The organism is Idiomarina aquatica (genome assembly GCF_003987185.1).
GTDB classification, from domain to species: Bacteria; Pseudomonadota; Gammaproteobacteria; order Enterobacterales; family Alteromonadaceae; genus Idiomarina; species Idiomarina aquatica.
Genome location: NZ_PIPS01000002.1, coordinates 57,672 through 115,342, shown reverse-complemented (window position 1 = coordinate 115,342; position 57,671 = coordinate 57,672). Strand labels below are relative to the sequence as shown.

Annotated in this window: 50 protein-coding genes, 2 tRNA genes and 1 other RNA gene (2 of these 53 cut by a window edge); 13 read left to right on the top strand and 40 right to left on the bottom strand. The window is 51.2% G+C overall.

Going from position 1 to position 57,671, the window contains the following annotated elements:
- Nucleotides 1-223, top strand: the end of a protein-coding gene (locus CWE23_RS07405) for a MauE/DoxX family redox-associated membrane protein (protein WP_100690644.1). Its footprint begins 524 nt before the window's first position; the window shows 223 of its 747 coding nt (coding positions 525-747); its start codon lies off the left edge, out of view; it ends in the stop codon at nucleotides 221-223.
- 26 nt (nucleotides 224-249) lie between these two features.
- On the opposite strand, the gene CWE23_RS07400 is transcribed toward CWE23_RS07405, so the two are convergent.
- The 9 genes from CWE23_RS07400 to CWE23_RS07360 all read right to left on the bottom strand — a co-directional run bounded on the left by CWE23_RS07400 (nucleotide 250) and on the right by CWE23_RS07360 (nucleotide 6,887).
- Nucleotides 250-1,560, bottom strand: coding sequence for an APC family permease (locus CWE23_RS07400; RefSeq protein ID WP_126819911.1), 1,311 nt, complete (start codon nucleotides 1,558-1,560; stop codon nucleotides 250-252).
- Between the two features lie 21 nt (nucleotides 1,561-1,581).
- Nucleotides 1,582-2,016 (bottom strand): YybH family protein, encoded by a 435-nt coding sequence (locus CWE23_RS07395; protein ID WP_126819910.1) that lies wholly within the window; start codon nucleotides 2,014-2,016, stop codon nucleotides 1,582-1,584.
- 17 nt (nucleotides 2,017-2,033) lie between these two features.
- Nucleotides 2,034-2,882 carry a copper resistance D family protein gene (locus CWE23_RS07390; protein WP_234972503.1) on the bottom strand — a complete coding sequence of 283 codons (849 nt, stop codon included), beginning with the start codon at nucleotides 2,880-2,882 and terminating at the stop codon, nucleotides 2,034-2,036.
- Nucleotides 2,879-3,229: a copper resistance CopC family protein gene (locus tag CWE23_RS07385; RefSeq protein ID WP_011234483.1), complete on the bottom strand. Its 351-nt coding sequence runs from the start codon at nucleotides 3,227-3,229 to the stop codon at nucleotides 2,879-2,881. Before CWE23_RS07385 ends, CWE23_RS07390 begins: the two co-directional genes overlap by 4 nt.
- A 26-nt stretch (nucleotides 3,230-3,255) precedes the next feature.
- Entirely contained in the window at nucleotides 3,256-3,999 is a 744-nt protein-coding gene (locus CWE23_RS07380) for a copper resistance protein B (protein ID WP_105306746.1), read from the bottom strand.
- A gap of 11 nt (nucleotides 4,000-4,010) precedes the next feature.
- Nucleotides 4,011-5,774: a copper resistance system multicopper oxidase gene (locus CWE23_RS07375; protein ID WP_105306747.1), complete on the bottom strand. Its 1,764-nt coding sequence runs from the start codon at nucleotides 5,772-5,774 to the stop codon at nucleotides 4,011-4,013.
- The gene (gene tatA, locus CWE23_RS07370) at nucleotides 5,764-5,982 is read right to left on the bottom strand and encodes a twin-arginine translocase TatA/TatE family subunit (protein ID WP_053954069.1); all 219 of its coding nucleotides are present in this window, start codon (nucleotides 5,980-5,982) and stop codon (nucleotides 5,764-5,766) included. Before tatA ends, CWE23_RS07375 begins: the two co-directional genes overlap by 11 nt.
- A gap of 2 nt (nucleotides 5,983-5,984) precedes the next feature.
- A complete protein-coding gene (locus tag CWE23_RS07365; protein WP_006956253.1) occupies nucleotides 5,985-6,476 on the bottom strand; it encodes a DUF411 domain-containing protein in 492 nt (163 codons plus the stop codon).
- Nucleotides 6,477-6,542: 66 nt separating this feature from the next.
- Nucleotides 6,543-6,887, bottom strand: a complete 345-nt coding sequence (locus tag CWE23_RS07360; protein ID WP_053954071.1) for a hypothetical protein — start codon at nucleotides 6,885-6,887, stop codon at nucleotides 6,543-6,545.
- Nucleotides 6,888-6,962: 75 nt separating this feature from the next.
- On the opposite strand from CWE23_RS07360, the gene CWE23_RS07355 reads away from it, so the two are divergent.
- On the top strand, nucleotides 6,963-7,163 hold the full coding sequence (locus CWE23_RS07355) for a hypothetical protein (protein ID WP_006956255.1): 201 nt from the start codon (nucleotides 6,963-6,965) through the stop codon (nucleotides 7,161-7,163).
- Between the two features lie 318 nt (nucleotides 7,164-7,481).
- Here CWE23_RS07355 and CWE23_RS07350 read toward each other — a convergent pair whose 3' ends face one another.
- From CWE23_RS07350 to CWE23_RS07330, 5 genes are all read right to left on the bottom strand, one after another.
- Nucleotides 7,482-8,705 (bottom strand): integrase domain-containing protein, encoded by a 1,224-nt coding sequence (locus CWE23_RS07350; protein ID WP_105307756.1) that lies wholly within the window; start codon nucleotides 8,703-8,705, stop codon nucleotides 7,482-7,484.
- A gap of 194 nt (nucleotides 8,706-8,899) precedes the next feature.
- Nucleotides 8,900-9,259: a transfer-messenger RNA gene (gene ssrA, locus CWE23_RS07345) on the bottom strand.
- Nucleotides 9,260-9,365: 106 nt separating this feature from the next.
- The gene (gene elbB / locus CWE23_RS07340; RefSeq protein ID WP_105306748.1) at nucleotides 9,366-10,019 is read right to left on the bottom strand and encodes an isoprenoid biosynthesis glyoxalase ElbB; all 654 of its coding nucleotides are present in this window, start codon (nucleotides 10,017-10,019) and stop codon (nucleotides 9,366-9,368) included.
- A 36-nt stretch (nucleotides 10,020-10,055) separates the two neighbouring features.
- The gene (locus tag CWE23_RS07335) at nucleotides 10,056-11,177 is read right to left on the bottom strand and encodes an NADH:flavin oxidoreductase (RefSeq protein WP_126819909.1); all 1,122 of its coding nucleotides are present in this window, start codon (nucleotides 11,175-11,177) and stop codon (nucleotides 10,056-10,058) included.
- A gap of 98 nt (nucleotides 11,178-11,275) precedes the next feature.
- Entirely contained in the window at nucleotides 11,276-12,406 is a 1,131-nt protein-coding gene (locus tag CWE23_RS07330) for a peptidase C39 family protein (RefSeq protein ID WP_126819908.1), read from the bottom strand.
- 97 nt (nucleotides 12,407-12,503) lie between these two features.
- On the opposite strand from CWE23_RS07330, the gene purM reads away from it, so the two are divergent.
- Nucleotides 12,504-13,559 (top strand): phosphoribosylformylglycinamidine cyclo-ligase, encoded by a 1,056-nt coding sequence (gene purM / locus CWE23_RS07325; protein WP_126819907.1) that lies wholly within the window; start codon nucleotides 12,504-12,506, stop codon nucleotides 13,557-13,559.
- A 9-nt stretch (nucleotides 13,560-13,568) separates the two neighbouring features.
- Entirely contained in the window at nucleotides 13,569-14,207 is a 639-nt protein-coding gene (gene purN, locus CWE23_RS07320) for a phosphoribosylglycinamide formyltransferase (RefSeq protein ID WP_105306751.1), read from the top strand.
- Between the two features lie 109 nt (nucleotides 14,208-14,316).
- Here the strand turns inward: purN and CWE23_RS07315 are convergent, their stop codons facing one another.
- Nucleotides 14,317-15,024, bottom strand: a complete 708-nt coding sequence (locus CWE23_RS07315; RefSeq protein WP_126819906.1) for a DUF3108 domain-containing protein — start codon at nucleotides 15,022-15,024, stop codon at nucleotides 14,317-14,319.
- Nucleotides 15,025-15,202: 178 nt separating this feature from the next.
- Between CWE23_RS07315 and fadE the strand changes: the two genes are divergently transcribed.
- Together fadE and CWE23_RS07305 are read left to right on the top strand one after the other, a co-directional pair.
- Nucleotides 15,203-17,656: an acyl-CoA dehydrogenase FadE gene (fadE, locus tag CWE23_RS07310; RefSeq protein ID WP_126819905.1), complete on the top strand. Its 2,454-nt coding sequence runs from the start codon at nucleotides 15,203-15,205 to the stop codon at nucleotides 17,654-17,656.
- 128 nt (nucleotides 17,657-17,784) lie between these two features.
- On the top strand, nucleotides 17,785-19,356 hold the full coding sequence (locus tag CWE23_RS07305; protein WP_105306754.1) for an AbgT family transporter: 1,572 nt from the start codon (nucleotides 17,785-17,787) through the stop codon (nucleotides 19,354-19,356).
- Here CWE23_RS07305 and CWE23_RS07300 read toward each other — a convergent pair.
- From CWE23_RS07300 to rnhB, 4 genes are all read right to left on the bottom strand, one after another.
- Nucleotides 19,353-20,573: a multidrug effflux MFS transporter gene (locus tag CWE23_RS07300; RefSeq protein ID WP_126819904.1), complete on the bottom strand. Its 1,221-nt coding sequence runs from the start codon at nucleotides 20,571-20,573 to the stop codon at nucleotides 19,353-19,355. The genes CWE23_RS07305 and CWE23_RS07300 overlap by 4 nt on opposite strands.
- On the bottom strand, nucleotides 20,573-22,360 hold the full coding sequence (locus CWE23_RS07295) for a bifunctional metallophosphatase/5'-nucleotidase (protein ID WP_126819903.1): 1,788 nt from the start codon (nucleotides 22,358-22,360) through the stop codon (nucleotides 20,573-20,575). The genes CWE23_RS07300 and CWE23_RS07295 overlap by 1 nt, the downstream gene beginning before the upstream one ends.
- Before the next feature lie 10 nt (nucleotides 22,361-22,370).
- On the bottom strand, nucleotides 22,371-23,336 hold the full coding sequence (locus tag CWE23_RS07290; protein ID WP_105307758.1) for an isopenicillin N synthase family dioxygenase: 966 nt from the start codon (nucleotides 23,334-23,336) through the stop codon (nucleotides 22,371-22,373).
- Nucleotides 23,337-23,401: 65 nt separating this feature from the next.
- Nucleotides 23,402-23,965, bottom strand: coding sequence for a ribonuclease HII (rnhB, locus tag CWE23_RS07285; protein WP_105306757.1), 564 nt, complete (start codon nucleotides 23,963-23,965; stop codon nucleotides 23,402-23,404).
- An 84-nt stretch (nucleotides 23,966-24,049) separates the two neighbouring features.
- Here rnhB and CWE23_RS07280 point away from each other — a divergent pair, with 84 nt between their 5' ends.
- Nucleotides 24,050-25,621 (top strand): AbgT family transporter, encoded by a 1,572-nt coding sequence (locus CWE23_RS07280; protein WP_105306758.1) that lies wholly within the window; start codon nucleotides 24,050-24,052, stop codon nucleotides 25,619-25,621.
- A gap of 3 nt (nucleotides 25,622-25,624) precedes the next feature.
- Complete coding sequence (locus CWE23_RS07275; RefSeq protein WP_126819902.1) at nucleotides 25,625-26,416, top strand: SDR family oxidoreductase; 792 nt, start codon at nucleotides 25,625-25,627, stop codon at nucleotides 26,414-26,416.
- On the opposite strand, the gene CWE23_RS07270 is transcribed toward CWE23_RS07275, so the two are convergent.
- The gene (locus CWE23_RS07270; protein WP_105306760.1) at nucleotides 26,413-26,820 is read right to left on the bottom strand and encodes a VOC family protein; all 408 of its coding nucleotides are present in this window, start codon (nucleotides 26,818-26,820) and stop codon (nucleotides 26,413-26,415) included. The two genes, CWE23_RS07275 and CWE23_RS07270, sit on opposite strands and share 4 nt — an antisense overlap.
- 115 nt (nucleotides 26,821-26,935) lie before the next feature.
- Here CWE23_RS07270 and CWE23_RS07265 point away from each other — a divergent pair, with 115 nt between their 5' ends.
- Nucleotides 26,936-27,838 (top strand): DMT family transporter, encoded by a 903-nt coding sequence (locus CWE23_RS07265; protein WP_241970577.1) that lies wholly within the window; start codon nucleotides 26,936-26,938, stop codon nucleotides 27,836-27,838.
- Nucleotides 27,839-27,909: 71 nt separating this feature from the next.
- Here the strand turns inward: CWE23_RS07265 and CWE23_RS07260 are convergent, their stop codons facing one another.
- The 9 genes from CWE23_RS07260 to CWE23_RS07220 all read right to left on the bottom strand — a co-directional run bounded on the left by CWE23_RS07260 (nucleotide 27,910) and on the right by CWE23_RS07220 (nucleotide 41,430).
- On the bottom strand, nucleotides 27,910-28,956 hold the full coding sequence (locus CWE23_RS07260; protein ID WP_126819901.1) for an endonuclease/exonuclease/phosphatase family protein: 1,047 nt from the start codon (nucleotides 28,954-28,956) through the stop codon (nucleotides 27,910-27,912).
- A gap of 193 nt (nucleotides 28,957-29,149) precedes the next feature.
- Entirely contained in the window at nucleotides 29,150-30,715 is a 1,566-nt protein-coding gene (locus CWE23_RS07255; RefSeq protein ID WP_126819900.1) for a dihydrolipoyllysine-residue acetyltransferase, read from the bottom strand.
- Nucleotides 30,716-30,727: 12 nt separating this feature from the next.
- Nucleotides 30,728-31,705, bottom strand: a complete 978-nt coding sequence (locus CWE23_RS07250; protein ID WP_105306763.1) for an alpha-ketoacid dehydrogenase subunit beta — start codon at nucleotides 31,703-31,705, stop codon at nucleotides 30,728-30,730.
- Nucleotides 31,705-32,892 (bottom strand): thiamine pyrophosphate-dependent dehydrogenase E1 component subunit alpha, encoded by a 1,188-nt coding sequence (locus CWE23_RS07245; protein WP_105306764.1) that lies wholly within the window; start codon nucleotides 32,890-32,892, stop codon nucleotides 31,705-31,707. Before CWE23_RS07245 ends, CWE23_RS07250 begins: the two co-directional genes overlap by 1 nt.
- 145 nt (nucleotides 32,893-33,037) lie before the next feature.
- On the bottom strand, nucleotides 33,038-34,066 hold the full coding sequence (astE, locus tag CWE23_RS07240) for a succinylglutamate desuccinylase (protein ID WP_126820091.1): 1,029 nt from the start codon (nucleotides 34,064-34,066) through the stop codon (nucleotides 33,038-33,040).
- Nucleotides 34,067-34,096: 30 nt separating this feature from the next.
- On the bottom strand, nucleotides 34,097-34,807 hold the full coding sequence (locus CWE23_RS07235; protein ID WP_126819899.1) for a DUF599 domain-containing protein: 711 nt from the start codon (nucleotides 34,805-34,807) through the stop codon (nucleotides 34,097-34,099).
- A 120-nt stretch (nucleotides 34,808-34,927) separates the two neighbouring features.
- The gene (locus CWE23_RS07230; protein ID WP_126819898.1) at nucleotides 34,928-38,104 is read right to left on the bottom strand and encodes an efflux RND transporter permease subunit; all 3,177 of its coding nucleotides are present in this window, start codon (nucleotides 38,102-38,104) and stop codon (nucleotides 34,928-34,930) included.
- A 5-nt stretch (nucleotides 38,105-38,109) separates the two neighbouring features.
- Nucleotides 38,110-39,330, bottom strand: a complete 1,221-nt coding sequence (locus tag CWE23_RS07225; protein WP_105306768.1) for an efflux RND transporter periplasmic adaptor subunit — start codon at nucleotides 39,328-39,330, stop codon at nucleotides 38,110-38,112.
- Between the two features lie 132 nt (nucleotides 39,331-39,462).
- Complete coding sequence (locus CWE23_RS07220; protein ID WP_126819897.1) at nucleotides 39,463-41,430, bottom strand: monovalent cation:proton antiporter family protein; 1,968 nt, start codon at nucleotides 41,428-41,430, stop codon at nucleotides 39,463-39,465.
- Nucleotides 41,431-41,559: 129 nt separating this feature from the next.
- Between CWE23_RS07220 and CWE23_RS07215 the strand changes: the two genes are divergently transcribed.
- A complete protein-coding gene (locus CWE23_RS07215; protein ID WP_241970576.1) occupies nucleotides 41,560-42,531 on the top strand; it encodes a GGDEF domain-containing protein in 972 nt (323 codons plus the stop codon).
- Here CWE23_RS07215 and tilS read toward each other — a convergent pair.
- From tilS to dnaQ, 9 genes are all read right to left on the bottom strand, one after another.
- A complete protein-coding gene (tilS, locus tag CWE23_RS07210) occupies nucleotides 42,514-43,854 on the bottom strand; it encodes a tRNA lysidine(34) synthetase TilS (protein ID WP_126819896.1) in 1,341 nt (446 codons plus the stop codon). The two genes, CWE23_RS07215 and tilS, sit on opposite strands and share 18 nt — an antisense overlap.
- An 18-nt stretch (nucleotides 43,855-43,872) precedes the next feature.
- On the bottom strand, nucleotides 43,873-44,829 hold the full coding sequence (gene accA / locus CWE23_RS07205; protein WP_105306772.1) for an acetyl-CoA carboxylase carboxyl transferase subunit alpha: 957 nt from the start codon (nucleotides 44,827-44,829) through the stop codon (nucleotides 43,873-43,875).
- A gap of 15 nt (nucleotides 44,830-44,844) precedes the next feature.
- Nucleotides 44,845-48,324: a DNA polymerase III subunit alpha gene (gene dnaE, locus CWE23_RS07200; protein WP_126819895.1), complete on the bottom strand. Its 3,480-nt coding sequence runs from the start codon at nucleotides 48,322-48,324 to the stop codon at nucleotides 44,845-44,847.
- 75 nt (nucleotides 48,325-48,399) lie between these two features.
- Nucleotides 48,400-49,692 (bottom strand): NAD(P)/FAD-dependent oxidoreductase, encoded by a 1,293-nt coding sequence (locus CWE23_RS07195; protein WP_126819894.1) that lies wholly within the window; start codon nucleotides 49,690-49,692, stop codon nucleotides 48,400-48,402.
- A gap of 120 nt (nucleotides 49,693-49,812) precedes the next feature.
- Entirely contained in the window at nucleotides 49,813-51,999 is a 2,187-nt protein-coding gene (locus CWE23_RS07190) for a M3 family metallopeptidase (RefSeq protein ID WP_105306775.1), read from the bottom strand.
- Nucleotides 52,000-52,164: 165 nt separating this feature from the next.
- A tRNA-Asp gene (locus CWE23_RS07185) sits at nucleotides 52,165-52,241 on the bottom strand.
- A gap of 44 nt (nucleotides 52,242-52,285) precedes the next feature.
- Nucleotides 52,286-52,362, bottom strand: a tRNA-Asp gene (locus CWE23_RS07180).
- A gap of 138 nt (nucleotides 52,363-52,500) precedes the next feature.
- Nucleotides 52,501-53,811, bottom strand: a complete 1,311-nt coding sequence (locus CWE23_RS07175) for a TIGR03503 family protein (RefSeq protein WP_241970575.1) — start codon at nucleotides 53,809-53,811, stop codon at nucleotides 52,501-52,503.
- The gene (dnaQ, locus tag CWE23_RS07170) at nucleotides 53,796-54,506 is read right to left on the bottom strand and encodes a DNA polymerase III subunit epsilon (protein WP_105306776.1); all 711 of its coding nucleotides are present in this window, start codon (nucleotides 54,504-54,506) and stop codon (nucleotides 53,796-53,798) included. The genes CWE23_RS07175 and dnaQ overlap by 16 nt, the downstream gene beginning before the upstream one ends.
- A gap of 52 nt (nucleotides 54,507-54,558) precedes the next feature.
- Between dnaQ and rnhA the strand changes: the two genes are divergently transcribed.
- On the top strand, nucleotides 54,559-55,038 hold the full coding sequence (rnhA, locus tag CWE23_RS07165) for a ribonuclease HI (protein ID WP_126819893.1): 480 nt from the start codon (nucleotides 54,559-54,561) through the stop codon (nucleotides 55,036-55,038).
- A gap of 10 nt (nucleotides 55,039-55,048) precedes the next feature.
- Here rnhA and CWE23_RS07160 read toward each other — a convergent pair whose 3' ends face one another.
- Both CWE23_RS07160 and CWE23_RS07155 read right to left on the bottom strand, forming a co-directional pair.
- Entirely contained in the window at nucleotides 55,049-55,441 is a 393-nt protein-coding gene (locus CWE23_RS07160; RefSeq protein ID WP_105306778.1) for a rhodanese-like domain-containing protein, read from the bottom strand.
- A complete protein-coding gene (locus tag CWE23_RS07155; RefSeq protein WP_105306779.1) occupies nucleotides 55,434-56,228 on the bottom strand; it encodes a class I SAM-dependent methyltransferase in 795 nt (264 codons plus the stop codon). The genes CWE23_RS07160 and CWE23_RS07155 overlap by 8 nt, the downstream gene beginning before the upstream one ends.
- 61 nt (nucleotides 56,229-56,289) lie before the next feature.
- Here CWE23_RS07155 and gloB point away from each other — a divergent pair, with 61 nt between their 5' ends.
- Together gloB and CWE23_RS07145 are read left to right on the top strand one after the other, a co-directional pair.
- Nucleotides 56,290-57,051: a hydroxyacylglutathione hydrolase gene (gloB, locus tag CWE23_RS07150; RefSeq protein ID WP_126819892.1), complete on the top strand. Its 762-nt coding sequence runs from the start codon at nucleotides 56,290-56,292 to the stop codon at nucleotides 57,049-57,051.
- Nucleotides 57,052-57,099: 48 nt separating this feature from the next.
- A protein-coding gene (locus CWE23_RS07145; RefSeq protein ID WP_105306781.1) for a LysM peptidoglycan-binding domain-containing protein crosses the window boundary here: on the top strand, nucleotides 57,100-57,671 show its 5' end (the start). 1,078 nt of this gene lie beyond the right edge of the window; 572 of the gene's 1,650 nt are visible here — the first part of the coding sequence; its start codon is at nucleotides 57,100-57,102; its stop codon lies off the right edge, out of view.

Here is a 57,671-nt window from a genome sequence, read left to right as displayed (position 1 = left end):
GTTAATGGCAGCGGAATTTGCTCATGTCATTTCCATCCCTATTGCGTTATTCATAGGCATCGTGGGTTCTGTCTCCGTTTTTAAAGCCGTTTATGTCGACAAACGTGAGCTAAAATGTGCCTGTGTCGGTGGCTCAAGTAATGTGCCGTTAGGCTTCATTTCGCTCACTGAAAACCTCATGATGGTCGCTATGGCTATCTGGATGTTTTTTACAATGAACTAGAAAAGGAGCGCTATGCGCTCTTTTTCTTAACGCTTTTTACGTAAAAACAAAATCTCACCAGCGGCAATCAATGCCATACCGATAAGAGACGCCCAAATAACCAGCGGATCGCTTGTCCATTTCACCCATATAAAAGCGGCTAAAACGATGACATCTAGCGTGATTGCGCTGACAAGTATGTAAATATTGGCATTCACTTTTTGTCTAAGATGTCTCAATACCCCCCAGTGGATCGCAATGTCCATAACGATATAAAAAATAGCACCAAGCGAAGCGATTCGGTTCAAATCGAAAAAAGCAGCTAAGACCATAGCCATCACGATAGTGTAAACCAGTGTGTGCTTCTGAATGGAACCTGGCATCCCAAAATGACTGTGTGGCACAAGTTTCATATTGGTCAACATAGCCAACATTCTCGAGACGGCAAACGCGCTCGCGATCACACCGGATACCGTTGCGACAATTGCAAAAGCGACCGTCACCCAAAGTCCAGTCTCGCCATAGACGGGTCTGGCAGCTTCAGCAAGCGCATAATCTTTCGCTTTCACAATCTCATCTATGGACAGGCTCGAGCCAACCGCCAGAGTGACCAGAACATATATTAACGCGCAGATAATCAAAGAAATAATAATGGCACGCCCGACATTTTTCTTGGGCTCAACAATTTCACCGCCACTATTGGTTATTGTTGTAAACCCTTTGTACGCAAGTATGCTTAAAGCAATCCCCGCTAAAATACCGCCGCCGGTAGCTTCTTCTGGAATAGCCGATATCGATTCAAACTGAATGCCTGAGGCCCACAAACCACCAGCCGCTAAAATCACCAATCCTAAAGCCTTAACAAAGGCCATAAAAAACGAGAACGCTTGAATAAACTGATTACTCAAAATATTGATAAAAAACGCAAAGACCAGCAAACCAACCGCCAACAACGGGACAAGCCACTGCGCTTCAAAAGAAATTAATTGACTGGTATAGGACGCAAATGTCCGAGCGACTAAACTTTCATTAATCACCATAGAAAAGTACATCAAGAGTGCGAATATTGCCGTCACACTTCCTTTCCCATAGGCTTTACTGAGGAACATCGCAATGCCCCCCGCTGACGGGTATGCTTTGGCCAGTTTCACATACGAATAGGCGCTGAAACCGGCAATGATACCGCCGCACACAAACGCCAGTACAAACCACTCTCTTGCTAGCTGAGCAACTTGTCCTGTCAGTGCAAAAATACCAGCGCCAATCATGACACCAGTCCCCAGCGACACCGCCCCCCAAAGACTAAGGCTTCCTTTCTGATAACCCTGATGTCCGTGTTCGTGATCGTGTTCCGCCATAATCAGCTCCTGTGGTTGACGTTAGTTGGACCAGTGAATCCGGATAATTTTCCAGCCAGACTCCGGGGTATGTGAAACGGTTACAGTTTCATTCATCGTTAAATCAATCTCACGCCCGTTGTGCGCCCCGGAAATACTATATCGAGAAGTGATCACAGCAAGGCTAGCCACTTCATATCGTGTTCTTTCAATCAGCTTGGAAGGAACCGCCTGGCTAAATTTGATATCTGACTTAAGATGATGAGCACTGTATTCAGCCAGGGACCGTTCAACGCCACCACCTTCAAAGATAAGCACATCATCGGAAAGCACGTCTTTAACGACCTCCGTGTCACCTTCAGTTAAAGCAGTTCGAAATGCATCAAGCACAGCGGTCGGCTCAGATAGTTTTTCGGCGCTACTGGGCGCTGAAATAAACATTACCGAAACCATAAAAACACTCACAAGTAATTTCATTCTTCTTATTCCTTACATTAACCGGGGGAAAACGCGCTGCTTAGCGCAGAGGCCAGGGTAAAAATAGTGACAGCCAATACCATTTCCGCCGTTATGGAGTTTTTGAGTCGCTTGGCGGCCGCGTTATCATTTAATTGCGGTACGAACTTTAATTTATGCAATGCGGCAACAAGGAGAATCAGCGCCACAAACACAAGTTTCGCTAGTAGTACCGTGTCATACGACGTAAGCGGCAGCTCTGGCATCCATCGCCCTGTTGCACTACGATACATAACCAAGCCCGCAATAAGGAGTATTGGAACCGCTGCAGACATATGCACACCAAAACGCTCCATAATGGCTTTCGCTTTAGCAAGCGGTACCGACGTTGCCAGCTTTCGCAATGAGTTAAGACTGCCGAACCAAACCCAAGCGACTAACAAGTGTGTTAAAAGCGCTAGCTTTCCCCACCAGACGGCGTCACTGCCGTGACCAATACTTAAAAAGCTCCATCCCATGAGTCCAATGGCGACAACATATAGCACCCACTTTATACGTTTTAGCTTAACAACGGAGTAAACAATCCAAGCAATAGCAACCGCTATCTGAAGTTGGATGAACAACCCAACAGGGCCGGTCCATATAAACTGCATGTAGGTCGTGTCAATCATGCCGGCAAAGCCTTCAGCAGCAAAACTACCGACTTTCAGAAAAAAATACAGAAGGCTTGCCAGTAATAGAAGCAACGCAACAAGGCTATTCTTTCGTTCAGACTGCTTTTTTAAACCGGACAAATAAACGATATAAGGCGAGGCGGTCATCACCGCGTTAAGCCAGAATATAAAGGCCAACGTTAAAACGCTGGCCACACTCCAAAGGGTCATCATTTCACCTCAAAGCTAAAATCACCCGATATTTTATGACTGTCCCCACCCATTGCCGTCCAATAAACCGTATAACCACCTGACGCCAAATTGTTTTTAACAGCAATTTCGTACGCTGCTTTGGGAGTCATGCTCATCGAAAAGTCCAGCGGATGCATTTTACCGTCATCTGAGTGCAGCATGATTTTAGCCAGACGAACATCACCGGAAAAATTCATCGTAATTTCCGTTGGTGACTCGGACAAAGTCGCACCGTCCTCCGGGCTACTGGATGTTAGGCCGACGTGAGCGCTGGCCCATGCACTAAAAAATAACGTGGTACCGAAGGCTAACTTAAGTATGTTTTTCATGTTGTTTCCTCTTTGTTTATTATCAATTAAAACCAAACTCTGGCCCCAAGGACCACGCCTGTTTCTGTGGTGTCCTCACCCATTCGTTTCATTTCATCTGCCGTGTTGCCTAACGCGCCGTTCCAATAAACACCAATGTAGGGTGCAAACTCACGACTGATTTCGTGACGATAACGCAACCCCACACGCAAGTTGCTCAAGCCACTTTGCCGTTCATATTTGTCTGAAGCTGTCAGGTTGGCTGTAAACTCAATGCGAGGCTGTAAGTACGATGTTTGTGTGAGCTGCCACTCGTACTCAGTTTCGCTAACAAATTGGACGTCGCCTTCTTCATTCACCATCAGCGAGTTATCCATTTCGAACCAATAGGGCGCCAACCCCATAAAACTCACGACAGCATAATTTTCCATAGACGCGTCCGACGATAAGGTACCTCGCGTACCAATACCGGCCTGAAACGACCAAAACGGAGACACCAAGTATCCATACAGCAGTTCGGCACTTTCCAAGTCAGTGGGCTCACCGTCGTCTTGAACATTCTCCCCTTCACTCTTGAAAACAGCTCGGTGATAGTCACCGCCATACCAAGCCATCATGTCCCAGACGGCTAGGTTCTCTTCCTCGTTGGTTCGCGTTAACTCCAACCGATCGAACAGTACTTGCCCGGTGTAATATTCTTTGACGGGTTCAGGCCAGTCCTCTTTCGCATGTCCGGCGACTGCTAAACCTGGCAACAACGCCGCACCCACTAATAATGATTTACCGTACATAATTGTCCTCCTTATGCGACATTGACCACACGGAACATACCCGCTTTCATGTGATACAACAGGTGACAGTGGAACGCCCAACTACCCGGCGCGTCTGCCGTTATCAATAACGACACTTTTTCGCTCGGCTTCAGGCTAATCGTATGTTTGCGTGGGCGTGGATACTGTCCGTTTTCAAGTTCCATCCACATACCGTGTAGGTGTATGGGGTGGTCCATCATCGTATCGTTTACCATCACCAACCTCAGTCGTTCTCCATGATGAAACTGAACCGGGCCATCCACTTCGGTAAACTTATTCCCGTCGAAAGACCACATGTAACGCTCCATATTACCCGTTAAGTGCAGCTCTATCTGTCGTTCGGGCTCCCGCGTATCCGGCCATTCATGCGCGCCGACCAAGTCGGTATACACTAAGACTTTATGATCAACGTCTTCCAATCCAATCCCGGGTTCATGCAAACGGCTTACCGGGTTTGTAGCAATCATAGCCGCCCCGGCGCCATGTCCGGACTCACGGTGTTTGATTTTAATGTTTTCGACCGGGAGCTCTTTTTTGTGTGTCATTTTATGCGTCATATGGCTGTTATTGCCGCCCATATGCTTCATATTCATGCTATTGCCTTTCATATCACCGGACATCGCCATCGCTCCCATGCCCATAGCGGCCATGCCTCGCTCAGGAACTTGCCGTAGTTCAGGCACTTCAGCCTCAAGACCAAGTTCCGGCGTTAATGTACCTCTGACATAACCACTTCGATCAAAGCTCTCAGCATAAATAGTGTAAGGCTTGTTTTGCTTAGGCTGGACAATTACATCGTAGGTTTCCGCCACACCAATGCGGAACTCGTCAACTGGCACTGGCTTCACAGGCTGCCCGTCAGCGGCCACTACCGTCATCTCCAATCCAGGGATTCTTACGTCGAAGAAACTCATTGCCGAACCATTAATGATACGCAGGCGTACTTTTTCACCAGGCTTAAACAATGCTGACCAGTTCATCTGTGAATCGCGGCCATTCATCAGGTAGGTATAAGTACTGCCCGTCACATCCGCAATATCACGGGGGCTCATTCGCATTTGCCCCCACATTTCTCGTTGCTTCCAGGTTTTCTCTAACCCTTGCTGTCGCACGTCCTCGAAGGTCTCAAATATCGTACGTTTTTGATAGTTATAGTACCCCTCCGCAACTTTCAAGTTACGAAACACGGTATCCGGATCTTCGAATGTCCAGTCGCTGAGAATAATGGTATGTTCTCGATCAGCACCAATGTCTCCGTCTTTCGGTTCAATCACTAACGGCCCCAGGTGTCCCAATTGCTCCTGCAAACCGGAATGGCTGTGATACCAATAAGTTCCGTTTTGCTCGACATCGTAGCGGTATTTGAACGTTCGTCCTGGCTTTATCCCTTCGAAAGATACGCCAGGCACGCCATCCATATTCTCCGGCAATATAATTCCGTGCCAGTGAATTGACGTGTCTTCCGACAACCGGTTAGTCACATTTAGCTTTGCTCGCTGCCCTTCTTTTAAACGAATCAAAGGGCCCGGCATTTGGCCATTGATGGTTATTGGTGCTCCTACTTTATTTCCCACGAGCAGTGGGGACTTTGCAATGGTCAGATCAATCTCATCGTTTGTCAGGATCTGATCTTTAAAACTGCGTCCCTGAGGAGCAGCCCAAGTTGGGGCTACTTTGGCGATTGCTAAAGCAGACGCCACAGTGAATGCAGATTTAATAAACTTTCGACGCCCTTTGTTAAACTCATTGCTCATTATGACGCTCCTCTTTTGAGGTTAAATTTTGATAACGTTGAACGTCCTGTTCCTTATCAGACGGCTCATCAGAAACCGATGATTTAAACCCTTTAATCGCACTACCAAGATCGGAGCCCAGGGTTCGTAGCTTTTTACTACCAAAAAGAAGAATGACAATAACCAGTAAAACTCCTAACTGAACCATACTCATGCCGCCAAATCCCATAGCTAAAGCCCTCCATTTGAGAGTGCTTGCTGCTGCTCTAAACTTGCTATCTGCTGATAAGGTGTAATTGAACCGTCCTTTTTGATTTCATAGACCGTATACGGTTGAAACCGAGTACCCATTTCCATACCAACAGACCCTACCGGCATGCCAGGAACAGTTAATCCAATGCCATTTTCTGACTTTTTCCCAGCTAAATAATGAGAAACCAATGTAGGAGGAACGTGCCCCTCAAAGACATAGCCATTACTAGAAATAGCGGTATGACAGGATTGGACCTCGGCACTAATACCGGAGTCACGTTTTCGTTGGGTCAGGTTGTTCGGATGTTGTACGGACACACTAAAGCTATCGGGTAAAGCTTGTAACCACTTTTCACAGCAACCGCAGTTGGGATCTTTTAGAACGGTTAGTTGCTGCTCTTCTACATCGGTTGCAGATACAGACACGGAAAACAGCATCGCCAAAACAGCGATATTGCGTTTGATAGACATAATTATTCACCGATTAATAAGTTTTAAGGAAACACGCCGAGCGTGTGTTAAATTTCTAGTAACTTATTAAGCGGTAATTATTGGGGGACGGAATAAATTAGACGCGTGTTTAGCACGAATTGAGGTGTCGATGGGCGCATCGACTTTGGCAGAGAGGTTAACTGCAGCGGCATTAACCGAAGAAGACTGTCCGACAAATAAAACCGAGCCGCCGGAGCAATGCCGAATGGTCATGTCAGCACAGCACGAGTTGTGCTTTTGCGTCTCATGCTCGCAATCGTTTGTGTCGGCTTCGTACATCATGCTGTGCTGCATTTGGCTGTTATCATGACATGCGTGAGCTTCTGCCGTTTGCGAAAACGACATCGACACCAATAGCACTGTCATTAATAACAGAATTCGAATTAGCACGAGCACCCTGCTTTTTGCAATTTAATAAACTTCAGTCTAACGTCATTTTAACGCATGTCAAATAAGGAGCAGATAATGATGAATCACGAAATGTTCGCAGGTATGGGCTTTCTATGGATGCTGATTGTGGGAGCTATTTTTATTGTTCCCGCATGGCGTATCTGCCAACGAGTTGGCTACCCTGGTCCATTGGGTCTTCTGATTGTTATCCCTATCGCAAATATCATTCTTCTTTACTTTATAGCGTTCGGCCCATGGAAAAATGTTGATAAATAGCTAATTCACTTTAACCAAAGCAACAAGTATAGCTTTTCATCTCTGATCAGAAGCACGAATTTATTTGCCACTACACGTTCACAAGTTGCAGACCACTAAAGCTATGTTCAACGTGTTAAGCGAGTATTGGGCATAGCCAAAAAGTTAAAAGATTCATTTGTGAAAAAGCTTTCAATCAAAAAACTAAAGCTGAAGTTTTAGTAACAAGGTAAGTAACATGCTTGAATCTTAATATTTTTTATCCACTATAAAACAATAAGTTATTAGATCTTATCGATTCCGCCTCCGGCAGCTAAAAAACAGCAGACACCTTCTAAGTTAAAAGCTGCCGGCATCTTTTCTAAAAGCCTCATCCAAATACCCCCCCCACCACTGCATCAATTCACGGCGACGCTCAAGGTAATCCGCACGGTTATAAGCACTTCGCACTTGGTTAGGATCACCATGCGCCAGCGCTGATTCGATCAGGTCAGGATCTTTGCCCTCCTCGTTCATAATGGTGCTGGCTAAAGCCCTCAAACCATGGCTAACGAGTTTATCCTGGTAACCCATACGTCTTAACGCCATATTGGCTGTTTGGCTGTTAATGGACGTTTGTGGCTTTCGCAGTGAGATAAATATATGTTCGTATTGATCGCTTACGCTCTTCATGTCCTCCAGCACCCTCAATGCCTGTTCACACAGTGGAACTGTGTGCTGGCGACGCTTTTTCATCCGTTCAGCCGGAATCAACCAATTAGCTTGGCCGTCATCAAGCCATTGGATCTCACTCCATTTAGCGCCAGCAGCCTCAGATGGCCTGGTCATTGTTAGTAACTGCCATTTAATAACCTGCCGAGTAATATACGTAACGTTGGTTTCATGGAGCTTTCTTAGGAAGTCAGGGAGCTCTTTTGCGGTAATTGTCGGTAAATGCTGCTTCTTGGGCTTCTTGAAAGCAGATTTGATGGCAGCGATTGGATTTCCAGTAATTAATTTTTTAATGACAGCGTAATTCATTATCTCGTTTAACCGCTGAATTACACGTTTAACGGTTTCCAACCGCCCTGTTTTCTCAACCGGTCGTAATACATCAATGACCGTTTGAGCACTTATCTGGCTAACCGGCGTTTCACCTAAACGGTTAAATACATGTAGCTCTAACGATCGCCAAATATCATCAGCGTAGTCAGCAGTCACCTCACTTTTTTTGACCTCGAACCATTCTTCAGCAACTTTTCTCAAAGTCGCGTTCTCTGAGTAGCGTTGTGCCGCTCTTTCTTCCTCTCTGGCAAGCTTAGGGTCTACCCCTTCAGCAACTTGGCTTCTAGCAGCTTCTGTGAGCTCACGGGCTTTTTTAAGGCTCATATCGGGGTAGCTACCCAGCCCCATATTCACGCGCTTCTTTGTCGTCGGGTGAATGTAATTGAAGTTCCAAAGCTTAGAACCATTCACTCTCACTCGCAGCTGTAAGCCTTTCCCATCGGACTTAACGTAGTCCTTGTCTTTAGGTTTGAGTTGTCTGACGGCTGTATCCGTGAGCCCAATAGTAGAGCGCGCCATAAGCATATCTCCCTTCGATGTATTCCAAAGAGTTTACCCAAAATCGCTTGGAATACAAATTGGAATACTAAAAACTCAGGCTGGGGCTGGTTTTCTTGGGATAAGCTGGGAAAGCAAACGCCTATGAAAGCCTTATTTTACGTGACTTAGAAAGAAAAAAGGGGATGTCGTGAGACATCCCTTTTTTATGGAATTGGTGGAGCTGGCGGGAGTTGAACCCGCGTCCGCAATACCTACATCCTCGGTCCTACATGCTTATTCAGTCTTTTTATTAACTCGTGCGACGCCGACTGACAGGCTTCGTTCACGAGCGAGTCCGATTAAGTTTAACGCTTCAGCTCCGGACAAAGCATCCACGCGAGTCTACCTTAGGTCGAGCCGTCCTGATCCAGTCTCGTAGACAAAGCGCTGGGGGACGGGCTTAGCGGGTTATTAAGCCGCTAGAGCGTAGTTGTCGTCGTTTGCAACTATAATGTTGAGGCTTTTTACGAGGCCTGCCTCACCTCGGCATGCACCTTGGGTTTCGTGTATCCCGTCGAATCCTGATCAGCCCCAAAGTCTTACTGATAGAACCCTTATACTATAACTCAGACACCGCCTAAGTGCTATAAGTTCCGCACTCAAGCGGTGATTTATTAAGCTTTTGTACAGATAGCTGCGCTAAGACGCCATATACAGAACTTTTTCCACCAGTTTACTGATACCCGCCTCGGCATCAGGCAGGTTTTCGGCCAGCATGTAAGCCGGTGTCGTTACCAGTCGGTGTGCTTCGTCCACAACGATGTCGCGAACGCCACAGTCGACGTGTTCACCACCCATTTTGCCTATCGCGGCGGCGACGTCGGCGTCATTACCAATGGTCACGCGTACCCCTTCGCCGTAAATATAAGGCAGTAATACGGGCGCAATACACATGTAGCCTGCCGGTTTCTTCGCGTCTTTGAACGCTTTACCGACTTGCTCCACCTGTTCGTTGATCATCATCTCTGCACCCTTAAAGGCAAAGTCACAGAAATTCTTGGCAACGCCAAAGCCGCCCGGCAGTATCAGTGCATCAAATTCGGCAACATCCAGCTCGTTCAATGGCTTGACGTCACCACGGGCGATGCGGGCCGCTTCTTCTAACACATTGCGTTGGTCGTTACTTTCTTCACCGTTCAAGTGGTTAATGACCTGTGCTTGCTGTGTATCCGGCGCAAAACACTGGTAACTGGCACCCTGCTTGCTGATGTGCAACAGCGTCAAGACTGCTTCGTTCACTTCAGCGCCATCAAAAACGCCCGAACCTGATAGTAAAACCGCTACTCTTTTCATGACAAAACCCTTTGTTTTGCTGTCCCTATGATGTGTTTATTCCACTTCGATGTGCTTGTCGTGTTGTTTGCGCCAGCGCCACTCATTCTCAAGGGTGGCGGTGGGCTGCAGCATCGCAAACTCTAACTGTTCAATCTCGTCACCGGCTTTCAGTCGTTGCGGAAAGTCCGGGTTGGCCAACGCCGCTTTGCCAATCGCCAGCATGGCATTGGGATAATGTGCCGCGACGTGCTCATAATTCCGTTGGTCGATGCCGCCGTTGACGATCAGCGGAATATCACTAAAGTCCTGCACGATTTCCGCCAATGTTTTATTGCTACCGCCTTTGAACGGTTTCCGGCCAACTTCGGTATCTGTGGTATGAATATAGTCGATACCGGCCTCTTTCAAGGCTTTGACGATTTTAATCATCGCATCTTCGCCTTCCGGCCACTGATAGTCAGCGTCCGTCACCGTAATTTGGCTCAACCGAATGCCAACAATAAAGTTTTCACTTTTGGCCGCGTCTTTACAAGCTTTGGCCACCATCGCGACAAACTTTAGTCGATGGCCGATATCACCACCCCACTGATCGTTGCGCTGGTTAAAATAGTCACTCAAAAATTCGTTCAGCAGGTAGCCGTTGGCTGCGTGTAATTCTACCCCGTCAAAACCGGCTTCCTCGGCCCGGTTGACGGCGCCGACGAATCCCTGCATAACGGCATCGAAATCGGATTCATCCATGGCCTTGACGTCGGTCCAGCCATCCGTTTCGCCATACAGATCGAGCGGTTCGCCTTTGGGTTTAACGGCACTCGGCGCAATGGGCGTATCGGTATATTCGTTATGCTGAAACTGCGCTCCGGCGTGCATAAGTTGCAAAATAAAGGCGCAATCGTGCCGATGCACGCGTTCGACGATTTCCTTCCAGGCGTCAGTTTGAGGCGCATCCGTAATACCCGGCTGGTTGATGTAGCCCTGACTGGCCTGGCGATCGGTATAAACCCCTTCGCTGATGATCATGCTCCAGCCACCGCGAGCGAAGCGTTCGTAATAATCGCCCATGAGTTCCGTCGGCTTGCCTTTGCGGTCAGCACTGGTGCGGGTCATCGGCGCGACCACAAAGCGGTTATCAAACTTATGACCTTTTAACTCGAAATCATCAAATGCAGAGCTCATCGTATTGTCCTTTTTGCCATCGCTATTGTTATATGCCCATAAGCATAGCTGTTGTGATGAGTTACGGCGAAATCAAGGCCCTTTGATCACTTTTGCTGTCAGTTAGCGGCTAAAACAACCGCCGCTTTTTGTTTGCGGCCCCCGTAACCAAAGGCTTTGTTAAAGGTACCAATGGGGATCGGTAAATACTGGCGCTGGGTTGACGATTCCCATGGCAGCGTGTCGTAATCTGGGTCGTTAATATAGACAAAGTCGTCGTCGGCGGCACAAATCAGTACCCAATGCGGCGCCCTCACACCATCAAACTGATAGGTCGAAATGAGCGCCATTACCAAGGCTCCGGCGGCAAGATCCTGCTTCAGCAGATCAACATTATAATCGCGCACATTGATTGGCACGTTGTGCTCCCGCAAATACTGCATATCTGCTTCTTGAATCCGTTGCATGACATCTTTTTTCTGTGTCTGCCGCACCGATTCGATAAACAGCGGGCTGTCCGTATTGACCTCAACGCGCACCGTTAAACCGCGTTTATAAGCCGCTCGGGCAAGTCCGTGTGGGCCACAACCGCCGTGTCCTGAGGTCATATAGATGGTGGTGGCTTCGCGCCAAATTTCCAGTTCTTCAGCGGCCGGATTCGCACTGGGACAGTCGAAATAGTCCATCGCCATCAGCAGACTGGCCGGCCCACAGGTAAACTCAGTGGTTTGCGTCAGCATTGGTACGTATTCATCGGTCGCTCCAACGCCGCTGTCTTCGCCCAGTTCATATCGCGGTAACAGTTTTTGCAGCACCAACGCATCCGTCGACTGAGTCGCACTCGGCGGATAATAGGCTTCGCGCAATTCAATCACATGAAAGCCGTCTTCACTTAATAAGGTCTCGGCCAGTTTATTGGAGGTTGCAATTTCCGTGCGTAGAAACAAACAATGGCGCTCGTCTGCCAGATGTTCAGCAAACTGCAGCAATTGCCGACCGATACCCTGACCCCGGGCACTTTGTTTTACCACCCAGGCATACAACCGCGCCAGGTTGGTGTTATTACGAAACAGCACTACCGTATAGCCAACCACCTCGCTGCCCTCAACGGCAACGTAAAACTCCGCCGAACTGGCATCGATAAAGCGGCGGAAGCTGCGCCGACTGATGGCGTCATCCGGAAAACTCTGTTGTTCTATGGAAACCACGGCATCAAGATGCGAAGACTGAGCGGCAACAAAACGAATCAAGGTCTGACCCCTAAAATCAAACGGGTTTTGGAGTACCTTTTGTACCACATTTCGTGCTAAACTTGCGCGCAAATTTTGAGCCTGTTGAGGAATTTTCGTGAGCGACAACAAACCATCTCTTAGCTACAAAGACGCAGGCGTCGATATCGACGCTGGTAATGCCCTGGTTGACCGGATAAAAGGGGTCACCAAACGCACGGCTCGGCCGGAGGTCATGGGTAGTATTGGTGGTTTTGGCGCCTTATGCGAATTGCCTGAGGGCTACAAAAAACCGGTACTGGTATCGGGTACCGATGGTGTCGGCACCAAACTGCGTTTGGCCATCGACTTAAAACAACACCGCGGCGTCGGCATTGATCTGGTCGCGATGTGTGTCAACGACTTGATTGTACAGGGTGCTGAACCTCTGTTCTTCCTTGATTATTACGCAACGGGCAAACTTGACGTCGATGTGGCAGCGGATGTGGTTACCGGCATTGGTGATGGTTGTGAACAGTCAGGTTGTGCGCTTATCGGTGGTGAGACCGCTGAAATGCCGGGTATGTATGAACACGGCGATTACGATCTGGCCGGCTTCTGTGTCGGTGTGGTCGAAAAAGACGACATCATCGACGGCTCAAAAGTTGCTGCAGGCGATGCGCTGATAGCCCTGGCCTCCAGTGGCCCGCATTCAAACGGTTACTCACTGATCCGCAAAATCATCGAAGTCAGCGGTGCTGATTTAGAGTCTGACCTGCACGGTCGCACGCTGGCACAGCACCTGCTGGAACCCACCCGCATTTACGTAAAATCGGTACTGGAGTTGATCAAGCAAGTGCCGGTGCACGCGTTATCGCACATCACCGGCGGTGGTTTCTGGGAGAACATCCCACGGGTACTGCCTAAAGGCGCCAAAGCCGTTATCGACGGCAACAGCTGGGACTGGCCGGTTATCTTCGATTGGTTGAAAGACAACGGCAACGTCAGCATGAAAGAAATGTACCGCACCTTTAACTGTGGTGTGGGTATGGTGATTGCGGTACCGCAGGAACACGCCGAGCGAGCCGTTGACGTACTTACCGCAGCCGGTGAAACCGCCTGGAACATCGGCTACATTGCCACCGCCGCTGACGATGACGAGCAGGTAGAAATTTTAGCTGACGAAACACGCTAAGGCTGTCTGATGAAACGTATTGTGGTGTTAATTTCGGGCACCGGCTCGAACATGCTGGCAATTCAGGAAGCTTGTAAACAAGGTCGTGTTGCCGGTCAGGTGGTCGCTGTGATTGCCAATAAAGCCTCGGCTAAGGGTCTGGAAAAAGCAGCGGCGCAGGGTATCGATACCGAGGTGCTGTCGCACCAGGCGTTCGACAGCCGTGAAGCTTACGACGCCGAGTTGAAAGTACTGATCGACAGCTATCAGCCAGATCTGGTAGTGCTGGCCGGTTTCATGCGCATTTTAACCGGTGATTTAACCCGCCACTTTGAAGGGAGGATGCTGAACATCCACCCTTCGCTGTTACCGAAGTATAAAGGTGTGAATACCCATCAGCGCGCGCTTGATGCCGGTGATAAGGAACACGGTGTGAGTGTGCACTTCGTGACCGAAGAGCTGGACGGTGGACCGGTGATTCTACAAGCTAAGGTACCGGTATTTGACGGTGATACGGCAGACGATCTGCAGGCACGTGTGCACGAGCAGGAACACCGCATTTATCCGTTGGTGGTTAACTGGTTCTGTCAGGGACGTTTAGCCCTGCAAGGTGGCCGTGCGGTTCTCGACGGTCAGGTACTGGGTGAAAGCGGCTACGCAAACGAGTAGCGTGCAGGAGTAACGAGCAGGCCGCACCCTGATGACGCGTGTCAGAGTTTGAGGGGGCCAGCAAGGTTGGAGCGGCCTTCCTGCGTGCGCTCAGGGCGCACGCGACGGTTTAATCGGCTTGGTAGCTGCGCAGCGACATGGTTGCCTGTTCATCGCCTTCTTTGAATTGCTGCATTTTTACCAACAGGTAATCGAGTTCCGGGGCAAACCAAAAGTACGTTTGTCGACGATTGCTATCGCGCACGCGTTCAACTTTTACCGTCGTTAACTGGCCATATGGCGTGCTGATTTGCTCTTCTCCCAGCACCGCAAAGCGATATTCATCCGCTCGCCCTTTTTCATCGATAATGTCATAGCTGTAAGGCTCATTACCTGCTGCCACGTCCAAACGCAGTTTTTCTATCACGCTGGCTTCATCATACAGCGCCCCCTGCCAACTGATGTCAATCAACCGTCCGTTATCGACATTTTTCACTTCCTGTTTATCCGCATCAAAACTGGCGTGGAACGATTTATCGGAGCCGGTACCTGTGCGCATGTATAAAAACTCGATCGGATCAAAACGCTGGTGTTCTTCATTATAGGTAAACACCGAGCGGGTCTCGCGAACGTCCGATAAAATAAACCAGGAAATGTCCGTTTTACCGCGCAACTGCCAGTCTCCGTCCGGTGACGCCTCCAACCTACGGTAACCTTCACCGTAATCACTGCCACCACGGGTAATGGTGTACTCCGCCTGGTAAGGCGACAGGCTGATGTCGTCAGCCTGCGTCAGCGGTGCCGTTAGCGCTAAAAACATCGTTAACGCTGTTTTCATGTTGACTCCTTTTGATTCTCGCGCATGATGCACAAGTTACAAGCCTGCAAAGTTCAGTTTCCATTCAGTCAGACCTTTATTTCAAACGCTTGTTCAATTTTTGCTTGAAATTGCAATCCGTCTGATCTACTTTGCACGTATTAATACTGGTCAGACCTCTAATAATCGGAGCATAACTATGAGTGTCGCACTGTGGATCATCGCAACCTTAGCCGTTGCCGGTGTGTTAATTTACAAACGAGCAAGCCTGGTCACCTTTAGTCTGGGCTTGGTAGCCATGTTCGCGGTCGGCGGACTGTTCGATATTGTCGGTCCTGTTTTGTGGGTATTACTGGCCATCGTACTGGTACCCCTGAATATTACCAGCATTCGTCAGAAGCTGTTAACCCGACCTATCTTAACCGCTTATCGCAAGGTCATGCCGGAAATGTCCGACACCGAGCGAGACGCCCTCGAAGCGGGTACTGTTTGGTGGGAAGGCGAACTGTTCAGCGGCAATCCCGACTGGCAGAAACTGCTGGACGTACCAAAAGCTAAATTGAGCGAAGAAGAACAGGCGTTTTTAGACGGTCCCTGTGAAGAAGTTTGCAAGATGCTGGACGACTGGCAGGTCACGCACGAGCTGACCGACATGCCGGAACACGTATGGCAGTACCTGAAAGACAACAAATTCTTCGCCATGATCATCAAGAAAGAATACGGCGGCCTTGAGTTCTCGGCTTACGCACAATCCCGCGTACTGCAGAAACTGGCCGGTGTCAGCACCGTGTTGGCGTCCACCGTCGGTGTACCGAACTCATTGGGTCCGGGCGAATTACTGCAGCACTATGGAACCAAAGAGCAACAAGACCACTATTTGCCACGCCTGGCGCGCGGCGAAGAAATCCCTTGTTTTGGCCTGACCAGCCCGGAAGCGGGTTCAGACGCCGGTGCAATTCCGGATTCCGGGGTCATTTGTAAGGGTGAGTGGAACGGCGAAGAAATCGTCGGTATCAAGCTCAACTTCAACAAACGCTACATCACGCTGGCGCCGGTTGCTACGGTCATCGGTCTGGCGTTCAAAATGTACGATCCGGATGGTTTACTGGGTGACAAAAAAGAGCTTGGTATTACTTGTGCGCTGATCCCACGCGATACGGATGGCGTTGAAATCGGTCGTCGTCACTTCCCGCTGAACGTGCCGTTCCAAAACGGTCCGATCCGCGGTAAAGACGTGTTTGTGCCGCTGGACTACATCATCGGCGGCCAAAAAATGGCCGGCAAAGGCTGGCGTATGCTGGTTGAATGTCTGTCAGTTGGTCGTTGCATCACGCTGCCGTCGAACAGTGCCGGCGGTATCAAGCAAATGGCGCTGGCAACCGGTGCTTATTCGCGTATTCGTCGCCAGTTCAAATTGCCGATTGGTAAAATGGAAGGCGTTGAAGAGCCAATGGCGCGCATCGGTGGTAACGCCTATCTGATGGACGGTGTCACTACGCTGTCGACGGCGGCCATTGATTTAGGCGAGAAGCCATCGGTGATTTCCGCCATCGTTAAATATCATATGACCGAGAAACTGCGTTCCTGTATGGACGATGCCATGGATATCCACGGTGGTAAAGGCATCTGCTTGGGGCCAAACAACTACCTTGGTCGTGGTTATCAGGGTGTGCCGGTAGCGATCACCGTTGAAGGTGCCAACATTCTTACCCGCAGTATGATGATTTATGGTCAGGGAGCGATTCGTTGCCATCCGTTTGTACTGAAGGAGATGGAAGCATCCGCAAAAGACGGTGCTGCGGCACTGGCGGAATTCGATAAGGCCATTTTTGGTCACATCGGTTTTGCCGCCAGTAACTTTGTCCGTTCCCTGTTTTACGGTTTTGGCGGCTACCGTCTGAGCGATGCGCCGGGCAACAGCTCGACCAAACGCTACTACCAGCAAATGAACCGCTTTAGTGCCAACCTGGCGTTATTGTCGGACGTTGCCATGGGTGTGCTGGGTGGCAGCCTGAAACGCAAAGAACGTATCTCTGCGCGGCTTGGTGACATGCTTAGCTATCTCTACCTGGGCTCTGCCGTGCTGAAGCGTTTTGAAGATCAAGGTCGTCTGGACGAAGACAAGCCGTTAATGCACTGGGCCATGCAGGACACCCTGTATAAATTACAGGAAGCGCAATTGGCCATGCTGGAAAACTTCGGCGGTATTGGTACGGCGTTACGCGCCATCATGTTCCCGCTGGGTCGCATTGCGAAACGTCCTAGCGATAAGAACGACCACAAAGTGGCACGTCTGCTGATGGAGCCAAACGGCGCTCGCGAGCGTCTTGGCGAAGGCCAGTTCCTGAGCCCGGAAGGTCATTTTGGCTTCCTCGAGCAAACCTTGCGTGACATGATTGCCTGCGAACCTTTGCACAGCAAAATCTGCAAGGCTGCCGGTGAGCGCTTTAGCTTTACGCAACTGGATGCTCTGGCAGAACGCGGACTGGAATTAGGTGTCATCAGCGAAGATGAAGCAGAACTGATGCGCCGTACCGAAAAAGGTCGCTTACGCACCATCAACGTGGACGACTTTGACCCGGCTGATTTGCTGGCCGGCAAAGCAGCGTTTGACTACGCTCTGAAAAACCTGAGTAAAGGTGAAGCGGCGTAAACACGCTTGCATATCCTATGAGCAAACGGCACTCTTCGGAGTGCCGTTTTTTTATGCCCGTTTTTTTAACGTCCAAAGTTCGATAGAATCATCCGCTGAATTAAATCATTATAATAAGAGTAGTCTTTATGCAATCTTCGAATAACAGCTATGACGCCACCAGCAAGCGTGGTTGGTTTACGCGCTTTCTTGATGGCGTTGAATGGTTAGGTAACCTGCTACCCCACCCTATCACTCTATTTGCGATGTTCTGTTTGTTTATCATCATCGCCAGCGCTATTGCGGCCTACTTTGGCGTCAGTGCCATCGACCCCAGAGACGGTGAAACCGTTATCGAAGCCGTCAGTCTGATGACCGCGGAAGGCGTACAGAAAATAGTCACCAACCTGGTCACCAACTTTACCGGCTTTACCCCGTTGGGTACGGTTCTGGTGGCGCTGTTAGGTGTTGGCGTGGCCGAGCGTTCGGGGTTGATTTCCGCCGCCATGCGTGGACTGGTGATGAAGGCACCGCCAAAACTGATTACCGTAACCGTCGTGTTTGCCGGGGTTATCTCGAACACCGCATCGGAGCTGGGTTATGTCGTATTGGTTCCGCTCGCAGCGATGATTTTTTATGGCCTTGGACGTCACCCGTTAGCGGGTCTGGCAGCGGCCTTTGCCGGGGTTTCCGCCGGCTACAGTGCCAATCTGCTGATCGGTACGGTTGATCCGTTACTGTCCGGTATTACCGCTGAAGCCGCGCGTATTATCGATCCCGACTACACCGTCGGTGCCGAAGCCAACTGGTATTTTATGATGGTGAGCACCTTCTTAATCGCCATCATGGGTGCGCTGATTACCGATAAGATCGTCGAGCCCAAACTCGGTAAGTATAACGACGACGAAGCTTCCATCGATTTATCCGATCAGTCGTCCATGGAGCCGTTGAACCGTCAGGAAAAACGCGGCCTTATTTACGCCGGATTGGCAGTATTGGCCTTGGGCGGCTTGCTGGCATTGACCGTGGTTCCGGACTGGGGCATCTTGCGTCACCCGGAAACCGGCGATGTAAAAGGATCCCCCTTCCTGAAAGGCGTTGTAGTTTATATTTTCTTTTTCTTCGCCATTCCCGGTTTTGTTTACGGGCGCACCGTAAACACCATGAAGAACGATCGCGACGTTATTGACGCCATGTCACACAGCATGGGCACTATGGGTATGTACATCGTACTGGTGTTCTTCGCGGCACAGTTTGTGAACTTTTTTAAATGGACCAATTTCGGCACCATTTTCGCGATTAACGGCGCCGAATTTTTGACCAACATGGGTTTAACCGGACCATTGCTGTTCGTGTTCTTTATCATGATTTGCGGTTTTGTGAACCTGATGCTGGGTTCCGCATCAGCACAGTGGGCGATTACCGCACCGATTTTTGTGCCCATGCTGATGCTGGTCGGTTACGCGCCGGAAGTCATTCAGGCAGCCTACCGTATTGGTGACTCGGTCACTAACGTGATTACACCGATGATGAGTTATTTTGGACTGATCCTGGCGGTGGCCGCGCGTTACAAGAAGGATCTCGGTATTGGTACACTGATTGCGATGATGCTGCCGTACTCGATCATCTTCTTTATTGGCTGGACCATTCTGTTCTTTATCTGGGTGTTTGCCCTGGGTATGCCGGTCGGCCCCGAAGCACCGACCTATTACAGCAGTTAACGCATAGCGTCGACCACTTCCGGTCGCCGCAACAGGCGGTAGCAGGCCACCGCAATCAGGCCTGCTCCGCCTATCACCCAAGCCATGGCGTAATCGCTGAAGGTACTGACGTAATTCACTCCCATTGAGACCAGCCCGGCAATGAAAAACTGCAGACTGCCGGTAACCGCAGACGCTGACCCTGCCCGTTCCTGATGATTCGATAACGCGCCGGCCATGGCGTTAGGAAACACCAGCCCGAGCGTTGAAATATAGGCAAATAAAGGGATCAGAATGCCCCAAATCGGCGCCTCAAGGTACGCAGCAACTGCCATCACCATCGACACGCAGGCTAATATAGGCAGTGACACATTCAGTATTTTGCGCGAAGCAACGTATTTTAACAGCCAGCCATTAAGCTGCGAAAAGCCAATGATACCGATTGCATTTGCACCGAACAGCCAGCTGTAATGCGTCGGGCTAAGTCCGAACACTTCGATGAATAACAGCGGCGAGCCGGTAATGTAGGCAAACAAACCCGACTGCGCGATGCCACCGGTTAGCGAGTAGCGTAAAAAGTCAGCGTCCTTTAACACCGCCCAGTAGGTTTTACCGCTGTGTCGCATACGCACGTCGTAGCGCCGTCCGCGAGTTTCCGGCAACACCAGATGGATGGTTAACGCACAAGCCACGCCAAGCGCAGCGACGATCCAGAATAAAGCGCGCCAGCCCATGAATTCAGTAACATAAGCACCAAACAGCGGAGCCAGGATCGGCGCGACCCCCATCACCAGAATGAGAAATGAAAACACCCGCGCTGACGCCTGTGGCGTATACAAATCGCGGACAACGGCGCGCGCTATCACAATGCCGGCACAGGCACCAATAGCCTGAAAAAAGCGTAACGCAATCAACCATTCGATGTTCGGCGCCCAGGCGCAGGCCACCGAGGTCACCACATAGATTGCCAGACCGACATACAGTGGCTTTTTGCGGCCAAACTTGTCGGTCGCGGTGCCATACAATAACTGGCCAATGAATAAACCAAAAAAGAACGCCGTTAACGACAGTTCAACACGATGAGTATCGGTGGCGTAGTCGTTGGCAATGGCGGTAAACGCCGGCAAATACATATCGATGGAAAGTGGCGCAAAGGCCGTTAACAACGCCAGAATAACAACGGTTAAATCAAATCTGGCGTTATCTGAGACGGGAACTGGCTCGTAACCACGAGCCATCAGTTATTCACCTTTTTGGGTAACGGAACATACGACTGCGTCGCATAATCCGACGGCCGCGTCAGCACCCCTTGCGCTTTGGCGTAATTGGCCATCGCCTCGGCGTAATCAATTCCGGTGTTGGTTGTCCGCCCACGCTCGGATAAGCTGTGAAAGGTCTCATAGCCGTCCTGACCACCACCAATAAAGCTGTTGGTCACAACAATATAGGTGTCCCGCGGACGCACCGGTTGCCAGCTAGCGCTGTCTTTGTCCCAGACTTGCAGGTTGGCGACACGATCGCCGAAGTTTTCGGTTAAATTGACGTCATATCGAATACCGGCGCCATAAGGATAGGCTCGCGTTGAACCGCCGTCAGACACCGCATACGCCAGCCCCTCTTCCATGACCTGTTTCAGCTCAGAGCCGCTGATTTCAATTTTTACCAGTGTATTGGCAAATGGCAGCAGACTGAAGGCATCACCGCGGGTGAACTCCCCGGCTTCGATATCACCGCGGATACTGCCACCGTTCTGCAATGCAAAATCAGCGTCTGGCACCGCGTGTAGGAACGCTTGTGCCGTCAGCCGGTGTGCCGCGGAACTCAGCACATCCGAGCAACCTGGCCGACGCGGTAAATCAATCTCCTGATTACAGATGGTCTCAGGCACCTGTGCCAACACCTCGCCGGAAAACTCATCCACTTGATGCTGGTAATTGTCGAGTAATCGTTGCACGCCCGGATCTGGCTCAACAAAACTGAATACACCGCTGTTCTGCAGCGCCGTTTTAATCGGCTTTAATGTGGTAACGGCCCCTTCCACCGGCGTGATCTCATTCCCCAATAAAAAGTGCGGGCGGCCGCCGCATGAAGCGACCTGATCACCACGAAAGTCCACCTGCAGCTCGCCAACCACCTGACTGTATTGATAAGCATGTGCCAGACAAACGGTTTCACCGTCAGCATTGGTTAACACCGTGGGGTAAGCCCCTTCGCCTTGCATGCCAAACTCGGAGAAGTCACCTAACAACGTGTGCGAATCACCGCCAATCACCACATCCACCGCCGGAAGTTGCGGAATCAATGCCAAATCACGCTGGTATTGAATGTGAGACAGTAAAATGATTTTCTCGACCCCTTGCGCCTGCAATTGACTGATAGCACGACGTGCGGCCACGAGCTCATCTTCAAACTGAGTGGTTTCATCCGGCTGTGACGATTTTTTCGTTTTGGTCGCGATGGTCAACCCGACCACACCAATACGATGTCCGCCACGCTCGAATACCGTGTAAGGACGAAAAGAGTCCGTCATGCTGCTGGGAGTGAGTGCCGACACACCCAGCTCGGGTTTCACATTAGCCGATAACTTAGCGGTATCACAGGCAGGTGTACCCAATTGGTCAAGAAAGGTCTTAAGCCCCTCATCACCTTTATCAAATTCGTGATTACCCAGCGTAAATGCATCAAAACAAACCTGGTTCATCATCACCGCGTCCGGTTCGCTGCCGAACAGGGTAAAAAATAAACTACCGGTTATCGCATCACCCGCGTGCAAGGTGAGCACCTGCTCGTTTTGCGCCCGCAATTGATCGATTTGCGCTGCCACCCGCGGAAAGCCGCCACTTTCTACCTGCCACTGTTGGCCACCCCAACTTAACTGGCGCTGTTTGGGCGCCAGGTTTGAATGGTGGTCATTAACATGCAACACCGTCAAACGCATGTTTTCCGGTGCCTGTGGTGCCTGGCTGGCACAACCTGCGATGAGTAAAAACGATGCTGCCAGCGCCGACAACCGACCTAATGCCATGATGTTTGTCCTATGCGTTGTTGTCTTCGTTATCTTTAACCAGACCGATTTCGCGTAAACGTTCCATCAAGTAATCATCAGCCGTAATGGGTTCGTCGCGTTGCGGATTATCATCACTGATACAACTCGCTAACGGCGTGATCATCACATCGGGATTAAAATGCAGGAAAAACGGAATCGAATACCGTGATTGTGCGTTATAAGGTGCCGGCGGGTTAACCACGCGATGAGTGGTTGACCGCAGTACATGGTTGGTCAACCGCTGCAGCATATCACCAACGTTACAGATGATGGCTCCCTCGATGATGGTCACTGGCACCCAGGTGCCGTCTTTCGCCAACACTTCCAGTCCCGGTTCACGTGAGCCTACCAACAACGTCAGCACGTTAATGTCTTCGTGCGCACCGGCGCGAACCGATGGCGTACCTTCATCAATGATCGGCGGATAATGCAAAGGCCGTAAAATCGAGTTGCCGTTGTTGACTTTATCACGGAAAAAATCCCGCGGCTGATCGAGGAATACCGCAATCGCGTCCAGCACCTTATTACCCAATTTGTCCAGCTCACGGTATATCGCCGTCATATCCTGCTTAAACTGCGGCAGTTCCTGCGGCCAGACGTTTGGCAACAATTGTGGGTACTTTGGCTCACCCTCAACGTCACGGCCAACATGCCAGAATTCTTTTAAGTCTACATGCTTGGCGTCTTTCGCAATTTCAGTCCCAAACGGTGTGTAACCCCGTGCGCCACCTTGTCCCGGACGGTGATACTGCATTTTAACCGCTTCCGGTAAGGCGAACAGATCACGACAGGTATCCAGCGCACGTTCAATCAGTGCGGTGTCCACACCATGGTGGGTCAGTGCGATAAATCCATATTGTTCGTAGCCATTACCGACGGCCTGTGTGAAGGCTTCAAAATTGTCGTCGTATTGGCGCATATCCACGTGCGGGATCGAGTGTGAGGCAGACTGCATGCTGTTTTCCATCAATGTATTTAAACGTCAGAATAATCGGTTATTTTAAGGCTTTGAGGCCCTTTTCACAAGCCAGCCAGCAGTTCCTTCACCGGCCGAAAACTCTTGCGGTGGATCGGGCAAGGTCCATGCTGCCGGAGCAACTCCAGATGTTTGGCGGTGCCGTAGGCTTTGTGTTTGTCAAATTCGTATTGCGGGTACCTTTGATGCCATTCCAGCATTTGCCGATCCCGCTCCACCTTTGCCAAAATCGACGCCGCAGCGATGCACTGTTCACTGGCGTCACCGCCAACGATAGCTTCAGCCGGCACCTGCAACTGCGGCACCCGGTTACCGTCCACCAACACTTTACTCGGTGCCACAGGCAATGCTTCAACCGCTCGCGTCATCGCATTCATCGACGCCCACAGAATGTTGATGCGATCGATTTCATCGACATCCGCCTGTGCGATGGCCCAGTAAAGGGCTTTTTCCTTAATCTCCAGACTAAGTGCGTTACGTTTCTTTTCACTCAATTTTTTTGAATCATTCAACCCTTCGATAGGATTATCGGGGTCGAGAATAACCGCAGCGGCAACAACCGGACCGGCAATGGGTCCCCGCCCTGCTTCATCGGTACCACAAATCATGGATTCTCTCTTGGTTACACGGTTAAATAATGGTTATCATACCCTCTGAACTGTAACATTATATAATAACAACCAGAGGTTCTCATGGCAGATTCACCACAACCGGACCGCGAGGCAATGGAAAAGCCAAAAGGTCTGCTCAACCGCATGCTCGATGGCGTCGAGCGCGTTGGTAATAAACTCCCCGATCCCGCTGTTATGTTTTTTGGCCTGTTGCTCATCGTATGGGCCATGTCGTGGCTATTTTCCGGCGTGTCCTTCGACGAGAAACACCCGCTGACCGGCGAGGCCATTAACGTCGTCAACCTGCTCAGCGGCACCGAAATGGCCGACTTCCTCGCTAATATGGTCGACACCTTTATGGGCTTTGCACCATTAGGCGTGGTATTGGTCGCGATGTTGGGTGTTGGCGTTGCTGAACGCTCGGGCTACATCAACGTCGCCATTAAACTGATGTTGAACGTGACCCCTAAGGTCTTACTGACCCCCGTACTGATTCTGGTCGCTATTGTCAGCCATACCGCCGTTGATGCCGGTTACGTGTTGGTTATCCCATTGGGCGGGGTAATCTTCTACGCTGCCGGACGCCATCCGTTAGCGGGTATTGCCGCCGCATTTGCCGGCGTTTCCGGTGGTTTTAGTGCCAACTTTGTGCCGTCAGCCATTGATCCTCTGTTGCAGGGCTTTACTCAGACCGCGGCACAACTTATCGATGCGGAAGTACAGTTAAACCCGTTAAATAACTATTTCTTTACTGCTGCCTCATCGATTCTGGTGGTCGCGGTAGGCTGGTTCCTGACCGATAAGGTGGTTGAGCCACGTTTACGGGGTACCAAGCTGGACGGTGATCAGGATGATATGCCGGCACTTGATGACGTCACCCCGCGTGACCGTAAAGCGTTTTATCTGGCTTCGGCGACCATGGTTGCGGGTTTGGTGGCGCTGTATTTTGCCGCCACCATGGAAAACTCCCCATTGGCCGATCCGGCAACGGGCGAACTGGCCTCGTTCGCGGCGCCGCTGATGGGCATGATCGTACCGCTGATATTCCTGTTGTTCATCATCCCGGGGATGGTACACGGTTTTGTTTCCGGCAATTTTAACAACTCGCAGGACGTCATCGGCGCGATGACCAAATCGATGGAAGGCATGGCTTACTATATGGTCATGGCGTTCTTCTGTGCCATGTTCATTAAGGCGTTCGGCGACTCACAATTGGGCACACTGTTATCGGTAAAAGGCGCAAACTTCCTCGCCAGCCTGGAGCTGTCCGGTGGTGTTACCATGGTCGGCATGATTTTCCTGGTGGCGTTCATTAACCTGTTTGTCGGTTCGGCCTCCGCGAAATGGGCGCTGATTTCACCGATTTTTGTACCGATGCTGATGCAATTGGGTTACTCGCCTGACCTTACCCAGGCGGCCTATCGTGTCGGTGACTCCACCAGTAACATCATCACACCGTTACTGCCTTACTTCCCGCTGGTGGTGCTGTATTGCCAACGTTACGTTAAAGGCACCGGTATCGGCTCGTTGGTGGCGATGATGCTGCCATTTACGGTATCACTGTTGGTGTTGTGGTCTGCCTTCCTGATCGTTTACTGGACGCTGGGCATTCCATTGGGCTTCCAGGCCAGCTACACCTACCCGGCGGGCTAACCGATGACCGCCATTAAGGACAAGACCATCTGGCTAACCGGTGCCTCATCAGGCATCGGTTTAGCCCTGGCACAGCAACTCGCTGAGCGTGGGGCACGACTCATTCTGACATCGCGCCGAGAGCAGCAACTCGAGGAACTGCGCCAGTCCTTGCCAAACACCGATAACCATCGCGTGTTGGCACTGGATCTATCCCGTCCGGAACAGGCCAGAGAAAGCGCACAGCAGGCTTTGGCCGACATCGACGTTGATATACTGATCAACAACGCCGGCGTTTCTCAGCGCAGCAAAGCACTGGATACCGATTTGTCGGTGTACCGCCAGTTGATGGAGATTGACTACTTTGGCGTGGTTGCGCTGAATCAGGTGGTCTTGCCGTCGATGGTAAAACGTCGTTGCGGGCATATTGTCACCGTCGCCAGTGTCGCTGGAAAGGTCGGCAGTAAGCTGCGCAGTGGCTATTCTGGTGCAAAATTCGCGGTGCTTGGTTATATGGACTGTGTGCGCGCCGAAATGGCCGAACACAATGTGCAGGTCACCAGCATTTTACCCGGTTTTGTGAACACACAAATTGCCATCAACGCCTTACAGGCAGATGGCCAACAACAAGGCCATAACGATCCTGAAATCGAACAGGGAATCAGCGCAGAACACTGTGCTGAGGGCATCATCAAAGCGATTGAAGCCGATAAGGCAGAAGCGATTATCGGCAAAGGTTTGAGCGCGTTAGCACCAACACTGAAACGTTTTTTCCCCGGTCTGGTGCGGCGTATTGTCGCTAAACGCGACGCCTAACCCGCGTATTTCGGGTTGTAGGTCAGTTCCCAACAATGTCCGTCAGGATCAGAAAAGTACGCCCCATAACAGCCCCAGGGTTGTCGATGGGGCCGCTTAAGAACGTTGCCGCCGGCGTTTTCGACAGCTAACACCAGCTCATCAACCGCCGCTTGCGTGGTGACATTATGACTTAACATATGTCCGCTCCCCTGCACCGTCGTCCCCAATTGACGAGCAAGACTAGAACGCGGCCAAAGCGCCAGCTTGAACCCCTGGTTAAGGTTAAAAAACGCCACCTGTGTATCATCCTCCGGGTTGCCGACAATACCTTTTGTTGGCAACCCCAGACCGTCCCGATAAAAGCGCACTGCGCGCTCCAGGTTATCGGTGACCAACGTCACGACACTGATTGTCGGTTGCATAACAAAACTCCTGCTGTTTTCGTTTTAGCATAACAATTTTTAATACGCATAAACGACTTATTTACGCTATGCTCCCGCGTAACAGCCGTAACCAGAACCAAAGCAAGGAGCCGCTGTGGCATTGACTGCCAACGACAAAAAAGCCATGGGCTTCGCATTGACTGCGGTATTACTGTGGTCGACCGTCGCCACGGCGTTTAAGATCACCTTGCAATACCTAACGCCACTGCAAATGGTCACCGCCGCGACCGCGGTTTCCTTCGCTATCTTGCTGGTTATCGCACTGATAAGAGGCAAGCAGTCGCTGATCTTACTCGAACTGCGTCGAATGCCTTTGTATTACCTCCTGATCGGCGCACTCAACCCTACGCTCTACTATCTGGTGTTATTTGAAGCTTACTCATTGCTGCCCGCCTCCGAAGCGCAGCCACTCAACTATACCTGGGCAATCGCACTGACCTTTATGGCGGCGGTGGTATTAAAACAGCCAATCAGAAAACGCGACTGGATCGCCAGCGCCCTCGGCTACCTGGGCGTATTCGTGATTGCGACCCGCGGCGACCTGCTGGGTTTAAGCTTTTCCAATCCAATCGGAGTATTTTGGGCGCTGTTGTCGACATTTTTATGGGCCGCCTACTGGATCATTAACACCAAACGCAACGCCGAATCCATCGTCCAGTTAGTACTCGCATTTGGCCTGGCGCTGCCGTTTCTCATCATCTGGAGTCTGTTCAGCAGCGACTGGAGCGGCATTCCCTGGCAAGGTTGGCTCGCCGTCAGCTACGTTGGTCTGTTCGAAATGGGAATCACCTTCCTGTTCTGGATGATGGCCATGAAAACCGCCACCAACACTTCACTGATCAGCAACCTGATTTTTCTGTCGCCCTTCATTTCGCTCCTGTTGCTCAATCAAATCCTCGGCGAAACCATCTACCCCAGTACCATCGCCGGCCTATTGCTCATCATCAGCGGCTTGATCCTGCAGCGCCTGCGCCTTGAACAAAAAAGAAGGCGATAAGGCGATTGCCCCCCCCCTTGCTTAAGAGGTATCAGCCGCCCTGCCGTATTTTTTGTTCAGCGTGCAATGACTCAGGCCTCCTGGCGGAGGTTGCGGGCGAGCTCTTCGTCGGCGGCGTCGGGGTCGGGAGCGTCCTCGGGGCTGTTGAGTTCGGGTTTCAGGGCGAGTTCAGTTAGTAGCGGAAAGTGATCGGAACCAAAGGCGGGTAAGCGTTCGACGTTGACCAAGGCAAAGTGATGACTATGGAAAATATGGTCCAGTGGCCAGCGGGCAAACCAGTAATCGGCGTGGAAAGTATTAAACATCCCCCGGCCAATGCGTGGATCCAGCAAGCCACTCATTTTGCGGAACAATAAGGTCGTGCGCGACCAGGCGACGTCATTAAGATCGCCGGCGACAATGGTTGGAGTGTGTTTCTCGTCAATGTCTTCCGTCAACAGCAACAGTTCCGCATCCCGCTCCGTCGAGGCTTCGTTTTCGGAAGGACTTGGCGGTGCCGGATGCACGAAGTGCGCTTTGATGCGCTGGCCGGATGCCAGTTCTATCCAGGTGTGAATCGATGGCTTATCGTCTTCAACGATATAACGCACTTGACTGTTGTGCAGCGGCAAACGCGAATACAGATGCATTCCATAGAGATTATCCAATGGCACTTTAACCGTGTAGGCATAGACATCTTCGATCACCGCCAGTTGTTGTTGCCACCAGCTATCCGATTCGAGTGTAATGATCACATCCGGTTGATAGTGCTTGATAAAGCGTATTAATTGCTCGCTGTTCCGGTTGGGCGTTAGCACATTAGCCGTCATGATCTTGATGCCGACTGCCGATTGATCCGTCGTCGACTCAACCTCAACCGGAAAAAAGCGCGTGTACGGAATAATCCAGCGCAACTGTCGCGCTAGGGTGATCGCCAATAGGGCCTGGGATAACGATTCGGCCAGGCCATAGGATTCAAAATAAAACACCCCCATCAACAGCCAGAAAACCAGCACTACCGTTAACTGCAGCCGCGGAAAATCCAGCCCGCGAATGAGCCAGTGTTGAACACGCAATAACGGCGCCAACGAGAGCAGCGCGAGGATGATAGCAACGGTCAGATGAATTGACACAAACATCAGTAAATCCCTTTATGCATTAACTTAACGCTACTGCACGGAAGGATAAACTGCAACAATTAACGTGGCGGGAGTGCTACTGGATTGCTGATTGGCAGCGATGCCCTCGCCGGCGAATGTGGGAGAGCATGGATGCCCGACAACAAGTCTTACGAACCTGCTGCCGGGCGATCATCTCGCGTTAGGACGCGATCTACACCATATTGACCAACATGCTGGTAGGATCTTCAAGGAATTCCTGCCAGCGTTTGTTAAAGCGGGCGATGGTTCCACCGTCAATGATGCGGTGATCACCGGACCAGCTTACGGTCATGATCTTACGGGCTACGACATTGCCGTTGGCATCAAAGCGCGGTAGTTCCTGCACTTTACCCAGCGCGACAATGGCTGCTTCCGGTTTGTTAATGATTGGTGTTGCCACCGTACCACCGATAACACCGATATTGGAGATACTGATGGTGCCGCCCTTCATGTCCGCCTGTGGCACTTTGCCCTCACGCGCTGCCTGAGTTAAGCGCGTCACTTCGTTGGCAACATCAATGATGCTCTTGTTCTGCACCTGTTTGACGTTAGGCACCAGCAGACCGATTTTGGTGTCCACCGCCATACCGATGTTGTGATCGTCAAAATAGGTGATCTCTGTACAGTCTTCATTGACCTGAGCATTCATCACCGGGAACTCTTTCAACGCCAGCGACAGCGCTTTAATAAAGAACGGCATTACCGTTAGGCGAATACCTTTTTCTTTATACTGTTCCTTCAGCTTCTCGCGCAGTGCGATCAAATCAGTGACGTCAAACTCATCCGCATAGGTAAAGTGCGGAATGGTACTGACCGACTTCATCATTTGTTTTGCCATCGCCGCTTTCACGCCGCGAATCGCTTCGGTGCGGGTACCGCCGGTAGTCGTGCCAGCGGCAGGAGCTGCGTCAGAGGCGTGAGCATCGTCTGTGCGGCTGGCCGCTGTTGCATCACCCGACTTAAAGGCTTCGATGTCTTGCTTCAGCACCCGGCCTTTTTTACCTGAGCCAGGCACGTCGGCGATATTAATGTCGTTCTCGCGAGCCAGGCGGCGCACTGCCGGACTGGCAATGGCCTTGCCTTGACGGGCTTTAGCTGGCGGCTCAGCCGTCGCTTCCGCCTTAGCCGAGGCGTCGGTTGTTGTTTTCTGGGTGGCCGATGTTGACGGAGCTGACTCAACACCGCCGGCAGGCTGCAGTGCAAACAATGGTTTGTGAACTTCAGCAATATCACCTTTCTTGTGATACAACTTAACCACAACGCCATCGTCTTTGGCCGGAATTTCAACGGTTGCCTTGTCGGTCATGACTTCGACCACTGGCTGATCTTCTTTCACTTGGTCGCCTTCAGACACCAGCCACTCGACAATTTCACACTCAACAATACCTTCGCCGATATCAGGCAGGATAAAGTCGGTGGTTGCCGCCGCAGAACCAGAGTCACGCGTTTGCTCTGGCGCGGGCTTGGCTTCTTCCGTCGGTTGTTCTTCGGTGGCATCACCACCGGCGTTAATGCGGAACAAAGGTTCGTGAACTTTGGCAATATCGCCCTTGGCGTAATACAGCTTTTCGACCACGCCATCTTCCTTCGCCGGAATCTCAACCATGGCTTTATCGGTCATCACCTCAACCACGGGTTGATCTTCTTTAACCTGATCCCCTTCGGCTACCAGCCACTCAACGATTTCGCACTCTACGATCCCTTCGCCGATATCGGGCAGAATAAAATCTTTACTCATGTCGATGGGTCCTTAGTAATTCATTGAGCGAGTGATGGCTTCATAAATTTTCAGATGATCGGCCATATACTCTTTTTCGTGACACAGCGGATACGGCACATCAATACCGCACACACGGGCAATTGGAGACTCAAGATACAGGAAACATTTGTCCTGCACTGTCGCCGCGATTTCGCTGGCAAAGCCGCCGGTAATCGGGGCTTCCTGAGAAATCACCAAACGTCCGGTTTTTAATACCGACTGGGTTACCGTTTCGACGTCCCATGGCAGGATCGTACGCAAGTCGATCACTTCACAGGAAACACCGTCTTGTTCGGCTTTTTCGACCGCTTTCTCGGTCACTTCCATTTGTGCACCCCAGGCCAGTACCGTGATATCGGTACCTTCTTTGACCACATCGGCTTTGCCTAATGGAATCGTATATTCTTCTTCCGGCACATCACCGGTCGAGGCACGATACAAACGCTTCGGTTCCATAAACAGCACCGGGTTTGGATCGAAGATCGCGCTCAGCAACAGCCCTTTCGCTTCATAAGGGTTACGCGGGGTCACAATTTTCATGCCCGGCGTGTGCGCAAAATACGCTTCTGGTGACTGAGAATGATAATGACCGCCGGCAATACCGCCGCCGTATGGCGTCCGGATGGTCAGGCCGCCAACGTTAAACTCGTTACCCGAACGATAACGGAACTTAGCCGATTCGTTGACGATCTGGTCAAACGCCGGGAAAATATAGTCACCGAACTGAATCTCAGCAACGGCATAGCTACCCTGCGACGCCAAGCCGTTAGCGAAGCCGATAATACCTTGCTCAACCAGTGGCGTGTTGAAGTTGCGGTGCTTGCCGTATTTTTCCGTTAAGCCGGACGTTGCGCGGAATACGCCGCCGAAACCACCGGTGTCTTCACCAAAACTGTAGACGTTGTCGTGTTTTGCCATCGCCAGGTCTAGTGCGCTGTTGATGGCCTGCAGTAAATTCATTTTAGCCATTAGTCCAGTCTCCCTGACGTTTTCGGATACGCATCCGGGTATTTGCGGATGTGTGCCTTAAGTTCTTCCAACTGTTCTTTCAACAGCGGCGTTGGTTCGTCATACACATCGTTGATCAGTTCGTCGATGTGTGGGGCCGGTACTTTTTCGGCTTCTTTTAGCGCCGCCAGTACTTTGGCTTTAACCTCTTCGTGTTGCTGCTGAACGTCTTCATCGTTCAGCCAACCTTCGTTCTTCATCCACTTTTGCAGGCGATCCAACGGATCTTTGACCTTCCAGCCCTCTTCCTCTTCGCGAGTACGATAACCGGTCGGATCGTCCGAGGTTGAGTGACCTGACATGCGGTACGACATCGCTTCGATCAGCACCGGCTCGTTTTCCTCGACCGCCAGGCGACGGGCTTCCTGGGTTGCTTTAAGCACCGCAAACACATCGTTACCATCCACCCGGATGGTTTTGATGCCATAACCAATGCCGCGCGGTGCAATGCCGTCACCACCGTACTGTTCGCCCTGAGACGGTGTCGAGATAGCGTACCCATTGTTACGGCAGAAGAAAATCACCGGCACTTTGTAAACCGACGCCATATTCAGCGCAGCATGGAAATCCCCTTCAGAGGCCGCACCTTCACCGAAGTAACAAATGGTGCATTTACCGGTTTTATCCATCTTCTGACCGAAGGCGTAACCGGTTGCCTGCGGGATTTGTGTCCCTAACGGCGAGGAAATGGTCATAAAGTTAAGCTCAGCACAACCATAGTGTACTGGCATTTGACGACCTTTCCCTAAATCTTTTTCGTTAGAAAACAGCTGGTTCATAAACTGTTCAACCGTGAAGCCGCGGTACGCCAGGGCGCCCTGTTCACGGTACTGACCCATGATCATATCACCGCTGTCCAATGCCGCAGCAGAAGCGACACTCTCGGCTTCCTCGCCGCGTGAAGCCAGGTAGAAACTGATACGTCCCTGACGTTGCGCCGCAATCATACGTTCATCCAGTGTCCGGATGAACTGCATGGTATCGTGAATTTTTACGATAAGGTCCTTATCGTACTCAGGCATGTCAGCGCCCTGATGAAAACTGCCGTCCTCCTTGAGGATTTGCAGCATGGGAATTGTGACTGACTCACCGTCAAACCACTGTGGTTTGGTCACAATTTCAGTGTTGTGTTTTTTATCCTTGGCCATAACCTTCTCTTTCGGTTGTTAGCAGGGTGGAAATTTGCCGCTACTTTACCTTTACGTAAAGTGCTATGCAAATAGCCCACTGCCGAATAGTCAGTGGGCTAAGTGTAAATAGAAACGAACAGTTTTAACAATTTATCTGGGCTGATTAGACCAGATCTAAGCTTTCCGTTGGTACCCGCACCACCGTCAGCAACGCTCGCTGCCCCAGTGCAACGTCGGCATTGGGGAAAATAATGTGTTCATCATCGTGTTTGGCAAGGATTTTATCATCTCCGTCAATCGCCAGTAATTCGCCTTTGTTAAAAGACGTGAAGTTCGCCACATCATCGGCGAAATTCAATCTAAAGTCCTGATGTTGACGGTTGATGGTCTGAGCTTCAGCAAACACGAAGTGCTGTTGCGGATCAAATGCCGGTAAATCCGGTTCGGGTTGACCGACCAACTGCCGTAAACTTTTTTCTGCCGCCGCAAAATCAGCACGATTGTTTTCACCAAAACGACGCACTTTGCCCAGCTCAACAGTAAACGCATCAGCCTCAAATTGATGTGCGGAAAAATAGGAAAAGGTGGTCGTCGGTGCACGATTCAGCAGTACCGTATCAACGCCACAGGCCAGTAAAAATTGCAGTTGCGCCTGTTTGTATGGTTTACCATGAGTGAACGGATAGACCGCGAACTTTTCGCGCTTAGAATCGCGAATCGCTGTGTGCAAATCGTAATGATAACGACGACGTTCGCTGTCGCCGCCCTCCTGATAAAAACGCTGCACATACTGTTCCAGCTTAGCGGCACGCTCACGTTCTGGGTTGGTGATGCCACCTTTGCTGTGTGCACCACTGAATAAGCGGTTCATGTTTTCCTCGACAAAGCGACGTTCAACGTTTATCGAGGCCGGGTTGGCAATCAGAAACAGAGTACGATGCTGAACCGGTTGTTGTTCCGCAATGATGTCCTGAATGATGTCACGGCAAATTTCAATTGGTGCGGTCTCATTACCATGTACCGCACAGGAGATAATGATGTCTTTGTCGGTGGCGCTCTGTGGTTCCACCACCAGTACGCCGCTGTCCCACACCGTCAGTTGAGTACCATTGCTCAGACGTCGCTCGAAATGCCCGCTATGGCCCCATTCATTATCACAAGTCCACTTAAGAAAGTCTTCAAACACTGTCATCTCAGCCGCTGTCTCCAAACCTGACTCCTGTTATTTTTTCCCGGGTTCAAAACCATGAGTGGCAAGCAAGTGCCGCAGCACTCTCGAATTGTATTCACGTCGATACAGAATCACGACAACGATACTGCTGGCAATAATCAGCATGAGCGGGTGCAAAAACCAGGCAAGATAAGCCAGCGCGAAATAGTAGGTGCGCAATCCTTTGTTGTATTCATGTCCCGACTGATCGAGCACCTTGGCGGCATGATTGGCAAACGCGACCCGTTCTTCCTCGCTACGGTTTTGTTGCTGATACTTCACCGATGCGCCCAACAGTACCGAAACGAAACCAAACTGCCGTATCGACCAGGTGAACTTAAAAAAGGCGTAAATAAAGATCATTGCCAGTACCGCCAGTTGAAACTGCACCATGATCGGGCTTGAGGGCGGCGTCAACGGCAGTTCGTTAAGCACTTCGACCACTTCCTCGGAATGCGCTAATACGGTAATCACACCGGCCAGTACTAACACCGTTGATGAGGCAAAAAAAGTAACGGTTCGCTCGACATTACCAATCAATGACGCATCGGCAATTTGGTTGTCTTTGTGCATCACGGTCTGCATCCAGTCGATACGCAGCGTACACAAAATGCTAGAAAGGCAATGTGTGGTCTTCGCTCGCTTACGGGCAAACAGTGAATAGCCAACCCAGCTGACAAAGAAAAACACTAAGGCAATAAAATCGAGCGCTGATAACAGCATGATGCAGTCGTCCTGAGAGTTTGGTTTCAGTCTATGGCGACTATATTAACAAATTATGACACACACCAATAAAAAAAGGCCGCAACTTAATGTTGCGGCCTTAGTTGATGCGTTATTCGGTTAATAATTTTCCAACGCTTCTTTGGTTGTCATGTCTTTCGGTTCCGGCGGTTTTGCCAGGCCGTACCAGGACAGGAACGACTGCATACCGCGTTTGGCATCGGCCAGAATCAAGTACAGACAAGGTATCAGCAACAGCGTAATCACTGTGGCAAAGATGATACCGAATGCCAGTGATATCGCCATTGGGATAACGATCTTCGCCTGCAGGCTCTTCTCCAGCACGATAGGTAATAGACCGAAGAAGGTGGTCAGTGAGGTCAACGTAATTGCGCGGAAACGGCGACAACCGGCATCAAGTACGGCATGACGCAAGTCTGTTCCTGCAGCCCGTGCTTTGTTGACGTAATCCACCATCACCAACGAATCGTTTACCACAACCCCTGCCAGCGCAATGATACCGAACAAGCTTAAGATACTGACCGGCATACCCAGGATCCAGTGACCCAGTACCGCGCCGATCATACCAAACGGAATCACCGACATAATGATCAGCGGTTGACTGTAAGACTTAAGTGGTACCGCCATTAACGCGTACACCGCCAACATCGCTAATAGACCACCAATCGCCAGTGAGCCGGTTGCTTCTGCTTCGTCCTGAGTCGCGCCCTGCAACTGGAAGCCAACGCTTGGGTACTTGTCCAGAATTGCCTGGATTTTCTGCTCGCGAACCTCTTTAACGATGCGGAAAGGTTCAACCGACTCTTTATCAACCCGTGCTCTGACATTCACGGAACGCTCACGGTTAATCCGGGTAATGGTTGAATAACCCTCGGCAAATTCAATTTCAGCTAACTCGGTGAACGGGATCTCAGCACCGTCGGCCGTCCGTAATTTCATGTCCTGCAAATTACCGACCGACTGGCGTTGTTCTTCCGGATAACGCACCATCACCCGCACTTCCTCGTCACCGCGCTGAATACGCTGTGCTTCGGCACCGTAGAAAGCGTAACGCACTTGGGTAGCCAGCTCGGCCAGGTTAATGCCCATGGCTTCCGCCAGTGGCTTGGTGGTCACCAGAATTTCGTCTTTACCATCGCCGAAGGTATCTTCGATATCGAACACACCGTCGTATTCACCCAACACCACTTTCAGTTCATCAGCGGCAGCCTTTAACTGGTTAAGATCCTCGCCAACAAGCTGGAACTCAAGGTCGAAGCCACTACCACCGCCGATACCGCCCTGGAAGTTGATAGACCGTACTCCGGCGAGTTCCGGCACCATTTCACGCCATTGATTAACGATTTCATAGCCGTCAATGTTGCGTTCCTCACCCTTCTTAAGCTCGGCAAATACGGTGCCTGATTCGGTGCCGTTCATCCAGATATTGGTATGACGAACAACCCCTTCACCTTCGCTTTCTTCGGCTTTGTCATCAACCTTGCTCAGCGCCGCCGACACTTCGGTGAGTACTTCAATGGTTCGTTCTTCTGATGTACCCGGCTGCATTTCTACGTTAGCCCGGATAAAGTCACTGGGGATATCCGGGAAGAATACCCAGCGCACGATACCGCCACTGATCAAACCAATCATTAAGATCAACATACCCACAAAGGTTGCCAACGTGGTGTAACGGTAGTGCAGACATTTTTTCAGGAACGGACGGTACTTGGAGTTGACAAAACGTTGTACCGAATTGGCAAAGCCATTACGGAAACGCTGGAACGCATTCGGCTTCTCCGTCGTCACCTTCGAGTATTTCATGTTGGCTATATGCGCCGGCAGGATCAGTTTGGATTCCACCAGTGAAAAGCCCAGACACAGAATGACCACCCAGGCGATGGACTCCCAGATCGCTCCCATGCCACCGTCAACCATCAACATCGGAATAAAGGCAACCATGGTGGTTAGTACACCAAAGGTCGCGGGCATAGCCACTCGCTGTGCGCCGGCCACCACGTTATCGATGGACTTACCTTTCTCCTCGATTTCGGTGTAGGCACTCTCCCCTATGACTATCGCATCATCGACCACTATCCCGAGCACCAAGATAAAGCCAAACAACGAGATCATGTTAATGGAGATATCAAACATCGGTAACGGCATCAGTGCAATGGTACCCAGGAAGCACACCGGAATACCCAGCATAACCCAGAATGCCAACCGCAATTGCAGGAACAACGACAGCATCAGGAAGACCAGCAGGCCACCCATCCACATATTGTTCAACATCAAGTCGAGACGACCTTGCAAGTAATAGGACGAGTCTCCCCACTGCGCCAACTGAACTTCGTCAGGCAGCTCTTGTTGTTTGCGTTCGACGTAATTACGCACATACTCAGCAATTTTCAGGTCGTTCTGGTCACCGACGGAATTCACCCGGATAAAGGTTGCCGGTTTGCCATCGAAGCGCGTGAAGGCCTCCGTTTCGACAAAGCCGTCTTCTACCGTGGCGATGTCGCCGAGGGTCAAACGGGTACCATCCGGACGACTCAATAACACAATTTTCTCGAACTCGCCGCCCTGATAGGCTTGGTTATTGGCTCGCAACAAGATGTCGCCATTAGGCGTTTTAATCGAACCACCGGCGACGTCAATTGAAGTGCCGCGTACCGCATTAACGATTTGCTGGAACGACAAACCATAACGCTCAAGATCCTGCTGCGAGATTTCAATCGAAATCTCATAATTGCGATCGCCGACCACATCAACTTTGGTGATACCGCCAACCGACTTCAGCTCATCGCGAATGCTTTTGGCTAATTCTTTACGGGTTCGCTCATTAACATCGCCATACACCGTCATCCAAATGACTTCACGGTTAGGACGTACTCGATAAATGTTCGGTTTTTCAATTTGTTGCGGAAAGTTGGGGATTGCATCCACCAACATTTTCACTTCGTCCATCACCACCTGGACGTCGTAGTCCGGTTCAACCTCGATGGTGACACTACCGATCCCTTCCTGCGAACGCGAGGTCATTTCTTCAACACCGTCGACGTCTTCCAGCGCGTCTTCGATGAGCATGATGACGCCTTGCTCAACTTCCTGTGGCGCGGCGCCCGGGAACGGCACCTGGATGCTGATGATATTCAGTTCAATTTCCGGAAACATCTGCTTGCGGACCGAAAATACCGACATCGCTCCGGCAACCAGTATCAATATCATTAGCAGGTTTGCCGCAACAGAGTTGCGGGCAAACCACGAAATTATTCCTTTACGAGTATCTGCGGACATAATGCTTACTCACTCTGGCTATTGGCATTACCAGCCACTTGTTCTTCACTCTTGGCAGCGGTTTCCATCTGTTCTGGCAAAGGATCCCCTTCCAACCGCACGGTCATACCATTCAGCGCGTTCTTCAACTGGGTAAGCACTACTAAGTCACCCGCTTCCAATCCTGAACTTACAATGCTGGTATTTTGCTGAGTGCGAACCACTTCAATCGATTTTTTCTTCAGTTTGCGATCTTCAGCAACGGTCCATACGGTGCCGTCCGGGTTAATGGCATAGGTTGGTACTTCCATCACACCGGTCACTTCCTGACCTTCAACCTGCGCTTGCACAAAACGGCCGAAACGTAAGGGTGCCGTGTGTGTCTGACCCGCTAGGTTATAAGGGTCTTTAACTTCGACAACGCCGTAAATGACACGGCTGGCTTCGTCAAGAACGCCTTCGGTGCGAACCAGGTTGCCCATCCACTGTGTATCGACACCGGAGACTTGTGATTCCAGCAACACTTTCGGTTGCGTGTCGGTTTCACCCGGCAGATTGAGGTAGGTAACGTCAAGGTCACTCAGCGGCAGGCGAACTTCAGCGACTTCAGTGCCGAACAACGTCGCGATTTGTGCACCGGCGCCGACAAACTGACCCAGGTCTGCTTGTTTGCTGCGCAGTACACTGTCGTACGGCGCTCTGATGGTTGTGCGCTCTAGGTTGCGCTCCGCCATAGCCAGATTGGCTTGAGCAGATTCCAATGCCGCATAAGCGCTGGCCAGTTGCGGCTTACGCAAACCCAATGCCGGAGCTTCACCATCGGTAAACTGTGACCATTCTTCTTCTGCCACTTTGGCACGTGCTTTTTCTTCTTCCAACGCGGCCTGCGCCTGCAGCAACTGGGCGCGCGCTTGCTGCACGGCTACTTCGTAGTCGGACGGGTCGATTTGCAACAGCATCTCACCCTGCTTAAAGAAACCACCCGCGTTGTATTTGTCGGCAACCTCAACAATCTGACCACTGACTTCCGCCAATAACGTGGTCGAGTGTTTCGGCATGGCGGTTCCCTGCGAGTCGACCAGGAAGGTCATATCACGTGGAGTTACTTCTTTGACTTCGACCATCGCCGCAGGTTTTTGCTGCTGACGCGTTTCCGGTGGCTTAGCCGACATACTGGCCACTACCGAAAGAACGATCGCTAAAACAATAATTAGCGGTGGAATAAACGCTCGTTTTTTTAATTTCATCACAGTTCGCTCAACAGTTAGATGGATTCAACTGACTGTTATTATCGATCTAACAAATGTAAATTGTTAGACCTTAACTGTTGCGAACTGTGATTTTTCGGAGATAAGTTGTAACGGACTATTACAAAAAGCTTAACCTTCCAATAGCCATCGCTCTGCAGACTCGACGTGACGTGGCTTGCCGCTCAATAGCACAACATCGCCGGCACGCAGTTCCAACTGCGACGCCGGCTCTTCCACCTCGACATCGTCACGGCGCAGCGCTTTTAGTTTCACCTCATGGGCATCCCAGTCTAAATCAGCAACGGCCTGGCCTACTGCCCACGCCTGTTCCGGCAGGTTGACGGCATGCAAAAACTCGAGTTTATCCGCGGTTTCATGATCAATGGTGGTTTGCGAGCCCGGATAAAAGCCGTGCATATCGCCGTAATGATTGCGCCGTTCCTGTTCCAGCCTGGATAAGATTCGACGAATAGGAATACCGCTATGGCTCAGCACGTGCGAAATCAGCATCAGACTGGCTTCCAGCGTGTCCGGTACCACTTGTGAGGCGCCAGCTTCATTGAGCTTATCGAGGTTGAGGTCGTCCCGGCTGCGCACGATGACGTAAGCTTTTTCGTTCATCGCACGAATTTCACGTAGCACTTCGATGGCGCGCTGATCGTCGGAAAAACTGATGATGATCAGCGGCACCCTGGCGGCACCGACCGCTCGCAGAATATCGCGTTTGGCACTGTCACCAAAGTAAACGGGGGCGCCGCCGGCCACCGCTTCCTGTACCCGCATGGGGTCGTTATCCACCGCAATATGGCGTATGCCTTCAGCATCCAAAAAGCGGCTCACTGTTTGCCCGACCCGACCAAAGCCACAGATCAGTACTTGATGTTCACTCGTGCTCGCGTCAACTTTTTGCTCGATATTAGGTTCAGCCTCGCTCTCTCTGACAAGCATCGAAACCAGCGGTTGCAGTTTTTGAATCACCAACGGCGTCACCGCCATGCTGAACACGCCAACCCCAATCAATATCGACGACACGTCGGCACTGAGCAACTGATAACTGCTGGCCAACGCGACAATAACGAAACCAAACTCACCCATTTGAAACAGTGATACCGCACTCCCCCAGGCATCCCGGTCGCGCTCTCCCAGCGCCTTCGCCACGTAACGAATGATCAGCAGCTTAACCAATGCCATGCCCAGAATAATGAGCAAGACCCAGTGCAATGACTGTATAAAACTGTTTAATGCCAACTGCATACCGACGGTGGTGAAAAACAGACCCATCAAAATGTCGCGAAACGGGCGGATATCGGCTTCAAGCTGGTGTTTGTATTTACTCTCACCAAGCATCATACCGGCCAAGAACGCACCCAGCGCCATTGACAGACCAAACGCATGAGTCAGTCCCCCTGCCACCAGTGCCACCAGTAACGTTGCCAACACAAACAGTTCATCAGTGCGCTGATTGGCAATCTCCCGAAATGCGAACGGTAAGATCCACTTACCCACGGCCATCAATACGGCGATGACCGCAGCGCCTTTGACCATCGCCATCAGCAGACTGTAGGCAATGCTACCGTCACTGCCACCGCCGGCCAGCAGTGGAATAACGATCAGCAGGGGTACCACCGCGATATCCTGAAACAACAGTATCGCGACACTGACCTGACCGCGGCGTGTTGCTGTTTGCGAGCTTTCGCTCAATTGTTTGATCACGACCGCCGTCGACGACAGCGCCAACGCCCCCGCTACTGCCAGCGCCGACGCCCAATTGCCGAGTATCAAAAAGCCAATGGTTAAAAACACCAACAGCGATCCAAGCACCTGCGCTGCGCCGAGACCAAATACCAGCCGCCGCATCGCAATCATTTTCGGTAATGAGAACTCCAACCCAAGGGAAAACAGCAACAGTACGATACCCAGCTCGGCGATCAGATGATATTCGTCCGGATCAGGAATCCAGCCCATGACATGGGGACCGGCAATGATACCGGCGCACAAATAGGCGAGAATCGCCGGTAGTTTTATGCGCCGAAACGCCCACACCAACGCCACCGCAACGCCGAGCAATAACAATAAGCTGGTAAAGGTTCCGTACATGCTGTTCTCCCTGTTGGCCGATGCGGCAAAAAACCGCCGTCAAAATAATAACACCCACATCATGACGTTAACATGACTTTGTTAAGTCGTTGTTTTTATAATTCTTTATCTGCTTGGCATAGTTTTTGAATGTCTATTCTCATCGTCAATATTGCGTCATCTGTATTACGCCAGGACAAGATTATGCTCAGTAAAGTCGTTTTCGGAAAAGTTAAAGCGCACAACGCCATTCGTTCGCAATCTCAGGTCAGTCAACTGACCTGCAGTAAAGAGCTGTCCCGTTCCAATACCCTAACCGAGGTGTTGCAGACCACTCTGGACGCCCATCAGTTATTATCCGTCTATGCCGAGTTTATAAAGGCCCGCATCGACATTGAAGCTCTGCAGTTTGTTTCCGACGACCAACTGTTTAACCTTATCGGCGAATTTGGTGATAATCACCATCAGCACGCCGTCATGCTGTATGCTGACCAGTCCTACCTTGGACAAATGGTTTACAGCCTGAAACAACCGCTCAGCATGCCGCAAAAAATGCGTCTTGAGCAATGGCACCGCGAACTGACGTTTCCGTTACGCAATGCACTGAAGTTTTCGCAGTTGCATCGTTTGGCCGTCCGTGACCATCTCACCGGTCTCGGCAACCGAGCCTTGCTAGAAGAGGTGCTTGAGCACCTACACGTAAAACAGATGCGCCAAAAAGACGGCCGCCATGCCGTAATGATACTTGATCTCGACGGTTTTAAAGACGTTAACGATCGTCACGGCCACCACCAGGGCGACGACATCCTGCGTATTTTTGCCGAGCTGCTAAAATCCACCGTTCGTGACAGCGATCAGGTCTTCCGCTTTGGCGGTGATGAATTTGTTGTAGTGATGGAAGACACCAATCACCACCAGGCTCAGGACGTTTATCAACGCATTCGCCAGGCGGTCGCCAACTGTCAGGAACTGAGCTGCTACCAACTCAGCACCAGCGCAGGCACAGCTCAGCTTGAATGTTTTAATACCGTGGCACAAACACTGGAAGAAGCCGACAAACACCTTTATCGCGCCAAACACGGCGGTAAAAACCGCCATTGTGGTTCACAGGGCTGTGCCTGACCAGCGTGGTTCTGGTAACGTCGGTGCGTTCTGCTCGCTCGCACGAAGACTGAGCCACCCGACCGGCGGCAGCCAAACCCAGTCCTGACCAACCCGTAGCACGGGGCAGGATGTCCGTAACCAAGCCGGCACCTGTGCCTGCTTCAGCCAGTCTGCCTGCGTTTTTCGTCCCTGTCTGCGCGGATGTTGCCATTTACCCGGTTCCAGACCTTGTTGTAACACCAACGGATAAGCAGCGACTAACTCATTATCCAGCCACACCCGACCCCAGGGCTCCGGTAACGAGTGCCAGCCCGGCTGTGTAATCTCTTTTACCTGAACGGCCGACGGCCATTCCGGCACCCACCACAATGCCATCTGATAAAAGCGCACCTGATAGCCGGCGCATTGCACGCTCATACGGGTATCTGCCCGAGCCTCCTGCGCCTGCAGACGAATCTGCTCAAGTTGCTGAAAACTGGGTAATGGTGTGCTTTCGCTGCTGGCCTGTTCAAGCCAGCGCCGCAATAACGCGCGCTGCATGGCGGCGTTATGATTGCGCAGACTGTCGACCGGCAATCCGCTGCCGAGCAGCGGGTGCTCGATCAATTGTTGCTGCAAGCGTTGATCCAGCAACTCTTCCAGTACAGCCTGCTGTTCTGCACAAAGGCGGGTAGAACGTAATACGCTCACACCGAACTGCGGCCAACGCTGTTCCAGCAACGGCACCACCTGATGCCTTAAAAAGTTACGCTCGATGCGCGTGTCGTAATTGGTATCGTCTTCAATCCAGGTCAGTTGATGCTGTCTCGCGTAAGCGTAGATTTCCTCTTTACTGACAGACAGTAATGGCCGTACCAATCTACGCTTGTCATACCAATCGTGTACTTCAGCCATCGCAGCCAGCCCCTTCGGCCCGCTGCCGCGGTTGAGTTGTAACAACAGGGTTTCAATCTGGTCATTACGATGCTGACCCAGCAAAATCACGGCATCATCATCGCTGAGCTCGCGCAGACGCTGATAACGGCGTTCGCGTCCCGCCGCCTCTTTCGATTGCCGCGGTAGTACGTCAACCTGAAGCGGTTCGAAGTGTGTCGCCACACCATAGGCTTTAACAGCCTGCTCGATGGTTGTTGACCATTGTGCCGAATCCGGATGGAAGCTATGGTCAAGATGAATGGCAAGATAACGATAGTGAGGATGCTGGCGGTGGTAGCGCATGGCGCAGTCCAACAAGGTTTGTGAATCAGCGCCACCGCCCAACGCGATCACAATTTGTTGTTGCGGCTTGAGCGATAAGCCATCCAGTACCGAACAAAAACGGTGAAATAACGTATCGCTCATAGTCGCCAACGTTCGGTACTAGCAGTAGCCAAACGACATAAGTTTCTGATAGCGGCGATCGAGTAATTCGCTGCGCTCCAAGCCGCGCAGGTCATTCAGGTCAGTGACCAGACGTTCCTTCAGGGACTGTGCCATTGCGTCCATATCGCGGTGTGCGCCGCCAAGCGGCTCAGCAATAACGGTATCAATAAGCCCCAATTGTTTACTGCGTTGCGCGGTAACGCCCATCGCTTCGGCTGCTAACGGCGCTTTGCTGGCGCTCTTCCAAAGAATCGACGCACAGCCTTCCGGTGAAATCACCGAATAGGTGCTGTATTGCAGCATATTGACTTTGTCACCGACACCAATGGCCAGAGCACCGCCTGAGCCGCCCTCGCCAATCACTGTACAAACGATGGGCACGCCAAGACGCGACATCACTTTCAGGTTGCGGGCAATGGCCTCACTCTGCCCGCGCTCTTCGGCGCCAATCCCCGGATAGGCACCCGGCGTATCAATGAAGGTTACAATGGGCATTTTAAAACGTTCGGCCGTTTCCATCAGACGTAACGCTTTGCGATACCCTTCCGGCTTTGGCATGCCAAAATTGCGGCGTATTTTATCTTTAGTTTCGCGGCCTTTCTGTTGCCCGATAACCATGACGGGTTCATCGTTTAACCGCGCAATACCACCAACGATGGCTTCATCATTGGCGTAAGTACGATCCCCTGCCAGCTCATCAAACTCGGTAAAAATACGCGGGATATAATCCAGTGTATAAGGACGCAGCGGATGGCGTGCTAGCTGAGCGACCTGCCAGGCGCCAAGCTCTGAGAAAATCTTTTCCGTCAGCTCACGGCTTTTATTTGTCAGACGTTGGATTTCCTCTTCGATATTAATATCCAATGCCCCACGCTCGCCGACACTTTTTAGTTCTTCGATCTGCGCTTCCAGCTCGGCAATGGGTTGTTCAAAATCCAAAAAGTTCAGGCTCATTCGCTACCAATTCCTTTAAAATTCTAACGAGACCCACTGCTCACCCAGCAGCTCTCTTAAATGGTGTATTAATTCGTCAGCCGGGCGCACATACCATTGAGGCCCGGCTCGTAACGTCGCATTCGCCTTGTCGCCCTTAAAATGAATCAGTAACGGGCAAGTTCCTTGCGCATAGGGTTGCAATTCATTTTGCAACTTGGCGGCCATGCCATTTTTTAACTGTTCACTGGTCACGGTAATGGCGATATGACGCAGGAAACTCTCCCGCGCCTGATCAATACTCATCACTTCACGGGCTATCATTCTATTACCACCGGAGAAGTTATCAAATCGTACCTCCCCTTTTGCCCACAAAATTCTGTCTTTTTCGAGTAAATGTTGGAAACTATCGTACTCGTTACTATAAAGCATTACATCCATGCGCGCGCTTTTATCGTCTAACGTTACTACCGCGAAGCGCTGTCCACGCTTGTTGACAATGACCCGCACATCAATGACCAGGCCAGCGATAGCAACCAGCTCATTTTTGCGCGTTTCGTTCACTTCCGATAAGAAGCCAGCAACGTAATGCCGTAATTCCTTGCGAAAACGATTGATCGGGTGGCCGGTCAGATACAGCCCCAGAGTTTCCCGCTCGCCTTCCAGCCAAACCGCTTCCGGCCAGGGTTTAACGTTAACAAACTCGTGCTCAACGGCCTCAGGTTCGGTGGTTAACACGCCAAACATATCGCTCTGGCCAATACTCTCAGCCTTATGGTGCTGTTCCGCCTGACGCATGGCCTTTTCCAACGAGGCCATTAAGGTTGCCCGATGAGGCCCGAGGTTATCCATGGCTCCGCCGCGGATCAGTCGCTCCATCACCCGTTTATTCAGGCGTTTTAAATCGACCCGACAGCAAAAATCAAATAGATCAGTAAAAGCACCACCCTGCTCACGCGCCTCAATGATCGCTTCAATCGGGCCTTCACCTACGCCTTTTATGGCGCCAATGCCATAAACCACGCGTCCCTGTTCATCGACGGTGAATTTATACTGACCTTTATTGACATCCGGCGGCAACAGCTTCAGCCCCATGCGCTCGCATTCGTCCGCCAGTGTCACAATCTTATCGGTATTGTCCATATCCGCGGACATAACCGCCGCCATGAACTCCGCCGGATAATGGGTTTTCATCCACAGCGTCTGATAAGAAACCAACGCGTAGGCGGCCGAGTGCGATTTATTAAAACCATACCCGGCGAACTTTTCCACCAGGTCGAAGATTTTCATCGCCAGTTCTGGGTCGATGTTATTTTTCGCCGCGCCCTCACGGAAGATATCCCGCTGTTTGGCCATTTCTTCGGGTTTTTTCTTACCCATTGCGCGCCGCAATAGGTCGGCCGCCCCCAATGAGTAACCGGCCATCACCTGCGCGACCTGCATCACCTGTTCCTGATACAAAATAACCCCGTAGGTCGGCTCCAATATCGGTTTCAGGCAGTCGTGCTGATAGGTGGCGTCGGGATAGGAAACTTCTTCACGGCCATGCTTACGGTCGATAAAGTTGTCCACCATGCCCGATTCCAGTGGTCCCGGTCGAAACAGCGCCACCAGGGCGATAATGTCTTCAAAGCTGTCCGGCAACAGGCGTAAAATCAATTTTTTCATGCCCGCGGATTCCAACTGGAATACCGCGGTCGTTTCAGCTCGCTTTAAAATCTTAAAGCATTGCGGGTCATCCAGCGGTATCGCATTGATATCAACCAGCGGCTTGCCGTCACGTTGATGTCGGGCATTGACCATGTCCAGCGCCCACTGAATGATGGTCAAGGTTCGCAAGCCAAGAAAGTCAAATTTCACCAGACCCGCGGACTCAACGTCGTTTTTATCAAACTGAGTGACCGGGTTTTTGCCTTCATCGTCGCAATACAACGCCGCAAAATCAGTAATGGTGGTGGGCGAGATGACTACCCCACCAGCATGCTTGCCGGCGTTACGGGTGACGCCTTCCAGGATCCGCGCAAAATCGATCAGCTCTTTGACTTCCTCGTCCTGATCGTAGCGCTCACCCAGTTCAGGCACTTGCTGGAAGGCTTTTGCCAGGGTCATACCGGGGTCGCCGGGCACCAATTTGGAAATCCCGTCAACAAAACCATAGGGGTGACCCAGCACTCGCCCGACATCGCGAATCGATGCCTTCGCCGCCATGGTACCGAACGTAATGATCTGCGATACCGCATCACGGCCGTACAAGTCGGCCACGTGATCGATGACTTCATCACGACGATCCATACAAAAGTCGACGTCAAAGTCGGGCATCGATACCCGTTCAGGGTTTAGAAAACGTTCGAACAGCAGGTCAAATTCCAACGGGTCCAGATCGGTAATTTTTAACGCATAAGCGACCAGTGAACCAGCACCGGAACCACGTCCGGGCCCTACCGGAATGCCATTGTCCTTACTCCACTGGATAAATTCCATAACGATTAGGAAGTAACCCGGGAAACCCATTTGGTTGATAACGTTCAACTCAGTCTGGAGACGCTCGTCGTATTCCGGACGTCGCCGTGCCCGCTCGTCCGGGTCAGGAAATAAAAACGCCAGACGCTCTTCCAGACCTTCTTGTGACACTTTAACCAGAAAGTCTTCGGTACTGAGGTCGCCGGTCGGGAATTCCGGCAGGAAATACTCACCCAGGCGAATGGTGACGTTACAGCGCTTAGCGATTTCTACGGTGTTTTGTAACGCTTCCGGCAAATCCGCGAACAACGTCTGCATCTCTTCTGCCGAGCGCAAATACTGTTGTGCCGAGTATTTTTTCGGCCGCCGTTTATCACCCAGTTGGTAGCCATCATGAATGGCAACACGAATTTCGTGGGCCTCAAAGTTTTCCTCTTTTAAAAACACCACTTCGTTGGTCGCAACCACCGGTAACTGGTATTCACCGGCTACGGCCACGGCTTTATGCAGGTAATCTTCTTCGTCAGGGCGGCCGGTACGAATCAACTCAAGGTAGTAACGGTCCGGAAAATAGCGCTGGTAAAATGCCAGGCACTGTTGCAACGCCTCCGAATGCCCCTTCAGTAATGCCCGTCCGACATCCCCTTCACGGGCGCCGGACAGCAACAGTACCCCTTCGTTGTGCTCAATCAACCAGTCTTTATCGATAACCGGTTTATCGCCGACGTGGCCACGTAAATAGGCTTTCGAAACCAGTTGGATCAATTGCTGATAGCCGGTGTTGTTCAGCGCCAGTGCTGTCAACCGGAACACTTCACCTTGCGGGTAGTCACTTTGTACCCAAAGATCACAGCCCACAATCGGTTTAAGCCCCTGTTTGTGCGCCGCGCCATAATATTGAACCAGCCCACAGAAATTCATTTGATCGGTCAACGCCATCGCCGGCATGCCGGCCTCAGCCACGCCCTGACAGATCGGCCCGATTTTGGTCAGGCCATCAATCATAGAGAAATCGCTGTGAATGCGCAGATGAACGAAGTTGGTATCGCCAGTCATGAAATTTTTATGGTTGTTGTGTTAGTGCCTATTGTGCCTTAAAGCATAACGGCCGTCGAGGATACCGCACCGCCGTCAGTGCAACTTGAGGCGCGGCTTCACCGCATGGTTGAGTTTATCCACCGTAATGATCATCAGCATTTTCCACCAACCATGCAACGCCCGCTGATGCATACGATAAAGGCTGGCGTAAGCGTAGCGTGCCAGCGTGCCTTCAATCGACATCGATAAACTCTTGCTTTGCATGAGGTTTCCAACCGCAGAGAAGCGACTGAGTGACACCAGTGAACCGCGATCTTTGTACACAAAGGGCTTGGCAGACTTACCTTTGTTTTCGCGAATAAAGTTTGCCGCCAGGCGCTTTGCCATTTGATGAGCCGACTGCGCCCGCGGTGGTACAAAGCGCTCATCATCAATGGCACAAGCCGCACAATCGCCGATCGCATAAACGGCATCGTCCGTCGTTGTCTGTAAATAGTCGTTAACCAATAACTGATGATTCTTGCGCGTTTCCAGCCCCAGTTTCGACAGAAACTCCGGCGCCCGAATGCCCGCTGCCCAAACCATCAAATTGGCCGCTACCGGTGTCTCGTCCTTCAGTTGCAAGCCCTCACGGCTTGCTCTTACCGCCGGATTGCCCAGAATTACGGTAATCCCCAATGACTCCAGCTTTTGTTGCACCCGGTGTGCAAGTCCTTCCGGTAAAGCCGGGAGTAGCCTTGGTCCCGCCTCAACCAGCGTCACGTTAAGGTGTTGACGGTCAAGGTGAGTGAGGCCATAGATATTCAATAGCGACACCGAATGCACCAGCTCGGCCGCCAGTTCCACACCGGTGGCTCCACCACCCACTATGGCGATATCCAATGTTTGTTCGTCGCCGTCTTCAAGCGCCTGGTTAACGCGCAGAAATTCGTTCAGCAGTTCGTGATGAAACTTATCAGCCTGTGCCGTCGAGTCGAGGAAAAAACAGTGCTCGGGCACGCCTTCTACACCAAAATCGGCGGTCACACTGCCGACCGACAAGACCAGTTTATCGTAGTGTACGGTACGAGCTGCCAGGACTTCTTCACCATCTTCTTTGATCGCCGCCAACTGTAGCGTTTTTTCTTTCCGATCAATGTGTTCCAGTGTGCCAACCAGAAACCGAAAGCCGGTTCGGGCGCCCTGTCCACGATAATCGAGTTCAGCCAGTCTGGAGTCGAGCGCGCCCGAGGCCACCTCGTGCAGCAACGGCTTCCAGACATGGGTACTGTTGCGATCAATCAAAATGATTTCTGCGCGGCGTTTTTTGCCGAGCTTACGACCCAATTCGGTTGCCAACTCGAGGCCGCCGGCACCACCTCCTACCACAACAATGCGTTCCGCCATTGCGATTCCTTAAGAATAACTTGATTGCGTTAACACCAGCCAATAAAAAAGCCACTGACGATAGTAACGCCAGTGGCTTTTTTTCGCATCCCTGTTTTACCAACAGGGTGACATTTTTACTTAATCGATGGATGGGTCGGTTAAGCCGCGACGCTCCAGCAGAGCTTCAACGGTTGGTTCCTGACCACGCCAGTCGATGTACTGTTGCATAGGGTCTTTGCTGTTGCCCTGCGACAGGATTTCTTTACGGAATGCCTGGCCGTTTTCCAGCGTCAAACCACCATTATTGTTCATGTGTTTGAACGCATCAGCTGCCAGTACTTCACTCCACATATAAGCGTAGTAACCTGCCGAGTAGCCGCCCGCGAATACGTGCGCAAAGTAGGTTGAACGATAACGCGGTGGTACGGCTTCAACCGCAACGCCATTACGCTCCAGCGCTTCTTGCTCAAATGCCTGAACATCAGCAATTTCAGTGCCTGGCTCGATAGTGTGGTATTCGAGGTCAAGCAATGCCGCGGCAACGTACTCAAGAGTATCAAAACCTTGGTTGAAATTACGGGCAGCCAGCACTTTGTCCAGCAGCTCCTGAGGGATCTGCTCGCCGGTTTCATAATGTTTAGCGAAGTTATTGATCACTTTCTCGTTCAGCATCCAGTCTTCCTGGAAGGTCGACGGGAACTCAACATAGTCACGTGATACTGCGGTACCTGCCAGTGACGGGTATTTTACGTCCGAGAACATACCGTGCAGAGCATGGCCCATTTCATGGAACATGGTCGATACTTCATCAAAGCTCAGGAACGTTGGCTCACCTTCTGGTGCACGGGTGATGTTCATGTTGTTCAAAATAACCGGCTTCTGATTCATCAGCCCGGATTGCGAACGGAACGAGCTCATCCAGGCGCCGCCACGTTTGCTGTCGCGAGCAAAGTAATCAGCGTAGAACAGGCCAAGGCTGCTGCCGTCTACGTCAAACACTTCGTAGACTTTTACGTCTTCCTGATAAACCGGAATGTCGCTGCGTTCTTTAAAGGTGATACCGAACAGCTCACCCATCGCATAGAACACACCGTCTTCCAATACACGGTTAAACTCGAAGTATTTTTTCACTTCATCAGAATCTAACGCGTATTTCTCCGCACGAACTTTCTCTGCGTAGTAGAACCAGTCCCATGGCTTCAGTTCAAAGTCTTTGCCGTCTGCTTCAATGGCTTCCTGAATCGCAGCCGCTTCACGCTCTACGTTCGATACCACCGCCGGCACCAGATCCCGCAACATTTTTTTAGCGGCTTCAGGGTTACCGGCCATGTTGCTTTCCAGTACATAGTCGCCCCAGCTGTCATAACCAAGCAGGCTGGCTTTCTCAGCACGCAATTTTACCAGTTGCTGTACTAATGGATTCTGATCGGTTTCGGTATTGCCGGTACCACGGTTAGCTGACGCTTCCCAAATACGCTGACGCAATTCACGATTTTCCAGATCAGCCAAAATCGACTGGCGTGTGGTGTTGGTCAAAACAATCGCGTACTGGCCGTCTTTGTCCCGGCTCTTTGCGGCGTTCGCCAGGCTTTGAATTTGGCTGTCGCTAAGGCCTGCCAACTCTGCTTTGTCCTCAACGAAGACAACGGTTTCCTGAGTCAGTGACATCAGTCCGTCACGGAATTCATTGGTCAGACTGGAAAGCTGTTCGTTCACTTCACGAATTTGCGCTTTCTCTTGCTCATTCAACTGCGCGCCCGAACGAACAAAATCTTTGTACGTTTCTTCTAACAGACGCAGGCTTTCCGCATCCAGGTTCAGCTCATCACGCTGCTCATACAAACTTTTTACCCGTGCAAATAAATTCGCATTAAGACTGATGTTGTCGCTGTGAGCGGCCATTTTTGGTGCCAGCTCAGCTTGCAAGGCACGAATATCATCGTTGGAGTGCGACGACGACAGGTTATAGAACACTGAGCTCACGCGATTGAGGATAGCGCCTGATTTTTCCATCGCGACGATGGTGTTTTCGAACGTTGGCTGCTCGGAATTGTTGGCAATGGCCTCAATTTCTGCCATGTGTTCTGCCATGCCTCTTTCGAAGGCTGGGGCAAAATGTTCAAACTTAATTTTATTGAAATCCGGCGCTTCGTATTGCAAGGTGCTCGCCGTGAAAAATGGGTTTTGCTGCTCTGCTGGCTGCTGAGTTGCTTCGGCCGCTTGTTGTTCGGTTTGTTGATTGGCCGTCGCTTGCTGCTCATTGTCGCTACACGCGCTCAGTGATACAGCTGCGCCAATGGCAACGGCAACTAATGTTTTACGCATTGGTATTCTCCCGCTGGATTATAATTAAGTGCGCCAATACTCTAGTCGCGGATGGCGCCAGGCTCAAGAGCTGCACGGCAGAAAAGCGCAAATAAACGGTAAATGGATGTTGCAGATACAGAGGACAAAAACAAAAAAACACGCTCGAAGGCGTGTTTTTTGAGATGGCGGAGCGGACGGGACTCGAACCCGCGACCTCCGGCGTGACAGGCCGGCATTCTAACCAACTGAACTACCGCTCCACATCTGAGATGTGGTGACCTTTGGGTAAAGGTCGAGGTTAAGGTGGCGGAGCGGACGGGACTCGAACCCGCGACCTCCGGCGTGACAGGCCGGCATTCTAACCAACTGAACTACCGCTCCACACTTAACCGCTGTTGAGGCTCTCCCCTCAACGCGGCGTGAATATTACGAGCGAGGGGCAAAACAGTCAACCCTTTTTTTCATAAATTTTTAAACAAAATGACCGTTTGACTGAATATTACTCAGATTACCGCTTTTTTAATCAGATTTTTCTATTTTGCCCTTATTACTGTCGTTATTTTCAGCACCAGCCTGCGCCCGATTGTTGCGCTGCCGACGTTTCCACCAGACCCATAAAATGGCCGCGGCGATTAAAATAACATTAATGATGACCACAATGAGTAAATTAATCATCAATTGGCGCTCTTCAGCCTCGCGTTGCTGACGTTCGATGGCTGCCTGACGCTCGGCTTCCTGTCGGGCCTGTTCAGCTCGCTCGGCCGCGCTGAGCTTTTTAACCGGCTCTACCGAAATAAAACTCAAATCATCCAGTGCTAACTCAATCTCTCGTCCTTGTTGCGAGGTCGCAAAGACCGACAGTTCAACCCGGTGCTTGCCATAAGCAAGGTTGTCCAACGGCACGGCATGCGGGAATTTTTCGATTTGCGTTACCGAAAATCGTCGCTCCTCGCCATTGGGGTAACTAATGATGCCGTTAATGGCTACGCTCTTCGGACGAATTAAGGCATCGTTCACCTTAACCTTTAACACGTTATCCGCACCACGCTCTTCACTGAGCTCAAACTCAAATGTGATTGGCTGCGCTTCTACGATAACAGGATTATCCTCAAACGAACGCTCGTACAACGGTGTTTCAAGCTGGTAAGTCGGTATGTACTCGCCGGGGACAAGATCTAACGCAAAGCGCCCGGTGAACACTCCATCCCCGGGGACTTCATCGTAGCCCTGCCCATTATCCTCAAATTCAGCGACACGCTTAGGATCGGCGCCAAAGTTATCAAAGTCCGGATTGTTGCTACTGACGAACAGCACATCCAGCAACACAGTTTCACGAAAACGGGCGGTTTTTACTCGCTCATCGCCATTGTATAACACCCCCTCCACTTTCAACTGTTCGTTTTCAAACAACTGCTGTGGTAAAGGCTCAGCCTCAAAGCGAATAGAAGAAACAATAACCGCTTTATTTTTTTCATCAACGCGGCCCGCTACCTGCCAGGGACCAGGTTCCGGATCGACGATTTTGATCATGTCGAAATTAGGGTCGGTATACCAGGTGACCCGTTCCAGTGGGTAATCGCTGTCGTACCATTTGCTGCCGTCGGGCCGGATCAGAATCAATGGCGCGCTTTCCGGTTCGCGGAAGAATAACAAGGTGATTTCATCGACATTGGCATCAATACGAAACCGCTGCCCCTCAATCGGCAACAGGTTATTCATCGAGTTATCAATTAACTCCATGCCATCGTTTGTTGCATCGGATTGTTGTGCCAGCACCAGCCCCGCAGGAAGCAGCCAGCACAACATAATAATGGTCAGGACTCGAGCCACAGACACTTACCACCCTCATCTTTTACGCGCGCCAGGCGCTGCTGATGTTGTTCTAGTTCATCGGCCGTTGCTGCTAAAACCTTAAGCGCTGGTCGATTTTTTACCGGTTGATGTTGTACTTCGCCAGGACCATGCGCAGCGCCCCGCTGTTGACTGTTGTGTAAATTCAAATCGGTTTGACCACCGGTCATGGTCAGATAGACATCGGCAAGGATCTCGGCGTCAAGCAATGCGCCGTGCAGTTCCCGTGCTGAGTTATCGACCTCATAGGCTTTACACAATGCGTCAAGGCTATTGCGTTGGCCGGGGCGCATCTCCCGTGCTAATTGCAGTGAATCGAGTACCGTGCAGTAGTCGGTGGTTTTGCCATAACCGGCCTGTAACCGGGTAAACTCAGCGTCCATGTGACCGACGTCGAAGGGAGCGTTATGAATAACAAGCTGGGCGCCTTTAATAAAAGCCAGAAAATCATCAACAATTTGCGCAAAAACCGGTTTGTCGGCAAGAAAGTCGTTGGTAATCCCGTGCACTTCGATGGCTTCTTGCTCAACCACGCGCTCCGGATTGATATAGACGTGATAGTGGTTGCCCGTCAACTTACGGTCAATCACTTCAACACAACCAATTTCGATAATTCGATGACCCTCTGCGGGGTTAATACCGGTTGTTTCGGTATCCAATACCACCTGACGCATGCTTATTTCCTGATATACTCTGACCAAATTTGAGCTAATAGTAGCAATATTTATGACCAACACAAACGCTGTGCATTTGTATACTGACGGTTCCTGCCTGGGAAATCCCGGCCCGGGTGGCTACGGGGTGGTATTAGAATACAACGGACACAGCAAGGAACTCAGCGCGGGGTTTACCTGTACCACCAACAACCGCATGGAAATGCTGGCCTGTATTGAAGGACTGCGCGCCCTAAAACGCGCCTGTCATGTGGTCATTACAACCGACAGCCAGTACGTTAAGCAAGGTATCGAAAAGTGGATGGCCGGCTGGAAGCGTAACGGTTGGCGTACCGCCGCAAAAAAGCCGGTGAAAAATCAGGATTTGTGGCAGCAACTTGACACCGAACTGCAGCGCCACACCGTTCGCTGGGATTGGGTTAAGGGGCACTCCGGGCATCCGCAGAACGAACGCTGCGATGAACTCGCCCGCGCGGCGGCGAGCGGCTCAAAGCTTCGCGAGGATAAAGGCTATCAGCCCAATCCGGAGTGACCATTAGTCGTTAACTTTCGCCGGCAACCACCGGGCGTTTTTCTTCTGCCCAGGCGCTCATACCGCCATTAACGCTGTACACCTTGTCAAACCCCATACGCTCTAAACTTTCTGCCGCCAGTGCGGAGCGTCCACCGGTTTTACAGATAAGATAAAGTGGTTTGTCGGCAATACGTTGCAACGCATCGTCATAGCCGGCAACATCCGGGTGCTGATTTAACTGCATCTCTAATACGCCACGCGGCATATTAACGGCTTCACGAATGTGGCCCTGAGCGTACTCCGCAGGTTCACGTACATCGATGATCCGGGCGCCATCACGAAGTGCTTGTTGTAACTGCTCGGTAGTGACTTCGTTCACGTTATTTTTTGCCATTTGGCAAAGTTTCATTGCATCAATCATGCAGTACCTCATTATCTCTGTTTAATGTCGAATGAATATCCAATGCTTTAACCCGCGCCGCCGCTACTGGCTGTCGGGTCAAGCGTGCCGTCTCGCGCAGTTGCAGTCGTGGTCGCCGCAGGTAAACACATTTACGCGCTAAAATCGCATAGCCGCTGTTCAACAGCGGTAGCTTGCGGCACAGCGTTTCAGTCCAAACGTTTTTCTGGCTGTGCTCAGCGACCTCCGCATCACTCACTAAAAAGCGACCAATATAATAATCCTGTTGCACAATTTCATAACCCAACAGCGACAGCCAATCCTTAACCCGCAACGCCGAAAAGTAGCGTCCTGACCAGGGAAAGCCTTTGCGCCGACCGGGTAGCCAGCCACTCAACAATGCCGGACTAAAGGGGTTGAACCCGGTCAAAAAAATATACCCGTCATCGGCTAATATTCGGTTCACTTCCCTTAAGATCTGATGGGGGTCACGGCAAAATTCAAGTACAAAGGGCAAGATAACCTGATCTGCCACCGCATTCTTAATCGGTAAATGCTCGAGTTGCGCGCGGATTCCCGCCCGCTGGATGTGTGGTGCAACAATAAACGGCTTATTCAGACTAAAAGCCTGATACTGAAGTTGTTCAGCCAGATTGCCCAAGCCCACGGTGGTTCCGGCCCGCAGACGTCGACCATAGTCATCCAGCAACATCTGCGTTTGCGCGCGAATGTATTCGCCACAGGCAAGCTCATTCCAGCTTCGCGGAGATGGCAACCGCGATGGGCTATAAGCAGGCTTTAACAACACCGGCGGCTCCTTTGTGTTAGGCTAATACCAGTAACTTTATCCTAGCGTTAATGAGGGCCATATGCGAGTACATCCGATTAAGGCGTACGATGATAATTACATTTGGTTAATTCAGCCCGGCAGTGACAACACCGTTATCGTGGTTGATCCGGGTGATGCGGAGCCGGTCAAAGATTGGCTAAAGCGCCATGATGCCCGTGTTGACAGCTATTTCATAACCCACCACCATTGGGATCACACCGATGGTCTGGAGCCATTACTGGACGATTTTCCGGCACCGGTATTTGGCCCGCGGGACTCGCGCATTAAAGCCATTGACCACCCGCTCAGTGAAGGCGAGCAGGTACAACGGCTGGGCAAGACCTTTGACGTACTGGCTACCCCGGGTCATACCCTGGATCATATCAGTTTCCATCATCACGGCTTTTTGTTTTGTGGTGATACCCTGTTTTCCGGTGGTTGTGGGAGAATGTTTGAGGGCAACCCGGAAATGTATGTCGAGTCGCTGAAAAAGTTACGGCGATTGCCGGGCGACACTCGAGTTTTCTGCGCTCATGAGTACACCCAGGCGAACCTGACGTTTGCCAAACTGGTTGAACCGAATAACGCGGTACTGCACAGCTACCTGGAAAAAATAAAGCTGATGCGACAGCAACAGCAAGTGACCTTACCCAGCTCAATGCAATTGGAGCTGGCGATTAACCCTTTTTTACGTTTCGACCAAACCGCCGTGATTGCCGCGGCGGAAGAACATGCCGGCCAGTCATTGAATGGTGACGCCGAGGTTTTCGCCACCATTCGACAGTGGAAAGACAACGCATAATTCATTAAACTCGAATCGTTTTAAAAATAACCAGAGAATAATAACTGCATGAAGTTGACGATTGTCCCTGTTGCTGTAGCCTCGTTTTCCGCACTTTTTTTGGCTGGCTGCCAAAGCACTGCTCCGGAAACTTGGTTTTTAGACGAACAACGCGTGAACAGTGAACAAGCCACTGCCGAGCCAAGTCGTGAACCGGAGGTGCAGCAAGAGCAGCCGCTGTCGTTGCAAGCAGTCCCTGAGCTGGCGCTGGGCACCGGCTATTTGAAAGATCAGGCGACCGCTCAGGCGGCGACTGTGCCGGAACAAGATCTGTGGCAACGCATTCGTCAGCAGTTGCAGTTCAAGGCGCCGGAAAATCCGCGCTTGCAAGCACAACGTAACTGGTACCTGAGCCATCCGGACTATTTAGAACGTGTCGGTAAACGCGCTGAGCCATTTCTGCATCTGATTGTTGAAGAAATTGAAAAACGCCAACTGCCAATGGATCTGGTGTTGTTGCCGATTGTTGAGAGCGCATTTGATCCGTTCGCGTACAGCCATGGCAGCGCGTCCGGCGTATGGCAATTTATCCCGGGCACCGCCCGTCATTATGGCTTAGACATCAACTGGTGGTACGATGG

What these genes read in the sequence shown, in the direction of transcription:
- CWE23_RS07195 (WP_126819894.1), bottom strand. Translation starts at nt 49,692, where the DNA reads ATGGCGGAACGCATTGTTGTGGTAGGAGGTGGTGCCGGCGGCCTCGAG.
- CWE23_RS07255 (WP_126819900.1), bottom strand. Translation starts at nt 30,715, where the DNA reads ATGAGTAAAGATTTTATTCTGCCCGATATCGGCGAAGGGATCGTAGAG.
- CWE23_RS07315 (WP_126819906.1), bottom strand. Translation starts at nt 15,024, where the DNA reads ATGAAAACAGCGTTAACGATGTTTTTAGCGCTAACGGCACCGCTGACG.
- CWE23_RS07260 (WP_126819901.1), bottom strand. Translation starts at nt 28,956, where the DNA reads ATGTTTGTGTCAATTCATCTGACCGTTGCTATCATCCTCGCGCTGCTC.
- purN (WP_105306751.1), top strand. Translation starts at nt 13,569, where the DNA reads ATGAAACGTATTGTGGTGTTAATTTCGGGCACCGGCTCGAACATGCTG.
- tatA (WP_053954069.1), bottom strand. Translation starts at nt 5,982, where the DNA reads ATGGGATTTGGCGGCATGAGTATGGTTCAGTTAGGAGTTTTACTGGTT.
- CWE23_RS07375 (WP_105306747.1), bottom strand. Translation starts at nt 5,774, where the DNA reads ATGAGCAATGAGTTTAACAAAGGGCGTCGAAAGTTTATTAAATCTGCA.
- CWE23_RS07390 (WP_234972503.1), bottom strand. Translation starts at nt 2,882, where the DNA reads ATGATGACCCTTTGGAGTGTGGCCAGCGTTTTAACGTTGGCCTTTATA.
- CWE23_RS07300 (WP_126819904.1), bottom strand. Translation starts at nt 20,573, where the DNA reads ATGGCTCGTGGTTACGAGCCAGTTCCCGTCTCAGATAACGCCAGATTT.
- CWE23_RS07385 (WP_011234483.1), bottom strand. Translation starts at nt 3,229, where the DNA reads ATGAAAAACATACTTAAGTTAGCCTTCGGTACCACGTTATTTTTTAGT.
- CWE23_RS07395 (WP_126819910.1), bottom strand. Translation starts at nt 2,016, where the DNA reads ATGAAATTACTTGTGAGTGTTTTTATGGTTTCGGTAATGTTTATTTCA.
- CWE23_RS07230 (WP_126819898.1), bottom strand. Translation starts at nt 38,104, where the DNA reads ATGTCCGCAGATACTCGTAAAGGAATAATTTCGTGGTTTGCCCGCAAC.
- CWE23_RS07270 (WP_105306760.1), bottom strand. Translation starts at nt 26,820, where the DNA reads ATGCAACCGACAATCAGTGTCGTGACGTTGGTCACCGATAACCTGGAG.
- CWE23_RS07295 (WP_126819903.1), bottom strand. Translation starts at nt 22,360, where the DNA reads ATGGCATTAGGTCGGTTGTCGGCGCTGGCAGCATCGTTTTTACTCATC.
- CWE23_RS07350 (WP_105307756.1), bottom strand. Translation starts at nt 8,705, where the DNA reads ATGGCGCGCTCTACTATTGGGCTCACGGATACAGCCGTCAGACAACTC.
- CWE23_RS07305 (WP_105306754.1), top strand. Translation starts at nt 17,785, where the DNA reads ATGCAATCTTCGAATAACAGCTATGACGCCACCAGCAAGCGTGGTTGG.
- CWE23_RS07190 (WP_105306775.1), bottom strand. Translation starts at nt 51,999, where the DNA reads ATGCGTAAAACATTAGTTGCCGTTGCCATTGGCGCAGCTGTATCACTG.
- dnaE (WP_126819895.1), bottom strand. Translation starts at nt 48,324, where the DNA reads ATGACTGGCGATACCAACTTCGTTCATCTGCGCATTCACAGCGATTTC.
- CWE23_RS07250 (WP_105306763.1), bottom strand. Translation starts at nt 31,705, where the DNA reads ATGGCTAAAATGAATTTACTGCAGGCCATCAACAGCGCACTAGACCTG.
- gloB (WP_126819892.1), top strand. Translation starts at nt 56,290, where the DNA reads ATGCGAGTACATCCGATTAAGGCGTACGATGATAATTACATTTGGTTA.
- CWE23_RS07275 (WP_126819902.1), top strand. Translation starts at nt 25,625, where the DNA reads ATGACCGCCATTAAGGACAAGACCATCTGGCTAACCGGTGCCTCATCA.
- CWE23_RS07220 (WP_126819897.1), bottom strand. Translation starts at nt 41,430, where the DNA reads ATGTACGGAACCTTTACCAGCTTATTGTTATTGCTCGGCGTTGCGGTG.
- elbB (WP_105306748.1), bottom strand. Translation starts at nt 10,019, where the DNA reads ATGAAAAGAGTAGCGGTTTTACTATCAGGTTCGGGCGTTTTTGATGGC.
- accA (WP_105306772.1), bottom strand. Translation starts at nt 44,829, where the DNA reads ATGAGCCTGAACTTTTTGGATTTTGAACAACCCATTGCCGAGCTGGAA.
- dnaQ (WP_105306776.1), bottom strand. Translation starts at nt 54,506, where the DNA reads ATGCGTCAGGTGGTATTGGATACCGAAACAACCGGTATTAACCCCGCA.
- fadE (WP_126819905.1), top strand. Translation starts at nt 15,203, where the DNA reads ATGAGTGTCGCACTGTGGATCATCGCAACCTTAGCCGTTGCCGGTGTG.
- CWE23_RS07160 (WP_105306778.1), bottom strand. Translation starts at nt 55,441, where the DNA reads ATGATTGATGCAATGAAACTTTGCCAAATGGCAAAAAATAACGTGAAC.
- CWE23_RS07380 (WP_105306746.1), bottom strand. Translation starts at nt 3,999, where the DNA reads ATGTACGGTAAATCATTATTAGTGGGTGCGGCGTTGTTGCCAGGTTTA.
- CWE23_RS07280 (WP_105306758.1), top strand. Translation starts at nt 24,050, where the DNA reads ATGGCAGATTCACCACAACCGGACCGCGAGGCAATGGAAAAGCCAAAA.
- CWE23_RS07235 (WP_126819899.1), bottom strand. Translation starts at nt 34,807, where the DNA reads ATGCTGTTATCAGCGCTCGATTTTATTGCCTTAGTGTTTTTCTTTGTC.
- CWE23_RS07355 (WP_006956255.1), top strand. Translation starts at nt 6,963, where the DNA reads ATGATGAATCACGAAATGTTCGCAGGTATGGGCTTTCTATGGATGCTG.
- CWE23_RS07215 (WP_241970576.1), top strand. Translation starts at nt 41,560, where the DNA reads ATGTCTATTCTCATCGTCAATATTGCGTCATCTGTATTACGCCAGGAC.
- astE (WP_126820091.1), bottom strand. Translation starts at nt 34,066, where the DNA reads ATGACAGTGTTTGAAGACTTTCTTAAGTGGACTTGTGATAATGAATGG.
- CWE23_RS07290 (WP_105307758.1), bottom strand. Translation starts at nt 23,336, where the DNA reads ATGCAGTCTGCCTCACACTCGATCCCGCACGTGGATATGCGCCAATAC.
- rnhA (WP_126819893.1), top strand. Translation starts at nt 54,559, where the DNA reads ATGACCAACACAAACGCTGTGCATTTGTATACTGACGGTTCCTGCCTG.
- CWE23_RS07400 (WP_126819911.1), bottom strand. Translation starts at nt 1,560, where the DNA reads ATGGCGGAACACGATCACGAACACGGACATCAGGGTTATCAGAAAGGA.
- rnhB (WP_105306757.1), bottom strand. Translation starts at nt 23,965, where the DNA reads ATGATTTGTGGTACCGATGAAGCAGGGCGGGGACCCATTGCCGGTCCG.
- CWE23_RS07225 (WP_105306768.1), bottom strand. Translation starts at nt 39,330, where the DNA reads ATGAAATTAAAAAAACGAGCGTTTATTCCACCGCTAATTATTGTTTTA.
- CWE23_RS07245 (WP_105306764.1), bottom strand. Translation starts at nt 32,892, where the DNA reads ATGGCCAAGGATAAAAAACACAACACTGAAATTGTGACCAAACCACAG.
- CWE23_RS07335 (WP_126819909.1), bottom strand. Translation starts at nt 11,177, where the DNA reads ATGAGCTCTGCATTTGATGATTTCGAGTTAAAAGGTCATAAGTTTGAT.
- tilS (WP_126819896.1), bottom strand. Translation starts at nt 43,854, where the DNA reads ATGAGCGATACGTTATTTCACCGTTTTTGTTCGGTACTGGATGGCTTA.
- CWE23_RS07365 (WP_006956253.1), bottom strand. Translation starts at nt 6,476, where the DNA reads ATGTCTATCAAACGCAATATCGCTGTTTTGGCGATGCTGTTTTCCGTG.